We start from the raw sequence: 45849 nt of genomic DNA, 5'->3' as shown, positions 1-45849 counted from the left end.
CTTAATAGTCAGGGCTTTTTTCGTACATAGTTAGTCAAAATTTAGTACAGCGAAAGACAGTGTGGACGATATGCCCATGTGAAAGTAGGCCATTGCCAAGTGCCTAATTTTTCTTTTAGAGAGCAGATAGCCCGTTACTTACGTAACGGGCCTTTGGAGTTTAATTCTTAAGTATCTAGACTGGCGTTACAGATAGTGTAAGTGTGCAAGCATGTCATTATCATGCGTATAGGTCATTAGCAGTAAAAAGTTGTATTACTAGCTATGCTAATGCGGTTGGTTACGCTGAAATGTTTAAACTAAATTAAAGCTAATGTAATTAGCACCAGCCTGTGTGGTTTATATCATTTCGTTCATTAGTTTTTTTATGATGGGTATATTGGCTTCTGGAAATTCATATTGTGACAAGGCTGAGACCTCTACCCATTTGATTTCTTGATTTTCAAGACCTTCTCCGATCCCATCAAAGTCTTTGACTAAATGTATATCCAGTAGTACATGTTTATCAGGGTAATTATGTGCTATCTCCAAAAATGAAATCGAAGTATAAACATCGAGGTTTACTTCTTCTTTAAGCTCTCTAATTAACGCTTGTGTGACCGTCTCATTGTTTTCCACCTTACCGCCAGGAAATTCCCATTTACCACCTTGATGGAGGTGTGAGTGACGCTTTGCTAATAATATTTTTTGTTCATTATTAATGATAACGCCAACGGCGACATGAATTCTTTTCATTATTACTTCCGGTAGGTTAATGCTTGAAGAAGTCACCTTCATCGAATCCTTCTGTATCTAATGTTTCGTGATCAAACTCTGGCTTCACTGGAATAGCATGTTTTTCACTAGCCCAATCTCCTAAATCAATCATTTTACAGCGTTCACTACAAAATGGCTTAAATTTAGACTCACTGTTCCATTGAACATTTTCTTGGCAAATCGGGCATTTAACTGAAATTGGCATAATTCATCTCTCTAACTAATACAGTGAGATCCTAAAGAATTTATTGGCAAGTAGCTAGTTTGAATTTAATTTGTTTGTCGGTATGCTTTTGAGAATCAAAATTAACAAAGTGAATGGCAAACCGGCTTTTATGACCGCTGATGGTAGGGTAACAACCTTGAGATTGTGATAGTTTTACTCTAATAAGTGACAAGGTTTGTGGACTGGTTCCTTGATAGAAGCCTTGTTCTGCCTCTGAGGTTCTAAATTCAGCAGTACTTCGAGTTAGTTCTAGCAATAATGTAATAGGTTTCAAAATAGGTTCAAAATTTGCTATCCATGCTTTTAAATCTTTTTGTCTTTCATGCCAAGGCTTTGAAAGCCAAAAATGTAGTTGAGGTAAATCAAAATTGCAACATGCTCCAGGCATACCAAAACGCTGCTTTAAAGCGGATATAAACCTATCTTGCTTTAACTTACAGCCGATACGGTCGTTACTTTGCAGCGGAGCTTTTGCTGCTTGAAGTTGGTCAATTATTGATTGTATTTGTTGTTTATCAACATGAGGTAAAGCATGCCATTTTGTTAATACAATTAGCTGCTTATCGATGTCTTTAAGAATATCAGAACGGTAATCACAACGATCTGTTAGTTCAGCAAGCGAAAAAAGAGGGTAGAAACAGTGGTGCTGCTGGTCATCATTGACATGACTGTTAAGCTGATCTGCTAAATATTCGAGTCTTAGGTAACTACGCGTTTTTTCATTTAATGGTTGCTCATAAATCAGATCGTTATTCATTGTTATTATCTATGCTGAAGATGCTTGGGCTAAATATCTCAAATGTAATAACTGAACAGTGTCTCGTAATGCCTCGGGAGATTGAGTATTCTCAATAACGTTATCTGCTTTAGAAAGTCTCGTATTTCGGTCTATTTGGCTGGCTATAATACGTTCAACTTGAGCTGATTCGACCCCGTCTCGTTTTGCTGTTCTGGCTATTTGTTCATGTGGTGGAATATCCACCACTAAAGTCGTATTGACTAAACTATCTAACCCATTCTCAAATAGCAAGGGAACAATCATAATTACATAGGCTGATTTAGCACTTTCTACCGCTAGGAGCATTGCGTTGCGGATCATTGGGTGTAGTAGGTTATTTAACCAAAGCCGTTCTTCCTCATTATCAAATACAATTTCTCTTAACGCTGCTCGATCGAGCTCTCCTGAAGGCTGCAATAGTTTTTGGCCGTGACGAAGAACGATTTTTTTGAGTCCATCGCTTCCTTTTTCAACGACTTTCCTTGCGATAATATCCGCATCTACAAGTTCAATTCCTAATTCAGCAAATTGATTTGCAATTGTGGTTTTACCTGAACCTATTCCACCTGTAAGTCCGACGATATATTTAGACATATTGCGCTCTAATTAATATAAGGTTCCAAGGTACCAATTGATAATATCTTGTCCCCAGACTAATGCAATCCAGCCTGCTACCGCTATGTATGGGCCAAATGGAATCGGGTTTTCTCTCGATAAATTTTTCAATAACATCATCGTAATACCGACAATGGCTCCTACTAACGAAGATAGGAGGATGATAAGCGGTAAAAATTGCCAGCCTAACCAAGCACCAAACACGGCTAACAATTTGAAATCGCCATAACCCATGCCTTCTTTGCCTGTAACTAGCTTGAACAACCAAAACACAGACCAAAGACTTAAATAACCAGCAGCTGCACCTACAATGGCATCAGTAGGGCTTGCATAGATACCTTTAAGATTAATAAGCAAGCCAAGCCACAATAAAGGTAAGGTTAACTGATCCGGTAGTAGCATTTCATCTAGGTCAATACCTGTTAGTGCTATCAGTATAAACGTCAGTATTGATGCAAATAGAAACTGCCAGGTAGGTCCAAAGTGCCAAGCAAGCACCGCAACTAAAATGCTTGTTATTAATTCAAATAGAGGGTATCTAGCGCTAATTGCTGCTTTACAATTAGCGCATTTACCTTTTAGTAAAATCCAACCTAAGATAGGTAAATTATGCCAAGGTTTGATATTATTTTTGCATTTCGGGCAGGCTGAGCCAGGTACAACTAAGTTATATTTTAGGGGGTATTTGTCTATTGGCTTATTTAAACGTTTTTCACCGACTTCTTTGACGATGTCTGGGTGGTATTCTGATAAATAAAAGTTACATTCACTTTGCCATTCACGTTTCATCATCACTGGAAAGCGGTGGATGACGACGTTTAAAAAGCTGCCAATAGTGGCAGCAAAGATAAAGCTAATTGTCATAAAGAGCCAAGGTGATTGGCTCATTGATGTTATGAAGCTAGATACAAATTCATTCATGACTTTTCTTATTCTTATTGTTTTTAAGCTTTAGCCGACAACGTTACCCATTTCAAAAATAGGTAAATACATACCGATAATCAAACCACCAACAATTGTGCCAATGACAACCATCATGATTGGTTCAATCAGGCTTGATAAGCCATCCACGGCATCATCAACTTGCATTTCATAAATGTTTGCAATTTTATTAAGCATGTCATCTAAACCACCAGACTCTTCGCCGATCATTACCATTTGTATAAGCATGTCAGGGAAGATACCTGTGGTTCTCATTGCTACATTCATTTGCATACCAGACATGACTTCTTGGCGGACTTTTAATAATGCTTTTTTATAAACGGCATTACCGGATGCGCCAGCAGCAGACTCTAAACCATCAATTAATGGGACACCCGCGGCAAAAGTTGTTGCCAGCGTGCGCGCAAATCGAGACATTGCTGCTTTATGTAAAATATCACCAATTGCGGGTATTTTTAGCAATGCGACATCGACTTGATCTCTAAAGCCTTGGGAATTTCTATGTGCTCTTTTAAATGCATAAATTCCGATTATTATAGCAACAGCAAAGTAGTACCACGAACTTTGCAGCCACTCTGAAATACTGATGATCATTTGAGTAAATGCTGGTAGCTCGGCACCAAAACCATTAAATATTTCTTCAAACTGAGGGACTACAAATAATAATAGTAATACCGTAACTGCTATAGCTACGATAACGACAGCTGCAGGATAAAACATGGCTTTTTTAATTTTAGATTTTAAGGCCTCAGCTTTTTCTTTATATACAGCAATGCGATCGAATACCGCATCTAATGATCCTGAATGTTCACCAGCAGCGACTAAGTCAACATAAAGATCATCAAAATATTGTCTATGGGGACGAATAGCATCAGATAAAGGAATACCTGATTGAACATCGGTCAAAATACCTGATAATAACTCACGCATTTTAGCTTTTTCATGCCCCTTTCCAAGCAACTCAATAGTTGTAACAAGTGGAACACCTGCGGAAAGCATAGTAGCTATTTGGCGAGTAATCATTGCGATATCCATCGCGGTGATTTTTTTCTCTGATTTAAATAGTGGAGTCGCTTTTTTTCTTACGCCTTTAGGTGTTACACCTTGTGCTTTTAAAACACCGCGTATTTCAGCAATCGAAGTGCCGCGTAACTCGCCAGATGTTCTTTGACCATCCCTATTGACACCTTTCCATTCAAAAGTGAAGGTTTTTGGTTGGAGCTTGGTGTCTTTTTTTGTTCTTGGCTTTCTTTTTGCCGCTGCTGTTGCCATAAAGCAAATCCTTTTCTATTTATTATGTGCAATCAATGCTTAACGTAAATTTACAGCTTAGTTAATTAAAGCTTGTAACGCGATTCACTTCAGCAATACTAGTAATGCCTTGAGTGACTTTAAGTAAACCTGATAAACGTAGATCTCGCATACCACTTTGTGTTGCTTGTTTGGCTATTTGCAGAGAGTTACCTCCTTCCATGATGGTACGAGCGATTTCATCTGTCATTTTCATTACTTCGTATATACCCACTCGACCTTTATAACCGCCAGAGCAATGGTCACAGCCAACCGGTTTGTAAACCGTGAACCCGTTATTAATTGAGTTGTCGCTGAAACCCAGGCGTTGTAATTCTTCTGTGGGAACATCTTCTGGAGATTTACACTCAGGACATAATCGTCTTGCAAGTCGCTGAGCGATAATTAAATTCACTGAGCTAGCAATATTATAGCCAGGTACACCCATATTGATTAATCGCGTTAAGGTTTCTGCAGCAGAGTTCGTATGCAAGGTAGATAATACTAAGTGACCTGTTTGTGCGGCTTTAATTGCAATTTCTGCCGTTTCTAAATCACGGATCTCACCGACCATCACAACATCAGGATCTTGCCGCAAAAATGATCTAAGTGCTGAAGCAAATGTTAACCCAGCTTTTAAATTGATATGAACCTGATTAACCCCTTCAAGGTTAATTTCCACAGGATCTTCTGCTGTTGAAATATTTCGCTCTTCCGTATTAAGAATATTTAAGCCTGTATATAACGAGACTGTTTTACCAGAACCTGTAGGCCCTGTTACTAATATCATTCCTTGTGGTTTAGCGAGCATTTCTTCATATAGAAGACGCTGATCATCTTCATAGCCAAGTTTTTCAATACCTAACTGCGCAGAAGAAGAGTCTAAAATACGCATTACAATTTTTTCACCCCAAATAGTTGGGAGTGTACTCACACGAAAATCGATAGATTTAGTACGTGATAGCTTCATTTTAATTCGGCCATCTTGCGGTACACGGCGCTCCGCAATATCTAATTTCGACATGACTTTTAAGCGAGCAGAAATTCGGCTTGAAAGATTGACTGGGGGCTCAGAAACTTCATGTAAGATACCATCGATTCTAAAACGAATACGGTAACGTTTTTCATAAGGCTCGAAATGTAAATCTGAAGCACCTTTGCGAATTGCATCGGTTAGAATTTTGTTTATATATATAACTATTGGTGCATCATCACTGCTTTCTGATGGCTCTTCTTCTTGTGAAGTATCTGTAACTTCAATACCAGCTAATGCTTCTTCATCCATGCCATCAAGGCCGAGACCTGAAATATCATCTTCAAGTACTTTCTCAAGAATGGTATTGAGCTTATCATCTTCTACAATGATTGCTTCGGCATGGAGGCCTAAACTAAATTGGAAGTCTTCTAGTGCAGCAATATTCGTTGGATCTGAGGTGGCAATGTAGAGCCTATTACCGCGTTTGAAAAGTGGCAAACAGTTATGGGTAGCAATAAGTTTTTTGTTAAGAATGTCTTCAGGTATATTTGCTACATCAAACTCTGATAAATCTAATAGTGGAGAACCATATTCTTCATAACAAAGTTCTGCAATTTCTCTAGCGGTAAGTAGTTTTGATTTTATTATTGTAGTTACAAGAGATATCTTAGATTTTCTTGATTGGCCTATAGCTGTTGCAACTTGCTCTTCTGTCAATAAGTGTTTTCTAATAAATATAGTAGAGAGGCCTAAGTTTAACCCTGATGACGGCATATTTTTTTGCTCAGCTAACATAGTGATATTTTTGATTATGGCATATAAATTTAATGCATCCAAAGACAAAAAAGGCAGCGTTAGCTGCCTTTCTTCTTAGCTCTCTATTGTTATGGAGTAACAGCTGCTGCTCCACAGCTTCCTGGTCTAAATTTAGCTTCTAGATCTGTTGTGCAACCCCAAACGCCTTCAGCTGTTCTTGTTAGGGTAAGTTTTTTACCTGCAAATTTATCTGCATTACCACCAACAGCTGTACATTCAATTACAGTTGTTCCTGTTAATGCGATGTCACAATAAGTGCCACCAGTTGCAGTTTGCCCAATGTAACCGGCATCAGCAGCTGTCACTGAAGGTGTTTTACCTTCATTTACTGCAATTTCAAATGCAGATTTTAATCCTGAAATTTCAGAGTAAGCAGATCCGGCTTGTGACTTAACTGTGTAATCTTGGTATGCAGGCAATGCGATTGCTGCAAGAATACCGATGATCGCTACTACGATCATTAATTCAATAAGAGTAAAACCCTTAGCGTTTTTCATTTGGTTAATGCTTTTCATTTTTGTCTCTCTCTGTATTGCTTCGGGCTTGTTCTTATCCTTGAAACTTAAAATTATTAAAGGCCCTTAATAATTTTAAGTGGTGTCCTATCACCACAATCCTTCCGACATTAGTAAACTAGTGTTCTTATTAAAATGGTAATGCAGTTACGAGACAGCTAAATAACTCGCTTCTCAGGGAAACCAGTCATAAGCCATATCGTTACATTAGTGTTAAAGGATAGAGTAGCGTTGGAATATTCGCCACTTTACCTTTGACCACAATTAGCAGTGCAACATATTTGCTACATTGTTAACGGAGTGTTCAGCTGAGAGTTAGTACTTAAAAATTACTTATCAAAGTAATTGTTTGTTACCAAGGTAACACTTTGAAAAGTCATTTGTTAAAGCTTGCGTCTCAACATTAACTCGTCTGTAGTGAACGTTATTATAAAGTTACTAAAAAGGGAATACTTTATCGATGTAAAGTGCGAAAAAAGCGTTTTTTGCTGGTTTTATTTCATTGAAACGACTCGGTAGGTAACATTTTTGTGACAATGTTTGCTTAATTTGAATAATAATTGACTGTTGAATTAGTTTTGTCAAAATTATGGCATTGTTAAACAGCCTTTATATATAGAAATAAGTACTATATATATGAAGCTTAAATAATGGTAAGACCTCTCAAGGTATTATGAGGAACTGGAATTCAATTAAAATCGCAAGCATGAACTCCCGCTTCAAATAAGAAAGCAATGAGCAGGTTAAAGGTTAGGATGACAGTATATGTAGCTCATTTTATAGCCTAAATAGCAGTATTATTGTCTCAGAGAGAATCAGATGAAGGCTTCATATAGATCGATGTGCCAATGTTTAGACATGTTATTTGTGCTCGTGAAATCATAACCATAGCCATAGCCATAGCCATAGCCATAGCCATAACCCTAACCAAAGTCATATTCTCTATTTGAAGTGAGTAATCGCTGAAGTTATTAGAGAAAGCTGATTCCGCACTTTTTGGGAGCACTAGAAAGGTATTAAAAAGCCTGCCTCAAGCAGGCTTCATAGAAACATCAAGGTTTAACTGTTAGTTGTGCCAATATGTTGATGTCATTTGTTATAAGTACCTAAATGCTAATAACTGTGTTTCTATCTATATCAGTAACGAGTTCGCCGATATTTATGATTTTAGACGTAATGATAAATCAAGCGCTTTAACATGCTTGGTGAGTGCGCCAACAGAAATAAAATCAACGCCAGTTTTTGCAAAATCACTGATGGTGTCGATAGTGACGTTACCAGAGACTTCTAATTTAGTATTAAAGCCTTTTTGCTTAAATTGTTCATTTAGTGCTACTGCTTCAATCATCATAGTGACATCAAAATTATCGAGCATAATGATGTCTGAGCCAGCTTCTAAAGCTTGAGTTAACTCATTAATAGACTCAACTTCAACTTCCACGGGTTTATCAGCCGCTAGTTTTCTCGCTGTATTGACAGCCAGCTCAATATTACCGCAAGCCATAATATGATTTTCTTTTATTAAAAATGCATCGAATAAGCCGATTCGGTGATTTTTACCGCCACCACAGGTGACTGCGTATTTTTGTGCTGTGCGAAGTCCTGGAATGGTTTTACGCGTATCAAGCAGACGAGTGTGTGTGCCTGCTAATTTGTCGACATAATGCTTGGTTAAACTCGCTACACCAGATAGCGTTTGAATAAAGTTCATTGCTGTGCGTTCGCCAGTTAAGATTGCTCTAGCTGGCCCTGAAAGCTCACATAGTACTTGGTTAGGAACTAATAAATCACCATCATCAACATGCCAATGTAAAGCGACTTCGCCACCAAGTTGGTTAAATACTTGCTCTGCCCAAGCTTTACCGCAAAAAACACCTTCTTCACGGGTGATAAGTTCGGCTTCTGCATACTTTTCAGCAGGAATAAGTTGCGCTGTGATATCTGCAGCTAACATGTCTTTTGGAGTATGAGACGGATTGTGTCCTAGATCTTCATCAAGAGCGGTTTTCACTGCGTGACGGATGTCATTTTCAATCATGTGATTTGTCCTTGCTATAACAGCTGCATCAAGTTGGTCAATATATAATGAAATCCAACTGATAATAAAACAGGTATGCGAGCAACTTTACCACAGTTGTCATTTCAAAATATAGCGCTTAACTGATACATTAAGCTTGTATACTCGCAACGCAGAAACAAGCTTAGTGATTAAATTCATTATGTATATAACAGCCCATTAAAGGTTGTAGTTCAACGCTGATAATAAGAATAGATTATGAACAAAAGTATTCATGCAGGCTGGCACCGAAAAGCCCGCATATGTAAGTCACCTCATTTTAATCAACGACCCCTACATGAGGTGAGTGGGTTAATTATTCATAATATCAGCCTTCCCGCTGGCTGCTTCGGTTTACCGCACATTGATGGCCTTTTTCAAGGCTGTTTAGATGTCAGTGCCGATCCTAGTTTTGAAGAGCTTGCGGGTCTTGAAGTCTCTGCGCACTTTTTAATACGTAGAGATGGCGAGTTAGTGCAATATGTCAGTTGTGATGACAGAGCATGGCATGCTGGAGTGTCGAGTTTTGAAGGTCGTGACAATTGTAATGACTTTACGGTGGGGGTCGAACTTGAGGGAACAGACGATGCACCTTATACCAATGAGCAATATCAAGTTTTAGCTGAATTAACCTTGGAGTTGTTCAATGTATACCCTATGCTTAATCAAACTAGAATTGTAGGGCACTGCGATATAGCACCGGGGCGAAAAACCGATCCTGGTGATAGTTTTGATTGGTCACGATATTTTAGTTTATTAGCAAACCGTGGTGCCAGCTAATACCACTGATTAAATGATGTTCGGAATCTAACAGTAAATGTCTATTGTGTCAGTGGTTTTTATGATGTTGTCAGCTGGTATACTTTAAAAGGTAAGGTCAAGTAAGTCTTTGTTATAAAATCATTTTTAATTGTAGTGTTGAACTTGGTTTTGCGTTTATTCGGTAACTTTATTTTTGTTTAGTTTGCAGGAGTCACATGGCACTTTTTTCGTTATTAATTGCAATCATGGTCGAAAGACTCAAGCTACTTCCTGCAAGTTGGCAATTTGATTCAATGCTCGCTAAATACCAGTCTTTATTTTGGAAAGATAAGCAACTTGATTCAGTTATTTGGGTTTCTGTTGTTATCCTTATTCCTGCGGTTATGATTTTTCTCTTGTTAGTCCTCTTAGATGGTCTCGTTTATGACTTACTGACATTATTGCTATGGGTAGCAATATCCATTCTTTGTTTTAGCCATCAAACTCTGCGTAATAACTTCAAAAAATACATGCTAGCGGCGTGTCGAGGAGATGTACAGGCCTGTTACCATTATGCCGAAAGCCTAGATTGTGCTGAATGCTTAGATGCTATTGATGAAAAAGATTTGGGCCAACAAATAGGTAAAACAGTGGCTTGGGTTAATTATCGGTACTACGGTGCTGTAGCATTATTTTTGATCTTCTTTGGGCCAGTTGGTGCGGTGCTTTATTGTACGGTACGTTTTTATGACCAACATAATCAGTTAAACCAACTCAACATGCCTTTTATTAGTCGATTACTGTTTTTACTCGACTGGCTACCGAGTCGCATTTTTAGCTTTGGTTTTGTATTAAGTGGTCATTTCGCTTCAGGCATTGCCGAATGGCGTAAACAGGCATTCAGTGCCAGCAATCATGCAAAAAATATTGTCACCCGTACAGCCATAGCCGCTGAAAGTATACCTGAATCAACCTCGGCGCCTGTTTGTGTGCAGCCAACGCTGGCATTATTAGCATTAAGTAAACGTAACTTTATTTTATTACTGACAGTTTTGTCGGTACTCACTATCTTCGGTGTGGTGAGTTAATACATCATCAAGTTTATGCGTAATTAATGCATAACTAATATTTATTTGAAATAGAAAAACAGTTTTTATTTTATAGACGATTAGCATTTAAATTAGCTGCTAAAGTTTACTAGAAATGCGCTTTATATTTTAGCCGCTAACGACATTGAAACATTCCGTATCCCCTCAGTGGTTGCGTTTGTGAAATGGTCAGACCCCTTAAAAGTTTTTTTTCGTTATGCTCATAGCACCTTAAGAGTTGTGATGTTTTAAACTTTTAGCCAACATCCATTCAACACTAGCCTAACTAGACATCAATTGTTTGATTTGATAAAGTGCGCTATCTCATATAAATTGGTAAGACCAATTGACAACGGAGCTGAGGGCCAAATGGCTTATAGCAAAATAACCCAGCCAAAAATTTCAGATGTGATCATGGAGCAGCTAGAGCGCATGATCCTCGAAGGTAGCTTGCAACCAGGGCAAAAATTACCGCCTGAGCGTGAGCTTGCCTTGCAGTTTGAAGTGTCTCGTCCTTCTCTGCGTGAAGCGATTCAAAAGTTAGAAGCCAAAGGTCTGCTAATGCGCCGACAAGGTGGAGGTACTTACGTCAAAGAGCAACTTTGGCAAAGCCTAGCAGATCCTATTGTAGAGCTGATGCATAACGACTCTGAAAGCCAATACGACTTATTGGAATTTCGTCATGCTACAGAGGGTATGATGGCCTATTTTGCTGCGCTTCGTGGAAACGATGCCGATATGCAAAGCATCAAGCGTTCAATTAATGAAGTTGAAACGGCAAGCAATATTGAAGCTCAAGCCGATGCGATTGTGCGATTTTATCGTGCAGTTGCAGAAGCATCGCACAATGTGGCGATGTTACACCTAGTACTCAGTTTAACCCCTGTGTTGCACAAAAACGTGGCACAGAACTTAGAGCTTTTAAGCCGTCGCGAAGAAGCCTCTACTATGGCGAATGAACACAGGCGAGCATTACTCGCTGCGATTGTTCGCCGTGATCCTGATGCGGCACGTGAAGCCTCGAACGAACATTTAAGTTACATCGAGGAAGTCATGTTGTCAGTGAGGGAAGAAGACAGTCGGTTGCAGCGTAGCTTGCGCCGTTTAAAGAGCGGTGTTTGATACAAAATATAGTGAACATCACTATAGATTGACCGAAACACATTAATTATCAGTATCTAGAGAAGGACAGCGACATGTCTGAAGATATGCTACAAGACTTAGATCCATTAGAAACTCAAGAATGGGTAGATTCCCTGCAAGCGGTATTAGAGCAAGAAGGCCCTGAACGTGCGCATTATCTACTTGAACAGTTAATCGATAAAGCGCGCCGTAATGGTACTCATCTACCTTACAAGGCAACGACCGCTTATTTGAATACCATTCCATCTGGCCAAGAGCCACATATGCCTGGTGATCAGGAAATGGAGCGTCGCATTCGTGCTATCGTTCGTTGGAATGCCCTTGCAATGGTATTACGTGGTTCTAAGAAAGATTTAGAGCTAGGTGGTCACATTTCTAGTTTTGCCTCTAGTGCGACTATTTATGATGTGTGTTTTAACCACTTCTTCCGTGCTCCTAACGCAAAAGACGGCGGCGATTTAGTGTATTACCAAGGTCATATCGCACCGGGTATCTACTCTCGTTCTTTCCTTGAAGGTCGTATTAGCGAAGATCAAATGAACGGATTCCGTCAAGAAGTTGATGGTAAAGGTCTGTCTTCATATCCGCATCCCAAATTAATGCCTGACTACTGGCAGTTCCCGACAGTATCGATGGGCCTTGGTCCGATTCAAGCAATTTATCAAGCGCGTTTCCTTAAGTATCTCACTGACCGTGGTTTAAAAGATTGCTCTGAGCAAACGGTTTACTGCTTCTTAGGTGATGGTGAGTGTGATGAGCCTGAAACATTAGGTGCTATCGGTCTTGCTGCTCGTGAAGAATTAGATAACTTAGTCTTTATTGTTAACTGTAACTTGCAGCGTCTTGATGGTCCTGTTCGTGGTAACGGTAAGATCATTCAAGAGTTAGAAGGCGAATTCCGCGGCGCAGGTTGGGAAGCAGTTAAAGTGATTTGGGGTCGCTACTGGGATCCACTACTTGCACGTGATACTAGCGGTAAATTACTACAGTTAATGGAAGAAACCGTTGATGGTGAATACCAAAACTGTAAAGCTAAAGGTGGCGCTTATACACGTGAGCACTTCTTTGGTAAATATCCTGAAACTGCCGAAATGGTTGCTAACATGTCAGATGATGACATTTGGCGTTTGAACCGTGGTGGTCATGATCCAGTTAAGATTTATGCTGCATTACAACATGCTAAAAATACTAAAGGTCGTCCTACAGTTATCCTTGCTAAAACAGTAAAAGGTTACGGTATGGGTGATGCGGGTGAAGGTAAAAACATCGCGCATAACGTGAAGAAAATGGGCGTAGAATCGCTTAAATACTTCCGCGATCGTTTTAATATCCCAATTAGCGATGATCAGTTAGAAGATATTCCTTACTACCATCCAGGTGCTGACTCTGAAGAGGTTAAATACCTTAAAGCGCGTCGTGAATCACTCCATGGTGCGATGCCAACTCGCCTTGAGAAGTTCTCTGAAGAGTTAGAAGTACCATCGCTTAAGATTTTTGACTCAGTGCTGAAGGGCTCTAATGGCCGTCAAATCTCAAGCACGATGTCATTTGTTCGTATTTTGACTGCGCTACTAAAAGACAAGAAAATCGGCAAGAACATCGTACCGATTATTCCTGATGAAGCACGTACTTTTGGTATGGAAGGCTTATTCCGTCAGGTGGGTATTTATGCCCATGAAGGACAAAAATACGAGCCGCAAGATTCAGATCAAGTTGCTTACTACCGTGAAGATAAAACCGGTCAAGTATTACAAGAAGGGATTAACGAATTAGGTGCAATGTCATCTTGGGTCGCAGCGGCAACAAGCTACTCAGTTAACGATACTCCTATGATCCCATTCTACATCTACTACTCAATGTTTGGTTTCCAACGTATTGGTGACATGGCTTGGGCTGCAGGTGATATGCGAGCGCGTGGCTTTATGGTGGGTGGTACTTCTGGCCGTACTACCTTGAATGGTGAAGGTCTTCAGCATCAAGATGGCCACAGCCATGTTTTAGCAAACACTATTCCAAACTGTATTTCTTACGATCCTACTTACGGTTACGAAATTGCTGTGATTGTTCAAGACGGTATTCGTCGTATGTATGGTGAGCAGGAAGACGTGTTCTACTACCTGACTACTATGAACGAAAACTACGAACAACTTGCTATGCCTGAAGGCAGCGAAGAAGGTATCGTTAAAGGTATCTACAAGCTAGAAAGTCATCAAGGTAGTGGTAAAGGTTCAGTTCAGTTAATGGGTAGCGGCACGATTCTAGAGCAAGTGCGTAAAGCGGCTGTCGCTTTATCAAAAGACTTCGGAATTAGCGCAGATGTATTCAGCGTGACTAGCTTTAACGAGTTAACACGTGATGGCCAAGCCACTGAGCGTTACAACATGCTTCATCCAACTGAAACGCCAAAAGTGCCATATATCTCTGAAGTGTTATCAAAAGATGCACCAGCGATTGTCGCAACAGATTATATGAAGATTTACGGCGAACAATTACGTGCTTACATCCCGACTGATTACAAAGTGTTAGGTACTGACGGTTTCGGCCGCAGTGATAGCCGTGAGAATTTACGTCACCACTTTGAAGTTGATGCTAAGTTCATTGTTATTGCTTCACTTAAGTCTCTTGTCGACCGTAACGAAATACCAGTTGATGTGCTAACTAAAGCTATCAAGGAATACGGTATTGACGTTGATAAGATCAACCCACAGTTCGCATAGAGAGAAACAAAATGGCTGAATTAAAAGAAGTTTTGGTTCCTGATATCGGTGGTGATGAAGTTCAGGTTATTGAAGTCTGTGTTGCAGTTGGTGATGAAATCGCTGCAGAAGACTCAATTCTTACGGTTGAAAGCGATAAAGCAACCATGGATATTCCAGCGCCGTTTGCCGGTACTGTAGCCGAGTTAAAAGTGGCTGTAGGCGATACCATCGCTGAAGGTAAGCTGATTGCGATGTTAAATGCAGCTTCTGCGGCGGCTCCTGTTGAAGCACCACAAGCAGCGCCACAAGCAGCACCAGCTCCAGTAGCACCTGCGGCTCCTGCTGCACCAGTTGTTGAAGCTCCTGTAGCGCCTGCAGCTGGTGGATCGCAAATCATTGAAGTGGCAGTGCCAGATATTGGTGACGCTGAAAACGTTGATATTATTGAAGTTCTGGTTAGTGTGGGTGAAACCATTGAAGCCGATACCGGTTTAATCACCTTAGAAACTGACAAAGCGACGATGGAGGTGCCAGCACCTTCAGCAGGCGTGGTGAAAGAACTTAAAGTTGCCGTTGGCGATAAAGTGTCTCAAGGCTCATTAGTATTGATGCTTGAAGTTGGCGCATCGGCTCCTGCTGCAGCTGAACAAGTTGCCACAGCTCCTGCAGAAGCAACACAAGCTGCTGCGCCTGCTGCTAGCACTGTTGAAGTGAAAGAAGTTACGGTTCCTGATATTGGCGATGCATCGGATGTCGACGTTATTGAAGTTTTGGTTGCCGTTGGTGATGTGCTTGAAGTGGATACGGGATTAATTACCCTTGAAACGGATAAAGCGACGATGGAAGTGCCTGCACCATTTGCTGGTAAACTTGTAAGCTTAACAGTAAATGTGGGTGATAAAGTTTCTCAAGGTAGCATTATTGCCACTGTCGAAACGACTTCATCTGCAGCCCCTGCTCCAAGTGCGCCAGCGCCTGTACCGGCTGCAAGCAAACCTGCTCCTGCAGCAGCACCTGCTCCAGCTAAGGCTGCACCAGTGCCACATCATCCAAGTGCGGGTAATCAACCTAAAACGGGTGTGGTACATGCTTCACCTGCTGTACGCCGCTTAGCGAGAGAGTTTGGCGCCGATTTAACGTTAGTTAAAGGCACCGGACGTAAGGGCCGTATCTTAAAAGAAGATGTACAAGCCTTTATTAAGTATGAGCTAAGTCGTCCTAAAGCATCTGCTGCAACTTCTGTTGCTGGTGGCGCGGGTGGATTGAATGTGATTGCTGCGCCGAAGGTGGACTTCAGTAACTTTGGTGAAGTTGAAGAAGTGCCGTTAAGTCGTATTCAGAAAATCTCTGGACCTAACTTACATCGCAACTGGGTTACGATTCCACATGTGACGCAATTTGATGAAGCTGATATCACTGAATTAGAAGCATTCCGTAAAGAACAAAATACACTTGCTGCTAAGAAGAAAGCGGATTACAAAATTACGCCGCTTGTCTTTATGATGAAAGCTGTAGCGAAAACATTGGCTGAATTCCCAGTGTTTAACTCAAGCTTAAGTGCTGATGGTGAATCATTAATTCAGAAGAAATATTTCCACATTGGTGTGGCTGTAGATACACCAAACGGATTGATGGTACCAGTTGTTCGCGACGTTGATAAGAAAGGTATCGTTGAGCTATCTTGTGAGTTAATGGACATTTCAGTGCGTGCTCGTGACGGGAAGCTTAAGTCTGCTGATATGCAAGGTAGTTGTTTCACTATCTCAAGTTTAGGTGGCATTGGCGGTACGGCATTTACCCCAATTGTTAACTATCCTGATGTGGCTATTTTGGGTGTATCTAAGTCTGAAATGAAGCCTAAATGGAATGGCAGTGATTTTGAGCCTAAGTTGATGTTGCCATTATCGTTATCATACGATCACCGTGTGATTGATGGTGCAATGGCTGCGCGCTTTAGCGTCACATTATCTAGCATTCTTAGCGACATCCGTACGTTAATTTTGTAAAGAGAAAGGCTGCTCAATGTGAGCAGCCTTTTTTATCTCGTCACAGGATTGTGATCAGTGTCAAACAAAGGGTAAAATGCGGCCACCTTACAAGATTCAATAATGACCCCATTTTGCAGTTTGGACGGTTTTTCCGCCAACAAGAGAAAAATAGAGGAAAACATGAGTAAAGAAATCAAAACTCAGGTAGTAGTACTTGGTTCAGGCCCTGCAGGCTATTCAGCAGCATTCCGAGCTGCAGATTTAGGTTTAGAAACAGTTATCGTTGAGCGTTTTAGTACGTTAGGTGGTGTTTGTTTGAATGTGGGTTGTATCCCGTCAAAAGCATTACTACATGTCGCTAAAGTGATCGAAGAAGCAAAAGAAGTTGCTCATCACGGTGTTGTATTTGGTGAGCCAACGATTGATTTAGAAAAATTACGCGGCTTTAAAGAAAAAGTAGTGGGTCAATTAACAGGCGGTTTAGGCGGAATGTCTAAAATGCGTAAAGTTAATGTAGTTAATGGCTATGGTAAATTTACTTCATCAAACACCATGGAAGTTCAAGGTGAAGATGGCGTTACAGTGATTAACTTTGAACACGCAATTATTGCTGCAGGTTCACGCCCAATCGAGCTACCGTTCATTCCACATGAAGACCCACGTATCTGGGACTCTACTGATGCACTAGAACTTAAAGAAGTGCCAGGTAAATTATTAGTTATGGGTGGCGGTATTATTGGCCTAGAAATGGGTACCGTTTATTCATCAATCGGTAGTGAAATTGATGTGGTTGAAATGTTTGACCAAGTCATTCCTGCTGCTGATAAAGATATCGTTCGTATCTTCACTAAGAAGATCAAGAAGAAATTCAACTTGATGCTTGAAACGAAAGTGACAGCGGTTGAAGCAAAAGAAGATGGTATCTACGTTACTATGGAAGGCAAGAAAGCACCTGCTGAGCCTGTGCGTTATGATGCTGTATTGGTTGCAATTGGTCGTACACCAAATGGTAAATCAATTGATGCTGAAAAAGCTGGCGTAAATGTTGATGAGCGTGGTTTCATCAATGTTGATAAGCAGTTACGTACTAACGTACCTAACATTTTCGCTATTGGTGATATCGTAGGTCAGCCAATGTTGGCTCACAAAGGTGTGCATGAAGGTCATGTGGCTGCTGAAGTTATTTCAGGTCTTAAGCACTTCTTCGACCCTAAAGTAATCCCTTCGATTGCTTATACAGACCCAGAAGTAGCATGGGTTGGTCTAACTGAGAAAGAAGCAAAAGAACAAGGTGTTGCATACGAAACTGCAAGCTTCCCTTGGGCTGCAAGTGGCCGTGCTATTGCTTCTGACGCAAGTGATGGCATGACTAAGTTAATCTTCGATAAAGAAACTCATCGTGTGATTGGTGGTGCTGTTGTTGGTGTTAATGGTGGTGAATTACTAGGTGAAATTGGCCTAGCAATTGAAATGGGTTGTGATGCTGAAGATTTAGCATTAACTATTCATGCTCACCCAACCTTACATGAGTCTGTCGGTCTTGCTGCCGAAGTTTATGAAGGTTCTATTACTGATTTGCCAAACCCAAAAGCAAAAAAGAAAAAATAACTAGCAACTCATTGTAGCTATTTGTATCAAAGCACCTTACGGGGTGCTTTTTTTTGATCAATTTTTACAATATGGTGATATATTTAAAATGTGTATCAATTGAGTTTTAGATAGTTGTTGGCATGAAGCCAGTTTATATTTTGCAAGGAAACTTCCAACGTTACGAATAAATCATTTTCCAGAGTAATAATTAACAAATGATAAATCGCGTTAAACAGTTTTTAAGTTTCATTTTTCTAACCATTTTATTTTGTAACCAAGCTTCAGCTGTAAATGTTGTCCAGCGACTTTTTAATGCCCAAGATGGGTTAATTAACTATTCGATTAATGATATTACTTTTGATGATTATGGTTATGTCTGGCTTGCAACTCAGCAGGGGTTGTATCGTGTCAGTAGCTCTGCAATTCGCAGAATTGACCAACCTAATAGCGCTGATGCTCTCAGTTATCAAAATATCAAATTGCTGATTAAAGTCGGTAAAAATCATTTATTACTCAACAGCAATTTCTCTTTAACCCTTTACGATATTTCGACAAACCAATTCTCTGATCTGCTTATTGATTCACCTGACAGCTTCTATAACGATCCTATTTCAGGTTACACAAGGCTTGCAAACGGAAGTGTGGTGTTATTAACCAATGCTGGGCGAGTATTGCTGCTTGATAACGAGTCTTTGCAGCTAACCTTGTTACACTCACTCGATGAAAATGTGGCTTGGAACAGTATTCATCAATGGGCTGATAACACTTTTTTATATTCAAATAGCCTTGCTATTGAACTTAGAGATGCTCAAGGGACACTGTTATCTCAAATTGATTGGGATATAAAAAATACCTTTATTCGTGGCTTATTTATCGATAGCAAAGATGATATTTGGGTATACAGTAATAAAGGCTTATTCCTTGTCGATATTGATAAAAAAACCATTAACCGCATGGCTATTGCCCCCTTTAATATTCATCAATTGGTAGAAGATAAGCAAGGTAGTTTATGGATGTCGACGACTTCTGGTCTGTTTTCTTGGCAACCGCATACCGACGAGATTAAATCTTATAAAGAAGAGTTAAAGCGTGATGCTGATATTGATTACATTGACGATGTTGCCGTTGATCAGCATGGGTTGATTTGGCTTGGCGGTTCTGGTGAAGGATTGGCTTTATTAGCGCTAAAACCTGATTTCTTACTGGATTACTTTAACAAGGCCTCTAAATATAAACTCGTCGATGAGATGATATGGAGTGTATTTGCTCAAGACGATAAGTTATGGCTTGGCGGTGATGGTGGATTGAATATTGTCGATAAACAAGCTGTTGCTTCTAGTTTGCATCTCCCAAATGGTTTTCAAGCAAGTGATTCAGTTTACAGTCTATCTGAGTTAGAGAGTCAATATGTTTCACTCGCGACCACCAATGGCGTGTTTGTGTATGACAAAGATACGAATAACGAAGTCGACTTTTCAACATTTGCTCCTAACAGTGACGGCCTTAGAGGTTCGCAGCTATTCACCTCTTATAACGATCCCCTGATTGATGGGCGAATTTGGTGGGGTACGTTTGATAAAGTCCATTATTGGCAGCCTGGGTTGACTGATATTAAACAAATATCAATATTCAATGAAGGTGAGCGAAATACCCGAACCAGTATTAGCAGCGTTTATCGTGATGATGAAAACACGCTATGGGTCGGGGGAGATAAATATTTAGGTTATTTAACCAATCAGAATCAATTGAACTCGTTATCAGACATTTTGGTGAGAGAATATCCAAATGCTAGTGTGAATAACATCAATCAAATTGACGATGATACGTTGTGGTTAGGGACTTACCAGGAAGGCTTACTTCGATTTAATACGAAAACCCATGACATTGAATCAATGAACAAATTATGGGATTTAGACTGCAGCACTGTGTATTTTATCCAGCAAACTGATCGCTATAATCTCATTGGTTGTGAATCGATTTTAATCCGCCACGATCCCCTTAAAGATGTCGTAGACGTTTTCTCTGTGAATGATGGTTTTACGGCATCAGAGTTTAATGAAGCTGCATCCTTTTATGATCCCAAAGCGGGGTTATATATTGGTAGCCCTGACGGGGCAATGCTGGTGGATGTTGATAAGCTTGAGCACCGAAGTCAAAGCCATGATATTTCATTGGAATCGATCTCAGTTTTTTACGACGATCAAACCGAGCTGTATTTACTGCCAGACTCATTCAACACTGTCAGACCTGATGCCAAACTGATTAGTTTTCAAATGACCACATTTGATTATATCGATACGGCGCCAATTAGTATCAAATATCGTTTAGTGCTGGATGGTTCAGCTAAAAAGCCTAACTATATTCTTCTTGAAGGGCAGACACAGGTCAATATTGCTGACTTAAATGCCGGCGTATATACCTTGGAGCTACTGCATAAACAGCAGGGAATATGGTCGACAGAACCGTTTCAATTTCAATTCAAAGTTAATGAATATTGGTGGGCATCGCAGTGGTTTAAAATGTTGGTGTTATTAATCGTTTTATTAACTGCATTCACATCAGTTGTTTTGCGTCAAAAGCAAGTTAGGCGGGTATTAAAGATTAATACGGCGCTTCGGGAAAGTGAAGACAAACTCCGTCAATCTCTGCGGGGCAGTGATTCTGACTTGTGGGAATGGAACAGTCACTCAAATAGTATTTTATTCGAAAATAAAGCCGGAATTTTAGGCGATAAATCTCAGTTATCTTATCTCGTACCGGACTTGCCTATTATCGATGAGGATAAAGAAGGTGTAACTCGCCATTGGATGGATTTACTCAAAGGCAAGCAAGACTCGATTGATATTGAGTTTCGATATACCCGAGCCGCCGGCATTCTAGGTTGGTTACGTATCCGTGGACGTGCAGTCAAAGTCAATGATGAAACAGGGCAAGTGGAGAAGGTTGCGGGTATTTATACCGAAGTGACAGAGCAGCGAGAACTTCAAAGTGAAATTGATTTACTCGCAAAAGCCTTCGAGAATACCTCCGAAGGAATGTTAATTCTGGATGCTAAAAAGCACATCAAGGTCATTAATGCTGCAGCCAACAATTTGGTAGGCGCTGAAGAAGAACAATTGATTGGACAGCCTTTTGAGTCTCTGCTGCACAAAAGTAACCCTGAAAATGACATAGATGTCTTAAAGCTTGTAGAAGGCATCTGGAATGGCGAATTGACATTTATACGCCAGCCAAATGATAAGTTTCCTGTATGGGCCAATATTTCGGTGATGACTGATAAGCATCAGGTTATTCAGCATTATGTGGTGGTGTTTTCTGATATTACGTTACGTAAGCAAAATGAACTTAACTTACGCAATCTAGCCAATAATGATGTATTAACAGGGCTATCGAACCGTTCCATGTTTAATCGGCAATTAGCACGAATTACTTCAGGCGCTCATGGCTCCAATGAACGATTAGCGTTATTGTTTCTCGATTTAGATCGTTTTAAGCACGTGAATGATTCATATGGTCATAGTATGGGGGATGCGTTATTAGTCGAAGCCGCTAAGCGTATTCAACGAAGTGTGGGTAGCGAGCATCTTGTGTGCCGATTTGGTGGTGATGAATTCGTTATTCTATTAAGGCAAGTTGAATCAATCGACGAGATTAACTTGGTTGCTGAAAAAGTCCTTAAGCAAATTGCGGCACCTTTTAGGCTATTCTCACGAGAGTTTTTCGTTTCTACTAGTATTGGTATTAGCATGTGGCCTGAAGACACTTTGGACCCTGAAACTCTGATTAAAAATGCTGACTTAGCAATGTATCACGCCAAGGAAGAAGGGCGGGGGAATTTTCAATATTATTCAGCAGAGCGAAACGCAGAAGCGCAATACCATTTATGGATTGAATCGGAGCTCAGAAAAGCCATTGAGAATAACGAACTGCAACTGTATTACCAGCCGCAAATTGATATTTTAAGAGGTGATAAATTTATTGGGATGGAGGCGTTGATCCGTTGGCAACATCCTGAAAAAGGGTTTATTAGACCTGATGTATTTATTAAAGTTGCCGAGTCCTGTGGTTTGATTATTGATATTGACCGTTGGGTGTTACGTCAGGCTTGCACTGATGGTGCTCGCTGGCATGCCTTACATGATGAGCATTTTCAGTTATCGGTTAATGTCTCAGCAGTGCAATTTAGGCAAGTGGATTTCATTGATAGCCTAAAAACAATTTTGGCCGATACTGGCATGCCACCTCAATGCTTAGCTGTTGAAATCACCGAAGGTGTTTTAATGAAAGAGTTGCAAGTAGCAAATGCACATTTGGCACAATTAAAAGCGTTAGGGATAGAAGTGGCGATTGATGATTTTGGTACTGGGTATTCATCACTGGCTTATTTACGAAACTTTGAAGTTAATACACTTAAAATTGATCGGTCATTCTTGATTGATATTGTTAATAACGAGGCCGACCAAGCGATTGTGAGTAGTATTATAGAATTAGCTCGTAACCTTAAATTACATGTGGTTGCAGAAGGTATTGAGTCTTACGATCAAATGGAGCAAGTATTCAGCCGTGGCTGTTATATCATTCAAGGTTACTATTTTGCTAAGCCGATGCCACGTGACGCGTTTGATGCATTTATCGGAATTTCAAAGGCGGACTCATAAACTAGCGAATACATTCCAAATACGATAATGCAAATAAAGGTTAATAAGATGGTTTGAAAGGTTTTATTAATGATGCATTTTCTTTGCTAGAATGGCGCCGATAATAATTTAAAGATAGGGATGCTTTATATGGGTCGTAAGATCGCATTGTTACTGTTGTTGAGTTTAACCACGAGTTTCACTTATGCAAAAGAACGTCCAACAGTAGGACTGGTATTAAGTGGTGGTGGCGCAAAAGGTTCGGCTCATATTGGCATCCTGAAAGTATTAGAGCAAAACCGTATTCCAGTTGATTATGTGACGGGTACCAGTATTGGTTCGTACGTAGGCGGTATGTATGCACTTGGTTATACCGCTGATGAAATAGAAACGATCATGCTGAACTCTCCTTGGGCTGAGGGCTACTCAGATACTATTCCCCGCGAAGATTTAACCTACCGTGATAAACAACATCGAGATAAATTTAATATCCCATTAAATGTGGGCTATAAAGATGGGGGGCTTGCTGCGCCAAGTGGCTTACTTCGAGGCCAAACAATGTCACAGCTACTGCAACATTCAACTGACCTCGTTGAGCAGTTTGGTGATTTCGATGATTTAGCGATTCCCTACCGTGCAGTTGCAACAGATTTATCCACAAGTCACGCCGTTGTATTAGATAAGGGCAGTATTGTAAAAGCCATGCAAGCTTCTGCCACTGTGCCAGGTGCGCTGCAACCAGCAGAAATAGATGGCAAGCTTCTCGTCGACGGCGGGATTTCGAATAATATGCCGATTGATGTGGTTAAAGCCATGGGAGCAGATGTGGTGATCGCTGTTGATATTGGCTCACCATTGGCAACTAAAGAGCAGCTAGATAGCACCATTGCAGTATTGGAACAGCTATCGACGATTTTGACCAAAGCTACCACTGAAGAGCAGAAGACCTATTTAACAGATGGTGACGTGCTCATTCGCCCCGCGATTGACGACATGAGCACTACTGACTTTGAAATCATGCCGCAAGCATTAGAAGCTGGGACTATCGCTGGTAATGCTGCTCTGCCTATGTTGGCTCACTTGAGTATCAGTGAAGCTGATTTTCAAGCTTATCAAGATAAAAAAAGACGAGCCAAGCTGGTGTTTGTGAATCAAGTCAACCGTCCTTCCACCAAGATAGTTTTCGACAATAACTCTAAAGTTAGTGAGCGCTTATTACGAGAAGAGTTAGGTCTAAAAGAAGGCGAGGTGATCACTAAAGAAGAGTTAAATGCTGCAATCAAACGACTATATTCGCTTAATAAATTTGAACGTGTCGATGCAGAATTTGAAGATACTGAAGAAGGCCGTGTTTTAACCGTCAGTACCCATGCAAAATCTTGGGGACCTAATTATTTTGATGTCGGCTTTAATTGGGAAGATGACTTTACTTTAGATTCGGCAATCACCTTGAGCTTGGCTTACACCATGGGTGAACTTACCGATAATGGTGGCGAATGGCGAAACGAGATGCAACTTGGATTTGAAAAACGAATTAGTACTGAGTTTTACCAGCCTTTCTCAAAAGACCAAGATTTTTATGGCCGAGCGCTTTATGAGTATGAGATTAAAGACTGGGACTTTTATGATGGCAATGACCGTTTATATGAGCTTAAAAATTCGTTAAATCAATTCTCTATGGGTGTTGGTTATAACTACTCTCACGCTGGTTTGATTGAGATTGGTGCTGTAGGTGAACTAGGGACACTATCTAATCGTGCCGTTTCCGAAATTGACTTGGATTATGATTCAGTCGGTGGGTACTTTTTGATGACGTACGATACATTAAATAGCATCAGCTTCCCTACTGAAGGTCAACGCTTAACCTTTAAAGCGGCAGTGCGTGATGAAAAATACTCAGGTGCCGTGGTCAATGACTCAGATCAACTGGCCTGGCAATTTGAAGCAGATTGGAAAGGGGCATTAAATCTAGGTAACCATGCCATTGTAGGTAAAGCGGCAATCACTACAGTGGATGTTGACCGTGATTTCACCATTCATGTTGCTGAATTAGGTGGCTTCTTGAATTTATCGGGTTATCACAAAGGTGCTCTTGCTGGACCTCACAAAGCATTTGGCGCACTGATTTATCAGTATGATCTTGGTCGAGATGTTTTATTATCGGATGTGCCACTCTACTTGGGTGCCAGTATTGAGGCTGGTAACGTGTGGCTACTAAAAGATGACATTGATTTAGATGACTTGATATATGCGAGTAGTCTTTATTTAGGTACAGATACTAGCTGGGGGCCGGCAGCATTAGGCTTTGGCTTTACTGATACTGGCGAGCAAGCGTTTTACTTATTCATTGGTAAAAACTTCTAATTTAAGTCTTTGTTCGAATAGACTTGGTGATATAAAGGGCTGCGGGTGCAGCCCTTCTTATATCGCTTTTGTTGCTTAGTTAGATTCTGGTCGTGGTATCTAGCACGTCAGCTAATTGGCCTAAGTGCTCGAGCTGTTGATGCGCAATAACCCAACGTGATTGCTCAGCGAATTCAGGAGCAGGAATCGCCACCGTTTGCATTGTCGCTGCTCTTGCTGCAATTAAGCCATTAAATGAATCCTCAATGGCTAGGCAATGTGCAGGATTTACCTTTAATGCATTGGCGCAATTCAAATAGACTTCTGGATGCGGCTTTCCGTATTGAAGATTTTCAGCAGATGCAATTGCTTCAAAATACGATCTTATCCCTAGTTTTGCCATGACTGAGTCAATGAGATCTGTTGATGAAGAGGTCGCTAGTCCAATTTTAAGCTGCTTTTGCTGGCATAGTTTCAGTGCATCGATAACGCCGCGCATTGGAGCACCTTCAGTTTCAATAAACGTGACGACTTTATCGATAATCTGCTGCGCGACAGCACGGTTATCATAGTTATCCCATGGGTATCGCTGGTACCAATAGGCAACCAATAAGTCGATCCGTAAGCCTGTGGTAACTTCGGCATCTTTCATGGTGATGGGTACACCGAGTTGATTGAGCACTTCGACCTCAGCTTTTTGCCAAGCTGGCTCGGTATCAATAATCACGCCGTCCATATCAAATATGACCGCTTCTATAGTGGTTAATGACATATTACTCCCTTACTTAGTTTGAATAGCTAGTCAATAAAGTTGAATAAACAGTGTTTTAGGCATGTATTAGGTGGTGCTGTTCAAAGACTATGCAGAATAGCGAAAAAAAAAGCAAAATTTCATCTAAGTTATACGATTGATTTATAGGACTGAATTAAATTGTGGTGTCAGGTTAATTTACTGAAATTAAAGTGTTTATTTAATGTTTTAAACTATTGTCTAATTTTATTTGTTTAAAGCAGAAGTTAAATTATACTGCGAGCTCAATATTAGTATCGATTTCGTCTCCATTAGAGTGTGATCTAATTCATACTTTTGCAAACCTGTAGTATACTACGGGTCGGATTTCAAGCCCGAACCTGTGGAATGGTCATTTTTTCTATTAAATGATGTTCAGTTTCGCTGTTAGGCGCAAAACAAAGAGGAATGTTGCCGTGCTAGAAGCATATCGTAAACACGTCGCAGAACGTGCTGCAGAGGGTGTTGTCCCTAAGCCATTAGATGCACAACAAGTGGCTGAATTAGTGAAGTTAGTTGAAACTCCGCCTGCTGGTGAAGAGGCCGTGATTCTAGATCTATTAGAAAATCGTATTCCCCCTGGTGTTGATGAAGCTGCGTACGTAAAAGCGGCATTCTTAGATGCAGTTGCCAAAGGCACTGTTTCGTCACCAATCCTATCAACTGAGCGTGCTACTGAACTACTTGGTACTATGCAAGGTGGTTACAACATTGAGCCGTTAATCGCTCAATTAGATAATGATGCACTTGCTCCGATCGCAGTCACTGCATTATCAAATACACTATTAATGTTTGATGCCTACCATGATGTGGTAGAAAAAATGCAAGCAGGTAATGACTTTGCTAAGCAAGTTGTTAACTCTTGGGCTAATGCTGAGTGGTTCCTAAACCGTCCTAAATTAGCAGAAAAAGTGACCTTGACTGTATTTAAAGTGTCAGGTGAGACAAACACAGATGACTTGTCTCCAGCTCCTGATGCATGGTCTCGTCCAGATATCCCATTGCACGCATTAGCCATGCTGAAAAATGCCCGTGACGGCATTGTGCCTGATGAAGCTGGCGTTGTTGGCCCAATCAAAGAAATCGAAGCACTTAAAGGCAAAGGTCATCCGCTGGTTTATGTTGGTGACGTTGTTGGTACTGGCTCTTCTCGTAAATCAGCGACTAACTCAGTGCTATGGTTCATGGGTGACGATATCCCTTATGTACCTAATAAGCGCGCTGGTGGTTTCTGTTTAGGTGGTAAAATTGCACCAATCTTCTTCAACACGATGGAAGATGCAGGCGCATTACCAATTGAGCTAGACGTAGAAAAAATGAACATGGGCGATGTTATTGATATCTACCCATATGAAGGCGTAGTTAAGCGTGCTGGCACTGATGAAGTGATTTCAACGTTTGAACTTAAAACTGACGTACTGCTAGATGAAGTACGTGCTGGTGGCCGTATTCCATTAATCATTGGTCGTGGTTTAACAGACCGTGCACGTGAAACGCTAGGTCTTAGTGCTTCAGATGTATTCGTACGTCCACAAGACGTTGAAGCATCAAGTAAAGGCTTCACACTGGCGCAAAAAATGGTTGGTAAAGCTTGTGGTGTAACAGGTATTCGTCCAGGTCAGTATTGTGAACCTAAAATGACATCTGTTGGTTCGCAAGATACCACTGGCCCAATGACACGTGATGAGCTAAAAGATTTAGCATGTTTGGGCTTCAGTGCAGACCTAACGATGCAGTCATTCTGTCATACTGCCGCTTATCCGAAGCCTGTTGATGTGAATACGCATCAAACATTACCAGATTTCATCATGAACCGTGGTGGTGTTTCACTTCGTCCAGGTGACGGTGTTATTCATTCATGGTTAAACCGTATGCTTCTGCCGGATACTGTTGGTACTGGTGGTGACTCTCATACGCGTTTCCCTATTGGTATTTCATTCCCTGCAGGTTCTGGTCTTGTTGCATTTGCTGCAGCAACTGGTGTTATGCCATTGGATATGCCTGAGTCAATTTTGGTTCGTTTTAAAGGTGAAATGCAACCAGGTATCACATTACGTGATCTTGTACATGCTATCCCACATAAAGCTATCGAAATGGGTCTATTAACGGTAGAGAAGAAAGGTAAGATTAACGCTTTCTCTGGCCGTGTTCTTGAAATTGAAGGACTAGAGCACCTTAAAGTTGAGCAAGCATTCGAGTTATCTGATGCATCTGCTGAGCGAAGTGCTGCTGGTTGTACAATCAAGTTAGACAAAGAGCCAATCATTGAATACTTGAACTCTAACATCGTGATGTTGAAGTGGATGATCTCTGAAGGTTATGGCGATCGTCGTACTATTGAGCGTCGTATTAAAGGCATGGAAGAGTTTATTGCTAATCCAGAGCTAATGAGCGCAGATAGTGATGCTGAATACGCTGAAGTTATCGAAATTGATTTAGCTGATATCAAAGAGCCAATCCTTTGTGCGCCGAACGATCCAGATGATGCAGTGTTATTATCATCAGTTGTTGATACTAAAATTGACGAAGTCTTTGTCGGTTCTTGTATGACCAACATCGGTCACTTCCGTGCAACAGGTAAAATGCTTGATAAGTTTGCTAAGACTTTACCAACACGTTTGTGGATTGCTCCACCAACGAAAATGGATAAAGACCAGCTAACAGAAGAAGGCTATTATGCAATCTTTGGACGTGTCGGTGCACGCATCGAGATCCCAGGTTGTTCACTGTGTATGGGTAACCAAGCACGTGTTGCTGAGAATTCAACAGTCGTATCAACATCGACACGTAACTTCCCTAACCGTCTAGGTACTGGCGCAAACGTTTACTTAGCATCTGCTGAGTTAGCTGCCGTAGCTGCACTATTAGGTCGTTTACCATCTCCAGCAGAATATCAAGAATATGCGAAAGAGTTAGATGCAACAGCAGCTGACACTTACCGCTACTTGAACTTCGATGAGATTGAGTCTTACACCAAGAAAGCTGATAGTGTAATTTTCCAATCAGCAGTGTAGCCTTTGATAAGATGGTTACGTTTTAAAAGCGTAAACTGAAAAATGCCAGCTAATTAGCTGGCATTTTTGTGTCTGGAGTTTGTCTGGATAAAAGTCGCGGCACTTCATCCATACCTGAGTCAAAAGGAGGCGTTTATTCTTCTTAACAAACCCACATCGCCCAGTGCTATTCTATAAAGTGAATGATCGCTAACGGCCGGTTCATCTATAGACTGACTTCAATTGATATTTGGCTAAATAATTAGCTTACTTCGACAATTAGGGATTAATTGGGATTCTACAATCTTAATCCAAACGAAGGTTGGAGCGCTAACAACAAGTTTCCCTTAACAGCCAAAAATCACTTCTCGCTGTGCTCACAAGCATCACTGCGACAAAGAGAGTAATTACGCCAATGTGCACAAACCAGAATGATGGTTGATGCAATTGTCATTAGCTTTTCTCCAGTCTCACCAAATAAATCATGTCCATAAATTGCGGTCACTCCTAGCGCTATCATTCCAGAAAATGCTAACACTAAAACGGTAGGATCTTTGTGTCGTGTACAGCCAAGAAAGACTGCGATACTACTTGTCGGGATAATAACCCACACCATGAGAATATGATAAAAGTGATCGCTTACAGGTAGGGACAACATCGTTGGAAACAGTATTAATAATAATGGACCCGCGATACAGTGAAGTGCGCACAACGCTGAGACTGAAATAGCAAGGCGATCTAATAGTATTTGGGCGGGCTTATTCATGTTGATACTCAAGTGATTAATTGGTTAGGTATGGTAATGATATGTTATATCATAAAAGATCGTTAATCTATCATTGGCATCATGAGTATTCAATAAGTTATCGTTAATATACGTATGATTTACATATTGAGTCTTGGGTTTAAGGTTAAACTCATGGTACTAAGCGATGGTATTAAGCGATGGTATTAAGCGATGGTACTAAACGATGGTAAAAAGTAATGGCGGTAAGCGTGATAAGGTCGAGCCAGACGATATAAAAGGCTAGATAAGCATGGAGGTGAAGATTGGTAATTTGGCTAACATCGGTATTCATTAAATTTTCTGGAATGAAAAGTCGTAAATAAGGGAAATACTATCATTTCCCTTGTTTCAGTTTTGGTCACTGAGAAACAGTTGTCGTGCTTTGTCCTCAACCTAAGCTATGTCAGGATATGAACACTAAGAGTACTTAATATTCATATCAATTAGCGGCTCACGAGAGCCTTTCTCAGCGCGAAGTCGAGCTAAATATCTTTCCCAAATCTCAACTTGATGTGTTCCAAATTCATGTAATAATTTCCATGAAAATAGCCCAGTATCATGGCCATCATCGAAAATGATTTTTACGGCATAATTACCAACAGGTTCAATGGCTGTAATGTTCACTGCTTTTTTATGGGTGACCAAAATTGGATTTCCGTGACGTTGCACTTCTGCTGATGGAGAGTTAACTCTGAGCATTTCACAGGTGATATTAAAAACGTCGCCATTATCAAACGTGACTTCAAGTAGCTTGGATTTACGTTTTAATTTTAGGTTAGTGACATTGGGTGAGCTCATAACGGTTACTCTCTTATAATGGAACGTTATCTAATGATAGTTTTTCACGAATGATACTTCATAGCTAAACAGGGCACTTAAATACAGCGTCGAGGCTTCAATAAAAAAGGTGGTTACTCTTGGAGTTAACCACCTCTTTTCATGTAGCCGTCCTATTTATATTAGCTAATGTTAACTAAAATAAGGACAGCTAACACAGTGATAGCTCACAATTGAGGCATATCACCTACCGCAGATTATAAAATAAAGCGGCTTAAATCTTCATCTTCCACTAAGGTGTCGAGATGCTCTGTGACATAAGCTTCGTCGATGACAAAAGTACTGCCAGATTTTTCAGAAGCATCATAAGAAATTTCTTCCATCAGTTTTTCCATCACAGTATGCAAACGGCGAGCACCAATGTTTTCTGTGGTCTCATTGACTTGCCATGCTGCTTGAGCGATTTTTTCGATACCTGATTCAGCAAATTCGACTTTAACGCCTTCTGTACCCATCAGCGCAACGTATTGCTCTGTAAGTGATGCATGTGGTTCGGTTAAGATACGCTTAAAGTCGTCAGCACTTAGGGCGCTAAGCTCAACACGAATAGGTAAACGACCTTGTAACTCAGCAATCAAGTCAGACGGCTTAGACATTTGGAACGCACCAGATGCGATAAACAGGATATGGTCAGTTTTAACCATGCCGTGTTTAGTTGTCACTGTGCAGCCTTCGATCAATGGGAGTAAGTCACGTTGTACGCCTTCACGAGATACGTCAGGGCCCGAGCTTTCGCCACGTTTACAGATTTTATCGATTTCGTCTAAGAATACGATACCGTTTTGCTCGACTAAGTCGATAGCTTGTTCTTTAAGATCTTCTTGATTAACCAGTTTTGCCGCTTCTTCTTCAATCAATAGCTTGAACGCTTCTTTGATTTTTACTTTCTTACGGTTTTCTTTGGTTTGCCCCAAGTTTTGGAACATGCTTTGAAGCTGATTGGTCATTTCTTCCATGCCTGGAGGCGACATGATTTCAACACCCACTTGTGGCGCAGCTAAGTCGATATCAATTTCTTTATCGTCTAGCTGACCTTCGCGGAGTTTTTTACGGAAGATTTGACGGGTATTTGAGTCATCTTTTGGCTCAGTATTCCAATCATCTTTAGGTTTGGGTAGTAGGGCATCTAAAATGCGTTCTTCTGCTTGTTCTTCTGCGCGGTGGCGGCATTTTTTCATTTGCTGCTCACGGGTCATTTTGATAGCTGAATCGGTTAAATCACGAATGATCTGTTCGACTTCTTTGCCCACGTAACCGACTTCAGTAAACTTGGTTGCTTCCACTTTAATAAATGGCGCATTAGCAAGTTTAGCTAAACGACGGGCAATTTCAGTTTTACCGACACCTGTTGGGCCAATCATCAGAATATTTTTAGGGGTCACTTCTTGGCGCAATGAAGGCTCAAGTTGCATACGGCGCCAGCGATTACGCAAGGCTACAGCAACAGAACGTTTTGCATTTTTTTGACCAATAATATGCGAGTCCAATTCATGGACAATTTCGCGAGGGGTCATTTCAGACATAAATAATTCCTTACGTTCTAATTTAGTAGTCGATTTGCTCAACCGTTTTATGTTGGTTGGTGTATACGCAAATATCACCGGCAATCGTTAGTGATTTTTCTGCAATTTCACGGGCCGTTAAGTCAGTGTTTTGCAGTAGTGCTAACGCTGAGGCATGAGCGTAATTTCCGCCTGAGCCGATAGCAATCAAATCATGTTCAGGCTGCACTACATCGCCATTACCTGTAATGATTAATGACTCTTTGGTGTCTGCAACAATCAGCATGGCTTCAAGGTTTCGGAGCATTTTGTCAGTACGCCAATCTTTAGCGAGCTCTACAGCTGATTTTAATAAATGACCTTGATGCATTTCGAGCTTGGTTTCAAAGCGCTCAAAAAGGGTAAATGCATCGGCTGTGCCGCCAGCAAATCCGGCGATAACTTTATTTTGGTATAAACGACGCACTTTACGTGCATTGCCTTTCATGACGGTATTGCCGAGGGAAACTTGGCCATCACCTGCGATGACAACTTGATTATTGCGGCGTACGGATACGATAGTAGTCACGGTAAATCCTCTTAACGACGGCAGCGAATAGGAGTCTGCTGCTGGTTGATAAAACAGATATGGGGATGCTTGTTAATAATTCAAGGGATAAAAAAAGCGCTTACTAAAGTAAGCGCTTAATATTGCGGAAAAAGTCTTCACATTAAAACTAATTAATATTCCCACAGCCAAATTTGGCAACCATTAATACCAGCACGTTGCAGTTTGTGCCTGCTGCGCTCGGCTGCACGTTTAGATTCAAATGGGCCTAAAATGACTTTATGCCAGACGCCACTTGAGCCTGTGGTCGCCCTGACTTGTGCTTCCATACCTTGAAAAGCAATCATGGCTTTCATTTCTTCTGCGGGTTCAAGCTTTCTAAACGACGCACATTGCATTTGATATGGGCCTTTAGATTTCAATGCATCTTCTGGTACTTCAACATCAATGCTCTTATTTTCTAGCTCTTCTAAGTAAGTCCATTCTTCCGTCGGTTTTGGCGGTAATGCATTTGGATCTTTCTTCACTGGCTTAGGCTTAGTTTGTTCAACAGTGACAGCGGGTGCCGTAGTTGTTGCTGGAGCATCATCAGAGCTGCCGCTTATCCACCACAAAAAATAGCCAAATCCGCCGACAAGTAACAAGACGATTAATGTCGGCAGGTAAGGAATCGATCGCTTTTGCTGTGGTTTCTTTCCTCGAGAAGACGAACGTTTTTTACCACTAGGCTTTTTATTGGCGTAATCTCGACTCATGTTACATACGCTCTAACGTTTCGATACCTAACAGAGATAACCCTGTTTTTAAGGTCTTAGCGGTTAACTGTGACAACAATAAGCGACTTTGTTTTTGCTCTTCAGTTTCTGCTGCAAGAACTGGACAAGCCTCGTAAAAGCTTGAGAACTCACTTGCTAACTCATAAACATAAGCACACATCACATGTGGTAATGCTTTATCTGTCATACGAGCCAGTACTTCACCAAACTGAGCAAGTTTAGTACCTAGTTCTTTTTCTTTATCATGTTCAAGTACAATTTTCGCTTGGCTTAAATCGATATCTTCAGCACGCTTGAAGATACTAGCCACACGTGTGTATGCATAAAGAAGGTATGGTGCGGTGTTGCCTTCAAAGCTCAGCATTTGTTCAAAGCTGAAAATGTAATCACTGCTACGGTTTTTAGATAAGTCAGCGTATTTAACTGAGCTAATACCAACAACACGCGCAATTTCAATGATTGTCGCTTCGTCCATATCAGGATTTTTACTGCGAACTAATTCGATTGCACGGGTGTTTGCTTCATCTAATAAGTCGACTAATTTAACCACACCGCCACTACGAGTTTTAAATGGACGGCCATCGGTGCCATTCATTGTTCCGAAACCTGTGTGCTCAAGAGATAGCTCTTTACGGACAAAACCTGCTGTTTTCGCTAGGCTAAATACTTGCTGGAAATGCAGTGCTTGGCGTAAATCAACGAAGTATAAAGCACGATCAGCTTTTAAAACGTTTGAGCGATAACGCATTGCAGCTAAATCAGAGGTGGCGTATAAGTATCCACCATCGGCTTTTTGGATAATAACGGGTAATGGCTCACCATCTTTGGTGCGGAATTCTTCTTGGAATACCACTTTAGCGCCGTTACTTTCGCTTAATAGGCCTTTACTATCAAGATCTGTTACGACTTGCTCTAGGTCGTCATTATAAGCACTTTCACCGTGAACATCTTTACGGGTTAAGCTCACACCTAAACGTTCGTAAACTTCATGACAATGATTTAACGAGATGTCATTAAATTCACGCCATAATTTATTGCAGTACTCATCGCCCGATTGCAGTGAAACCACTAAATTACGTGCACGTGTTGCAAAATCTGTTGATTCATCAAAGCGGACTTTAGCGGCACGGTAGAAGGTTTCCAAATCTGAAAGTTCAAGTGCTGCTTGCTCGCCATTCGCTGCTCGTAACTCTTCCATGTAGGCTAGTAGCATGCCAAATTGTGTGCCCCAGTCACCCACATGGTTTTGACGGATAACATCATGGCCTAAAAACTCAAGTGCACGAACGACACTGTCGCCAATAATCGTTGAACGAAGGTGACCTACATGCATTTCTTTAGCAAGGTTAGGCGATGAATAGTCCACGACGACTCTTTGTTTTTCTGGTAACGAAACGCCTAAGTGTTCATCTGTTAGGGCATGTTGTAGTTGGTTTGCTAAGGCATTTTCATCGAGAAAAAAGTTAATGAATCCTGGGCCTGCAATATCGACCTTAGCCACATGGCTAGACGCTGGAAGATTATCAATAATCAACTGAGCAATTTCACGAGGATTTTTCTTAGCGACTTTGGTTAGCATCATGGCCAAGTTAGTGGCGAGATCACCGTGACTTTTATCTTTGGTTCGCTCCACTTGAATGCGTGCCTGAAAATCAGCTGGGATAATGCCTTGTTGCTTAAAAGAGTCGATGGTTTGTTCTAGTAAAGATGCAATATGTGATTTCATGGGCGTTTATTAGCACTAACTTAAAGTGGATGAGTGGAGTAACCTTGTATTTTACCCGCTAATGCTATGTAAATGCTATCTCAGCGGGGTAATTAATCGAGTTTTTTTTGATTTTCTTTGCTATCAAGCTAAACCCATTGTGCTGCAATTTGATTACATTAAATCTTGCGGATCGCGATCGATACTCCAGCGACAACGTTTACTCTCTGTCAACGCTTCGATTTGGGGAAGAACAGATTCAAATTCTTGTTGTAAACGCTGTCGATTTTTAGCTTGAAATAACAGTTGTCTGCGATATTTTCCGGCTTTTCTATCCAGGGGCGCAGGCATGGGGCCAATGACTTCAAAATCTCTATCTTGAGGCAACAGGTTCGCGACTTGTTGTAGAAAATTATCAGCATCTTGTGCTAAATGAGCATCGGCTCGCAACAGTACCATGTGCCAAGCGGGAGGAAGTAGTGCTTGTTGGCGCTCTTCTAACTGAGCTCGCGCAAATTTACCGTAACCATTTTTTAATAAATCATGCAGTATTGGATTTTCGCTTTGATGGGTTTGCAGTAATACTTTACCGGGTTTGTCGGCGCGTCCTGCTCGCCCAGAGACTTGGGTGTAAAGCTGAGCAAAGCGCTCAGGTGCTCTAAAGTCAGCACTAAAGAGTGCGCCATCAACATCCATTAACCCCACAAGTGTGACATCGGGGAAATGATGCCCTTTGGCTAGCATTTGAGTGCCCACCAAAATTTTGTACTCACCCTTTAAAATACTGGTGAGTTGTTTTTCTAATGAGCCTTTTTTGCGTGTGGTATCACGATCGATACGTACCACGGGATACTGAGGGAATTCTTGCTCTAATGCTTGAGCAAGCTGCTCTGTTCCCGTGCCATGGCCCATTAGCATGGTGCTACCACATTCATGGCATTGATGTGGAATAGCGTATTGATTGCCACAATGGTGGCAACAAATTTCGTTCAGCCCTTGATGTACGGTAAAAAAGGCATCGCAGCGATCGCATTCATGCAAATGACCGCACTCATGACACAATAATGCAGGTGAGAACCCGCGACGATTGAGAAATAAAAGGACCTGATTGCCCGCATCAAGATGCATGCGCATTTCATTAATTAGCGAAGCAGACATCCCTGACTTTAAAGGTTGTGAGCGTATATCGATAATACCTTGCTTAACTTTTTGTGCAGCACCTGCGCGCTCTGCCAAGGTTAAATGCGTATAGCGGCCACAAATCGCATTTTGCAGCGTCTCTAGTGATGGGGTTGCTGAGCCTAAAATGACTTGGACATCTTCTAAATGCCCCCGCATGACAGCTAAGTCGCGGGCGTGATAACGCACACCTTCTTGTTGCTTAAAGCTACTATCGTGCTCTTCATCTAAAATTATCAGCCCAGGAAAGGCCATTGGGGTAAATAAAGCGGAGCGAGTACCGATGATAATGGCGGCTTCACCACAACGAGCTTGGCGCCACGCCTCAAGACGTTGATTATCTGTTAATGCAGAATGAATAACGGCAATATTCACATCAAATCGACGTTTGAAGCGATTAATGGTTTGTGGTGTTAACCCGATTTCAGGCACTAAGATGAGTGCTTGTTTACCCTGTTTTAAGATGGTTTCTAAAATCGATAAGTAGACTTCTGTTTTACCTGAACCGGTGATACCTTCAAGTAAACTGCAATGAAAGCCTTGTTGTTGATTTAAAACTGAAACGGCAACTGCCTGTTGCTTATTGAGCTTTAACGGTGTTTCAGTCATATTAAGTTGTTGGCGCCAACTTAAGTCGGTTTCACTGGTGACATATTTACGCGCTACCCAGCCTTTATCCTCTAATGCTTTGAGGGCAACTTTGCTAAGTTCTTGGGTGGTAAATTCTTCTTGGCTAATGGCTGATGTTTGTAAAAGTTCGAAGAGTTTTTTTTGTGCTGGAGCACGTTTAAGTACACTGACATCGACCTGTTTTCCTGCCTCGTTGAGGCAATAAAAGGTGACGGTTTGCGGTTGTGCACTTAAGCCTTTTCGCAGAGCGACAGGCAAGGCTTGACTTAACATTTGGCCTTGGCTTGCAAAGTAATACCTTGCCGCCCATAAAGTGAGCTTATACAGTGAGGTAGGTAATAAAGGTTTGTCGTCTAATAGTGCGGTAAATGGTTTTATTTTATTCGCAGGGACGTCGCATTCATTATTGATAGCGGTAATTAAGCCGACAAGTTGCTGTCTACCAAAAGGGACTTTAACCCTTAGCCCAAGTTGTATTTGCGATACGTTGGCTTCGGGGACTTGGTAACTAAAGGTTTGCCGCATAGGAACCGGCAAAGCAACCTCAACAAACACGGGCATAAGTTATCATCATTAAGAATTGAGAGGGTCTAGTTTACTAGAGCCAGAACATAAAGAAATAGAATAAGAGAAAATTGATGTTAAAAGGAATATTCAGTAAGGCCAGCTTAGCTCTCTCCCTTTTTTTATTTTCATTTATTGCTCAGGCTGCCCTGACGCATATCAGCATAAACAGTAGGCAGTTTGAGTTGGGTCAACACCCAAAAATCAAACTTAACATTGTTGCCTCTAGCAAAGACTTGTCTCGACTTAGTATTCATTTGCGACAAACTAATGATGATAAAGAAAGCATGGAAGAGTTGATGGTACAGCCTATCAGTAGCTTTATGTTATTTGCTATTGGTGTTGAAGATGTGAGCGATCCGAAAGCAAAGCTGATCGTCAGCGAATATAAAGGCAACAGCTGGCGTCAATTTGCTGTATTACCGGTTTTTGATTCTCCATTTATTAAAGAAACAGCTAAAACTCAAATAAAAATAGATAAGCAAAAACAACTGCCAAAAGTGGTCACTCAGGCTAAGCCTAAATTGGCATCATCAAGTCAATCAGTTGCGGAAAAACCTTCAACTAGTCGACCTTCAACGACAGCAAAAGTTCTCAATAATAAGCCGACGTCTACAATGGGTCATTGTTATATTGAAAGGCAGGCATCAGATACTTTATGGCGCATTGCTACTCGCTATCAAAGTGAGTGGGATTTAAACGTCTATGGAGTGATGATGGCAATTTTTGATGCTAACCCTCAAGGCTTTTCTAAACAGAAAATCCATTTAATCAGACAAGATGTAACACTGGCATGTCCTTCACAAGAGCAGCTAAATCAGTATGGTAATAAAGCACAAGATAAGCTGAGATTTGAGGCGTTACAGCAACAACATCGACAGTGATAATTTTTACTTGTCTGGACTGAACAGATACTGTACTATTGCGCGCCTTAACACTATTGTTATTAACGCATGTGGTGCTCAACTTCGGGTTGGGAGAGCGACATGGCCTGCTATTAAGGTAATCCAAATGAAACCAGGTATCCACCCAGACTACGCTGAAGTAACTGCAACTTGTACTTGTGGTAACGTAATTAAAGTTAACTCTACTGTAGGTAAAAACTTACACTTAGACGTATGTGGTGCATGTCACCCATTCTACACTGGTACACAGAAAGTTGTTGACACTGGTGGTCGTATCGACAAATTCAACAAGCGCTTTGGTGCACTTGGTAAAAAGTAATTGCGACTGCAATTATTTTAAGAAAAAGACGCCTTCGGCGTCTTTTTTTGTTTTTGGATTAAATTTTTAAAAAAAATTAAAATTTTTAGTTATAAATTATGTGTTGCCAGTTAGGTTGATAATATTGTTATTTAGGCAAACTATTTGTAACTTTATCATGCTAATTCTGCTTTTTTATGTCAAATCTTGTTATTTTTCTACAGTTTTAAGTCTTTGATTCTTATTGTGATGATTTATTTAATATCGATAAATTGTAAGTTGATCAAATTCTGCCGATTAAAGATAACTTTTGTTAATTTTTCATTTATACTCCCTTTCCAAAGCACGCTACAGCTCATTTTACTGACATTCAGTAAAGTTAGTTTTAATGCGTTGCGACTGAATTAATCTTACTTTCGCCGTATAAATTGCCTCATTCAGGAATAAAAAATGTCAGATTTCCGCCAGCAAGCTCTCGATTATCATGAATTTCCAGTAGCAGGTAAAACTGCTGTTAGTCTTACTAAACCTGCTCAAACGAGCCATGATTTATCTCTGGCATACAGTCCTGGTGTCGCCGAGCCTGTTCGTGAAATTGCCGCAAATCCTGACGATGCATATCGCTATACCAATAAAGGGAACACTGTTGCTGTTATTTCAAATGGTACCGCTATTTTAGGTTTAGGTAATTTAGGCCCATTAGCATCTAAGCCAGTTATGGAAGGCAAGGCCTTACTGTTTAAGCGTTTTGCGAATATCGACTCTACAGACATTGAGGTGAAACACCGCACCACTGCAGATTTCATCAATACGGTTGAATCGATTGCAGATACATTTGGCGGTATCAACCTTGAAGATATTAAAGCTCCTGAGTGTTTTGAAATTGAGCGTGAGTTGATCGCTCGCTGTAATGTCCCTGTGTTTCATGATGATCAGCATGGTACTGCCATTGTTACCGCAGCAGGAATGTTGAATGCGTTAGAGATTCAAGGTAAAAAAATCGAAGATGCCATCTTTGTGTGCCTAGGTGCGGGTGCTGCTGCCATTGCGTGTATGACAATGATTGTTAAGTGTGGTGCACAACGTGAAAATGTTTACATGCTGGACAGACAAGGCGTTATTCATACTCGCCGTGAAGACATCAATGAGTACAAAGCATTGTTCGCTAACAATACTGACAAGCGTACACTTCAAGATGTGATTAAAGATGCTGACGTGTTTTTAGGCCTATCAGGTGCAGATTTATTAACGGCTGACGATATTGCGTTAATGGCGCCAAATCCAGTTATCTTTGCCTGTTCAAACCCCGACCCTGAAATTAAGCCTGAGATTGCACATAGTATCCGTAAAGACTTGATTATGGGAACAGGCCGCAGTGATTACCCGAATCAGGTTAATAACGTACTTTGTTTCCCGTTCATCTTCAGAGGTGCATTAGATGTGAGAGCGTCACAAATTAATGATGAAATGAAGATTGCGGCAGTTAAAGCCCTTGCTGCTATTGCTAAAGAACCGGTTCCTGCTGAAGTCCTTGCTGCTTATCCAGACGTTGATTCAATGACCTTCGGTCCAGAGTACGTGTTGCCTAAACCAATGGATCCACGCTTACTAAGAAATATTGCGAGTGCGGTGTCACAAGCGGCTATTGATTCAGGTGTGGCAGTATTAGATAAAGTACCTACTGATTACTCACTGTAAGTGATTGGATAGGTGAAATACAAAAGGGGCGAAAGCCCCTTTTTTGTGTCTACAGAACTCGATAAAGATTAGGTTTGCCTTTTACTATAAGCTACTGAATAATCATCTACAGTTGAGTGGTGAGTATTTGGCATGATTAGGCCAAATGCTGATAATAATAAAATCTCACAGTATTGCGCTTTAGCAGGACGCTGATAAATGAAATTAACCAAAATTTTAACGAAAAAATTGACCAGTTTTTGGCTATTGTCATTAACTGCTGTCGGAGCGATTTTTTTTATTGGTGCATTAATCAGCTTTATCCAGCTCACCTACAAATTTCAGCAACAAAAAGTCACTCAATTAGAATCAATGCTCGTGGAGCATTATCAGGCTGACAGTCATTGGGAGCTACATGCTTGGCTACCGCCGATTTTAATCGCCTACAATACCACTTCATTTAAATTAACTCAGGGCGATACCATTTTATTTGAGTATTACTCGCCCACACCTGAGCCTAATCCAACCTTATATAAACACGTTATTGACGCAGATAAGTCGTTATCGATGGAGCTTAAGCTGCCTCAGCCGTTTTTATTACATCAATTAGGCTGGTACGAGTATTTAAGCTTATTGATTTCATTTATCGCGATTGCTTTATTTGTCCGTTATGGTCTTCGCTGGTTTAACCATGAGCTTGATGGTATTGAGCAAATTGCCGAGCGCAGTATGCTTGTAATTGAGGGGGAGCATGAAAAAGCACTGCAATTTTCAGGCAAAGGCCGCCCTCGCTTAGTCAATAGGGCAATGACTAAGTTGCTTGAACAACTGCAAGATGCGCAAAAAGAGCGTGGCCGCTTTGACCAATTTATTCGCTCTAAAACCTTCCTCGATCCTGCTACTCGTATTGGTAACCGAATTTTCTTTGAAAATAGACTCGAAGCACTGACGCATCAAAGCAGTATGATTGCCCACGGTGTGATCTTGCTCATTAACTTTGACGATTTGGATTTACTGCTTCAACAAGAAGGCGATGACATTGTTAATGAGCAACTTAACGACTTTGTACAAGCGATTACACAAGTTTTACACCCCTATGAAGATGTCACTTTTGCACGGTATGATTTTAATCAGTTTGTGATTGTCGCCCCTCAGCTTTCTTTAGATGAAGCAGATAGTTTGGCAAACAAACTGCTAAAACTGGCTGTTAGGCAACTTCAAAATCAGTCAGACACTCAAGATAACTATGTGCATTTAGGCGCTGCTTTTTATAGTGCAGGAGACATGCAAGAACAAGTACTAGAAGAAGTTGAAATGGCACTTAAAGCCGCGCAGCTTCAACGTAGTAATAACTGGTTTATGTATGACAAAGGCGCTGTAGATAAGGAAATAGCAAAAGGCTCTGTGCGATGGAGAAGCTTTTTAGAAAACACATTAGTGAATAAGCGCTTTGTTGCGATTACGGAAAAGGTCATTGATAGTGATGGGCATACTTGTCATCAAGAGGCCTTTAGCCGTGCAATTGATAATCAGGGTAATGAAGTTAGGGCGACCTTATTTATTCCAATGGCGAACAAGTGTGGCTTGATGCCTCAAGTTGAAAGGCAATTAATAGAAACAGTCATGTTTGATTTGATGGTGAATAATCAAGATCACTATAGTATTAACTTAAGCCTCGACTCGTTAACGAGTCGTGCATTTAGCCGTTGGTTAAAAATCACCTTGATGGAACATCGTCATTTAGCCTCCCGTCTTACTTTTGAGGTGTCAGAAGATATTGTGGTGAAACATCAGCATAAATTGGTCGAGAATTTGAATATGCTTCGCAAAATAGGAGCTAAGCTGTGTGTTGACCATGTCGGATTGCAAGTTGTGGGTACTCACTATATTCAAGAGTGTCACTTTGACTTAGTAAAACTGCACCGTTCGATTATTCACCAAATCCACCTAAAACCCGAAAACCAGTTATTTATTCGTAGCCTAATTGGCGGCTTATATCGTGCTGAAGTGCAGGTATTTGCTGAAGGTGTGACTCAATTTGAAGAATGGCAAACATTGAAAATTTTAGGTGTGAGTGCCGCTCAAGGGGATTTTTTTAATTAACAGCGACCACAACCCTGTGTCGCACATTGATACCTTCCAATCCAAAGTGGTATGTAACTTGTATTGCTTTATATTTCGCCAACTTAATATCTCATTCGTCATTAACAATTGCGTTACATCTTGAGCGTGATGAGATTGTGAAACTTGAGTATCAAGGCATAACAATCTATCTTAAATATATACAATATTTTTAAGATTATTTTTCTATAAAATTAAGTGATTAGCAGTTAAAATGTCGTACGGTATTTTTTTGACTTATTTTCCTGCTCAGAACGTTCTTTATGTTACATAGTTGTTGGTTTTGAGCTGGTATTTTTGAGTGAAGTGAATCGTTGCTGTGAAGTTGCATGGTGTTTGCCGCTATGTGTTATTTTCCTGATTATCTGGGCACAGGGTTTTGAATGAATAATGGTTTTTTAAGTAAATTGACCTTTTGGCGCCAAACTCAAGTTTCTGCAAAACTTGGGGTGTATATCAGTGCAACTCACATTAGTGTTTTCCAGGCCGATTTATCAGGTACTCAACAGCAAGAACTTGATTCTACAAATCAAAAAAACGCTAACTTCAGTTTATCTGACAACATACAGCAATTTGCCTTTAGTGGTGAGAATTGGGCAGAGGTGCTGGCTGAGATTAAAGCGAGCTTTGGTGCTGCGAAATTACACATTGTATTGGCTGAATCATTTTATCAATTGATTGTGGCTGATAAACCCAATGTAGAGGCGAATGAATTAAACCAAGCATTATTATGGGCGGTAAAAGATTTAGTGACCGAACAGGTGACGAACATTCAATTAGATTATTTTGAATCATCGCTCACGACAACAGGAAAAATAAACGTTGTGGTCGCCAATAAAGTGCAACTTTCTACCTTGGCACAATCCTGTGAGCAGCATGGCTTTGTAATTGAGGATATCACCATTGAAGAATTAGTTATGCCGCGTTTATTTGACGATCAAGCGCCGCACATGGTGGTGAGTCATGTACCAGAGCAAGAACTGTTATTAACGGTCGTCAAACAAGGTGAGCTGTTGATGCAGCGTCGAGTGCGTGGATTTACCCAAATAGATAAAGCCAGTGCCGCCGATTTGCAGTATGGACTCGCTGATAATCTGAGCTTAGAAATTCAGCGTTCAATGGATTATTTTGAAAGTCAGCTGCGTCAAGCACCGGTTGCTTCAATTGATTTATTGATTGATGGCGAATGCCAAGCGTTAGTGCCATTGGTATCGCAGAACTTTAATCAACCAGTCAGCGCGATTGAACATACCTCTGTGGCAAGTCAAATGGCTTATTTGGCCGCGGTGGAATTAACCGGAGGTGATGCATGATAAAAACCACGGTTAATCTTTACAGTGCGGATTTATTGCCTGCTAAATTAAGATTGTCTTTCCAGCGCATGATGATGGCAGTTGGCGGGCTTATCGTATTTAGTATGTTGATTTGGGCAATTGGCTATTGGTCTGTTACAGGTCTGAATGCAGAAGTGTCGAGCGTTTCTGCTGCTAAATCTTCACTTGATACTCAAAAAAATGCACTTGAACTTGAGATATCAACTCGTGCACCAGATCCTGAACTTGTTGCGAGTGTTGAATTGGCTCAACAGCGTTTAGATTTAAAACGTTTATTATCGGGTGAGCTCAAGCAACGTGAGAATTTAATCAGTCAAGGCTATTCAAATTTACTGACCGAGCTTGCTAGCGTATCAGATGGTTCGGTGTGGCTCAGCCAAATTAACATTAACCAACAACACTTTGAGTTCGAAGGATATGGGGCACAGCCACAAAGCATTCCGTTATGGGTCGAGAAGTTAAAGCACACCGAAACATTGAAAGGGTATGCATTTTCAACCATGACGATGGATAGAGGCGAGTCAAAACCTATTGCTTTCAAGTTATCTAGCACGCCAGACGTGGAGGTAAAAAAATGAAGCAATTATGGCAGCAATTAGACACTAAATTTAATGAGCTTAGTCAGCGTGAGCGGGTCTTAATTTGCATTGCAACTTTAGTTGTTATCGCGATGGTCGTTTACCTTCCTGTTGAAAGTATCTTTAAAGAAAGACAAAAGCTTAATCGACAGTTAAGCCAATTAAATACCGATATATCCGTTACTGAGCAGCAAATCGCTTTGTATCAGCAACGATTAGCAATGGATCCCAACACAGATTATCGCAACCGATTAACCTTGATTGAAGAGCAAACGGCCGTTGCTGATGCAGAGCTTGATAAACAAATGGTATCTATGGTGCCTGCTAGCTATATGCCAACCGTGCTCACTAACCTGCTTGCCAATGTTCAAGGGGTGAAGTTGTTATCTTTTGGATCGATAGCGCCAACACCGTTATTGCAAGTGGGCGAAGAAGACAAAATGAACTTATACAGTCATGGCATTCATTTGACGTTGGAAGGGAGCTTCTTTTCCATTTTGGCATTTATTGAGTCAATAGAATCCATGCCAGATAAATTGTATTGGAAGCGTCTCAATTACCATGTTGATACACACCCCAATGCCACTGTCGAACTCGAGCTATATACCTTGAGTATTAATAAGGAGTTTATCAGTGTCGCAGAATAAATTAATTTTATTAGTGCTGAGCTTGTGTGTTTTTAGCGGGTTAGCTTCAGCCAAGTCATTAAGAGATCCGACATTACCAGGACAAGGTTATGTGACGGCCTCAAGTGGTGGGGAGCGAGTTGAATCATTGGTACTCAATAGCATTGTAAAAAGTGCTAGCCCTCACGCTGTAATCAATAATCAAATTTTTTCTGTTGGTGAGCGTGTTGATGGCGCCAGAATTGAATATATCGGCAAGAGTTACGTTAATTTGTCTGACGGACGAAAACTTAAGCTATTTCAGTCGATAACAGAGCGATAGGACAAGAATAACAATGAAATTTATTAAATACGCAACCCCTCTGCTATCTCTTTGTTTGCTAGGTTGTCAAACAACAGACAGACCTGATCCAACGACGTCTAAAACGGAGTTGAGTCAGTCACTCGCCGAAGCGCAAACGGCGCAAAATATTGTACCGCCTCCTGCGCAAATGCCTGAGGAAATTCAACGTGAACTCAATGGTTCCAGTTTACTTGGTGGGGCGACATCTTTACCTAAAGAGCGTCGATTTGATGTGTCTGCTAATGATGTTGATGCAAAAGTATTTTTCCCAAGCCTTGTTCAAGGAACGCCACTAAGTGTTGCTGTTCACCCTGAAGTTAGCGGGACTATATCCATTTCATTAAACGGCGTAACCTTGTCGGAAGTGATTAAAGTTGTTGAAGATATTTACGGATACGAAGTGAGCCGTGAAGGTCGTATTTTGCGTATTTTCCCTGCTGGAATGCGCACAGAAACTT

At 40.9% G+C, this 45849-nt stretch carries 35 protein-coding genes (1 of these 35 only partly in view); 18 read left to right on the top strand and 17 right to left on the bottom strand.

Annotation, left to right across the window (positions count from 1 at the left end; translation table 11 throughout):
• Window positions 1–339: 339 nt before the first annotated feature.
• The 9 genes from mutT to nadC form a co-directional block, all read right to left on the bottom strand.
• Window positions 340–735: an 8-oxo-dGTP diphosphatase MutT gene (gene mutT / locus AN944_RS02280; RefSeq protein ID WP_408005067.1), complete on the bottom strand. Its 396-nt coding sequence runs from the start codon at window positions 733–735 to the stop codon at window positions 340–342.
• 16 nt (window positions 736–751) lie between these two features.
• The gene (yacG, locus tag AN944_RS02275; RefSeq protein WP_055022953.1) at window positions 752–961 is read right to left on the bottom strand and encodes a DNA gyrase inhibitor YacG; all 210 of its coding nucleotides are present in this window, start codon (window positions 959–961) and stop codon (window positions 752–754) included.
• A 40-nt stretch (window positions 962–1001) separates the two neighbouring features.
• Window positions 1002–1739 (bottom strand): cell division protein ZapD, encoded by a 738-nt coding sequence (zapD, locus tag AN944_RS02270; protein WP_055022952.1) that lies wholly within the window; start codon window positions 1737–1739, stop codon window positions 1002–1004.
• Window positions 1740–1748: 9 nt separating this feature from the next.
• Window positions 1749–2354, bottom strand: coding sequence for a dephospho-CoA kinase (coaE, locus tag AN944_RS02265; RefSeq protein WP_055022951.1), 606 nt, complete (start codon window positions 2352–2354; stop codon window positions 1749–1751).
• Between the two features lie 12 nt (window positions 2355–2366).
• Window positions 2367–3296 carry an A24 family peptidase gene (locus AN944_RS02260; protein ID WP_055022950.1) on the bottom strand — a complete coding sequence of 310 codons (930 nt, stop codon included), beginning with the start codon at window positions 3294–3296 and terminating at the stop codon, window positions 2367–2369.
• Window positions 3297–3326: 30 nt separating this feature from the next.
• Window positions 3327–4589, bottom strand: a complete 1263-nt coding sequence (locus AN944_RS02255) for a type II secretion system F family protein (RefSeq protein ID WP_055022949.1) — start codon at window positions 4587–4589, stop codon at window positions 3327–3329.
• A 61-nt stretch (window positions 4590–4650) separates the two neighbouring features.
• Window positions 4651–6357 (bottom strand): type IV-A pilus assembly ATPase PilB, encoded by a 1707-nt coding sequence (gene pilB, locus AN944_RS02250; RefSeq protein WP_055022977.1) that lies wholly within the window; start codon window positions 6355–6357, stop codon window positions 4651–4653.
• Window positions 6358–6467: 110 nt separating this feature from the next.
• Window positions 6468–6914, bottom strand: coding sequence for a pilin (locus AN944_RS02245; RefSeq protein WP_055022948.1), 447 nt, complete (start codon window positions 6912–6914; stop codon window positions 6468–6470).
• Window positions 6915–8073: 1159 nt separating this feature from the next.
• Entirely contained in the window at window positions 8074–8952 is an 879-nt protein-coding gene (nadC, locus tag AN944_RS02240; RefSeq protein ID WP_055022947.1) for a carboxylating nicotinate-nucleotide diphosphorylase, read from the bottom strand.
• A 237-nt stretch (window positions 8953–9189) separates the two neighbouring features.
• Between nadC and ampD the strand changes: the two genes are divergently transcribed.
• The 8 genes from ampD to AN944_RS02200 all read left to right on the top strand — a co-directional run bounded on the left by ampD (window position 9190) and on the right by AN944_RS02200 (window position 25220).
• On the top strand, window positions 9190–9750 hold the full coding sequence (gene ampD / locus AN944_RS02235; RefSeq protein WP_055022946.1) for a 1,6-anhydro-N-acetylmuramyl-L-alanine amidase AmpD: 561 nt from the start codon (window positions 9190–9192) through the stop codon (window positions 9748–9750).
• Window positions 9751–9947: 197 nt separating this feature from the next.
• A complete protein-coding gene (gene ampE, locus AN944_RS02230; RefSeq protein WP_055022945.1) occupies window positions 9948–10799 on the top strand; it encodes a beta-lactamase regulator AmpE in 852 nt (283 codons plus the stop codon).
• Window positions 10800–11168: 369 nt separating this feature from the next.
• Window positions 11169–11921 (top strand): pyruvate dehydrogenase complex transcriptional repressor PdhR, encoded by a 753-nt coding sequence (gene pdhR, locus AN944_RS02225; RefSeq protein WP_055022944.1) that lies wholly within the window; start codon window positions 11169–11171, stop codon window positions 11919–11921.
• A gap of 74 nt (window positions 11922–11995) precedes the next feature.
• Window positions 11996–14659 carry a pyruvate dehydrogenase (acetyl-transferring), homodimeric type gene (gene aceE / locus AN944_RS02220; protein ID WP_055022943.1) on the top strand — a complete coding sequence of 888 codons (2664 nt, stop codon included), beginning with the start codon at window positions 11996–11998 and terminating at the stop codon, window positions 14657–14659.
• Between the two features lie 11 nt (window positions 14660–14670).
• A complete protein-coding gene (gene aceF / locus AN944_RS02215) occupies window positions 14671–16647 on the top strand; it encodes a dihydrolipoyllysine-residue acetyltransferase (RefSeq protein WP_055022942.1) in 1977 nt (658 codons plus the stop codon).
• Between the two features lie 162 nt (window positions 16648–16809).
• Entirely contained in the window at window positions 16810–18237 is a 1428-nt protein-coding gene (gene lpdA, locus AN944_RS02210) for a dihydrolipoyl dehydrogenase (RefSeq protein ID WP_055022941.1), read from the top strand.
• Between the two features lie 197 nt (window positions 18238–18434).
• Window positions 18435–22877, top strand: coding sequence for an EAL domain-containing protein (locus AN944_RS02205; protein WP_055022940.1), 4443 nt, complete (start codon window positions 18435–18437; stop codon window positions 22875–22877).
• A 129-nt stretch (window positions 22878–23006) separates the two neighbouring features.
• On the top strand, window positions 23007–25220 hold the full coding sequence (locus AN944_RS02200) for a patatin-like phospholipase family protein (RefSeq protein ID WP_055022939.1): 2214 nt from the start codon (window positions 23007–23009) through the stop codon (window positions 25218–25220).
• 79 nt (window positions 25221–25299) lie between these two features.
• Here AN944_RS02200 and hxpB read toward each other — a convergent pair whose 3' ends face one another.
• Window positions 25300–25971, bottom strand: coding sequence for a hexitol phosphatase HxpB (hxpB, locus tag AN944_RS02195; RefSeq protein ID WP_055022938.1), 672 nt, complete (start codon window positions 25969–25971; stop codon window positions 25300–25302).
• A gap of 434 nt (window positions 25972–26405) precedes the next feature.
• Here hxpB and acnB point away from each other — a divergent pair, with 434 nt between their 5' ends.
• On the top strand, window positions 26406–29003 hold the full coding sequence (acnB, locus tag AN944_RS02190; protein ID WP_055022937.1) for a bifunctional aconitate hydratase 2/2-methylisocitrate dehydratase: 2598 nt from the start codon (window positions 26406–26408) through the stop codon (window positions 29001–29003).
• A gap of 340 nt (window positions 29004–29343) precedes the next feature.
• On the opposite strand, the gene AN944_RS02185 is transcribed toward acnB, so the two are convergent.
• The 7 genes from AN944_RS02185 to priA form a co-directional block, all read right to left on the bottom strand.
• Window positions 29344–29748 (bottom strand): MerC domain-containing protein, encoded by a 405-nt coding sequence (locus AN944_RS02185; protein WP_055022936.1) that lies wholly within the window; start codon window positions 29746–29748, stop codon window positions 29344–29346.
• Window positions 29749–30186: 438 nt separating this feature from the next.
• Window positions 30187–30567, bottom strand: a complete 381-nt coding sequence (locus AN944_RS02180) for a gamma-butyrobetaine hydroxylase-like domain-containing protein (protein WP_055022935.1) — start codon at window positions 30565–30567, stop codon at window positions 30187–30189.
• Window positions 30568–30803: 236 nt separating this feature from the next.
• Entirely contained in the window at window positions 30804–32129 is a 1326-nt protein-coding gene (gene hslU / locus AN944_RS02175) for an ATP-dependent protease ATPase subunit HslU (RefSeq protein WP_055022934.1), read from the bottom strand.
• Window positions 32130–32151: 22 nt separating this feature from the next.
• Window positions 32152–32676 carry an ATP-dependent protease subunit HslV gene (gene hslV, locus AN944_RS02170; protein WP_055022933.1) on the bottom strand — a complete coding sequence of 175 codons (525 nt, stop codon included), beginning with the start codon at window positions 32674–32676 and terminating at the stop codon, window positions 32152–32154.
• Between the two features lie 152 nt (window positions 32677–32828).
• Window positions 32829–33410, bottom strand: coding sequence for an SPOR domain-containing protein (locus tag AN944_RS02165; RefSeq protein WP_055022932.1), 582 nt, complete (start codon window positions 33408–33410; stop codon window positions 32829–32831).
• 1 nt (window position 33411) lies between these two features.
• Window positions 33412–35157 carry an arginine--tRNA ligase gene (gene argS, locus AN944_RS02160; RefSeq protein WP_055022931.1) on the bottom strand — a complete coding sequence of 582 codons (1746 nt, stop codon included), beginning with the start codon at window positions 35155–35157 and terminating at the stop codon, window positions 33412–33414.
• 153 nt (window positions 35158–35310) lie between these two features.
• Window positions 35311–37506, bottom strand: coding sequence for a primosomal protein N' (priA, locus tag AN944_RS02155; RefSeq protein ID WP_055022930.1), 2196 nt, complete (start codon window positions 37504–37506; stop codon window positions 35311–35313).
• A gap of 188 nt (window positions 37507–37694) precedes the next feature.
• Between priA and AN944_RS02150 the strand changes: the two genes are divergently transcribed.
• The 9 genes from AN944_RS02150 to mshL form a co-directional block, all read left to right on the top strand.
• Entirely contained in the window at window positions 37695–38393 is a 699-nt protein-coding gene (locus tag AN944_RS02150; RefSeq protein ID WP_160319069.1) for a FimV/HubP family polar landmark protein, read from the top strand.
• Between the two features lie 127 nt (window positions 38394–38520).
• Window positions 38521–38733, top strand: coding sequence for a 50S ribosomal protein L31 (rpmE, locus tag AN944_RS02145; RefSeq protein ID WP_055022928.1), 213 nt, complete (start codon window positions 38521–38523; stop codon window positions 38731–38733).
• Between the two features lie 429 nt (window positions 38734–39162).
• Window positions 39163–40410, top strand: coding sequence for a malic enzyme-like NAD(P)-binding protein (locus AN944_RS02140; RefSeq protein ID WP_055022927.1), 1248 nt, complete (start codon window positions 39163–39165; stop codon window positions 40408–40410).
• 198 nt (window positions 40411–40608) lie between these two features.
• Window positions 40609–42492 carry an RNase E specificity factor CsrD gene (gene csrD, locus AN944_RS02135; protein ID WP_055022926.1) on the top strand — a complete coding sequence of 628 codons (1884 nt, stop codon included), beginning with the start codon at window positions 40609–40611 and terminating at the stop codon, window positions 42490–42492.
• A gap of 401 nt (window positions 42493–42893) precedes the next feature.
• Window positions 42894–43823: a hypothetical protein gene (locus tag AN944_RS02130; RefSeq protein WP_055022925.1), complete on the top strand. Its 930-nt coding sequence runs from the start codon at window positions 42894–42896 to the stop codon at window positions 43821–43823.
• On the top strand, window positions 43820–44422 hold the full coding sequence (locus AN944_RS02125; RefSeq protein ID WP_055022924.1) for a PilN domain-containing protein: 603 nt from the start codon (window positions 43820–43822) through the stop codon (window positions 44420–44422). Before AN944_RS02130 ends, AN944_RS02125 begins: the two co-directional genes overlap by 4 nt.
• On the top strand, window positions 44419–45069 hold the full coding sequence (locus AN944_RS02120) for a hypothetical protein (RefSeq protein ID WP_055022923.1): 651 nt from the start codon (window positions 44419–44421) through the stop codon (window positions 45067–45069). Before AN944_RS02125 ends, AN944_RS02120 begins: the two co-directional genes overlap by 4 nt.
• Window positions 45056–45370 (top strand): hypothetical protein, encoded by a 315-nt coding sequence (locus tag AN944_RS02115; protein ID WP_055022922.1) that lies wholly within the window; start codon window positions 45056–45058, stop codon window positions 45368–45370. Before AN944_RS02120 ends, AN944_RS02115 begins: the two co-directional genes overlap by 14 nt.
• Before the next feature lie 13 nt (window positions 45371–45383).
• Window positions 45384–45849, top strand: the start of a protein-coding gene (mshL, locus tag AN944_RS02110) for a pilus (MSHA type) biogenesis protein MshL (RefSeq protein WP_055022921.1). 1211 nt of this gene lie beyond the right edge of the window; 466 of the gene's 1677 nt are visible here — the first part of the coding sequence; the start codon lies at window positions 45384–45386; its stop codon lies off the right edge, out of view.

Origin of the sequence: Shewanella sp. P1-14-1, assembly GCF_001401775.1 — a bacterium.
GTDB classification, from domain to species: Bacteria; Pseudomonadota; Gammaproteobacteria; order Enterobacterales; family Shewanellaceae; genus Shewanella; species Shewanella japonica.
Note: the sequence above shows the minus strand (reverse complement) of the source record. Positions and strands in the feature narration are given on the sequence as shown.

Bases quoted from the DNA above. Each gene is read 5' to 3' on its own strand.
- AN944_RS02165 (WP_055022932.1), bottom strand. From the start codon at position 33,410: ATGAGTCGAGATTACGCCAATAAAAAGCCTAGTGGTAAAAAACGTTCG.
- hslU (WP_055022934.1), bottom strand. From the start codon at position 32,129: ATGTCTGAAATGACCCCTCGCGAAATTGTCCATGAATTGGACTCGCAT.
- zapD (WP_055022952.1), bottom strand. From the start codon at position 1,739: ATGAATAACGATCTGATTTATGAGCAACCATTAAATGAAAAAACGCGT.
- AN944_RS02120 (WP_055022923.1), top strand. From the start codon at position 44,419: ATGAAGCAATTATGGCAGCAATTAGACACTAAATTTAATGAGCTTAGT.
- ampD (WP_055022946.1), top strand. From the start codon at position 9,190: ATGAACAAAAGTATTCATGCAGGCTGGCACCGAAAAGCCCGCATATGT.
- ampE (WP_055022945.1), top strand. From the start codon at position 9,948: ATGGCACTTTTTTCGTTATTAATTGCAATCATGGTCGAAAGACTCAAG.
- priA (WP_055022930.1), bottom strand. From the start codon at position 37,506: ATGCCCGTGTTTGTTGAGGTTGCTTTGCCGGTTCCTATGCGGCAAACC.
- pilB (WP_055022977.1), bottom strand. From the start codon at position 6,357: ATGCCGTCATCAGGGTTAAACTTAGGCCTCTCTACTATATTTATTAGA.
- AN944_RS02140 (WP_055022927.1), top strand. From the start codon at position 39,163: ATGTCAGATTTCCGCCAGCAAGCTCTCGATTATCATGAATTTCCAGTA.
- AN944_RS02125 (WP_055022924.1), top strand. From the start codon at position 43,820: ATGATAAAAACCACGGTTAATCTTTACAGTGCGGATTTATTGCCTGCT.
- rpmE (WP_055022928.1), top strand. From the start codon at position 38,521: ATGAAACCAGGTATCCACCCAGACTACGCTGAAGTAACTGCAACTTGT.
- hxpB (WP_055022938.1), bottom strand. From the start codon at position 25,971: ATGTCATTAACCACTATAGAAGCGGTCATATTTGATATGGACGGCGTG.
- argS (WP_055022931.1), bottom strand. From the start codon at position 35,157: ATGAAATCACATATTGCATCTTTACTAGAACAAACCATCGACTCTTTT.
- coaE (WP_055022951.1), bottom strand. From the start codon at position 2,354: ATGTCTAAATATATCGTCGGACTTACAGGTGGAATAGGTTCAGGTAAA.
- nadC (WP_055022947.1), bottom strand. From the start codon at position 8,952: ATGATTGAAAATGACATCCGTCACGCAGTGAAAACCGCTCTTGATGAA.
- AN944_RS02185 (WP_055022936.1), bottom strand. From the start codon at position 29,748: ATGAATAAGCCCGCCCAAATACTATTAGATCGCCTTGCTATTTCAGTC.
- AN944_RS02130 (WP_055022925.1), top strand. From the start codon at position 42,894: ATGAATAATGGTTTTTTAAGTAAATTGACCTTTTGGCGCCAAACTCAA.
- aceE (WP_055022943.1), top strand. From the start codon at position 11,996: ATGTCTGAAGATATGCTACAAGACTTAGATCCATTAGAAACTCAAGAA.
- AN944_RS02245 (WP_055022948.1), bottom strand. From the start codon at position 6,914: ATGAAAAGCATTAACCAAATGAAAAACGCTAAGGGTTTTACTCTTATT.
- AN944_RS02180 (WP_055022935.1), bottom strand. From the start codon at position 30,567: ATGAGCTCACCCAATGTCACTAACCTAAAATTAAAACGTAAATCCAAG.
- AN944_RS02260 (WP_055022950.1), bottom strand. From the start codon at position 3,296: ATGAATGAATTTGTATCTAGCTTCATAACATCAATGAGCCAATCACCT.
- AN944_RS02255 (WP_055022949.1), bottom strand. From the start codon at position 4,589: ATGGCAACAGCAGCGGCAAAAAGAAAGCCAAGAACAAAAAAAGACACC.
- pdhR (WP_055022944.1), top strand. From the start codon at position 11,169: ATGGCTTATAGCAAAATAACCCAGCCAAAAATTTCAGATGTGATCATG.
- AN944_RS02200 (WP_055022939.1), top strand. From the start codon at position 23,007: ATGGGTCGTAAGATCGCATTGTTACTGTTGTTGAGTTTAACCACGAGT.
- lpdA (WP_055022941.1), top strand. From the start codon at position 16,810: ATGAGTAAAGAAATCAAAACTCAGGTAGTAGTACTTGGTTCAGGCCCT.
- AN944_RS02205 (WP_055022940.1), top strand. From the start codon at position 18,435: ATGATAAATCGCGTTAAACAGTTTTTAAGTTTCATTTTTCTAACCATT.
- aceF (WP_055022942.1), top strand. From the start codon at position 14,671: ATGGCTGAATTAAAAGAAGTTTTGGTTCCTGATATCGGTGGTGATGAA.
- csrD (WP_055022926.1), top strand. From the start codon at position 40,609: ATGAAATTAACCAAAATTTTAACGAAAAAATTGACCAGTTTTTGGCTA.
- yacG (WP_055022953.1), bottom strand. From the start codon at position 961: ATGCCAATTTCAGTTAAATGCCCGATTTGCCAAGAAAATGTTCAATGG.
- mutT (WP_408005067.1), bottom strand. From the start codon at position 735: ATGAAAAGAATTCATGTCGCCGTTGGCGTTATCATTAATAATGAACAA.